General features: G+C 65.0%; 59 protein-coding genes, 1 tRNA gene and 3 pseudogenes (2 of these 63 cut by a window edge). 26 read left to right on the forward strand and 37 right to left on the reverse strand.

Features of this window, described 5'->3' with window-relative positions; translation table 11 throughout:
• Nucleotides 1–343, forward strand: partial view of an NAD(P)/FAD-dependent oxidoreductase gene (locus NED97_RS02905; RefSeq protein ID WP_252489227.1) — the final stretch only. 872 nt of this gene lie to the left of the window's left edge; 343 of the gene's 1,215 nt are visible here — the last part of the coding sequence; its start codon lies beyond the left edge, outside the window; it ends in the stop codon at nt 341–343.
• Between the two features lie 217 nt (nt 344–560).
• On the opposite strand, the gene NED97_RS02910 is transcribed toward NED97_RS02905, so the two are convergent.
• From NED97_RS02910 to NED97_RS02925, 4 genes are all read right to left on the reverse strand, one after another.
• Nucleotides 561–698, reverse strand: a complete 138-nt coding sequence (locus NED97_RS02910; protein WP_252489228.1) for a hypothetical protein — start codon at nt 696–698, stop codon at nt 561–563.
• Between the two features lie 263 nt (nt 699–961).
• On the reverse strand, nt 962–1,219 hold the full coding sequence (locus NED97_RS02915) for a hypothetical protein (protein WP_252489229.1): 258 nt from the start codon (nt 1,217–1,219) through the stop codon (nt 962–964).
• Between the two features lie 41 nt (nt 1,220–1,260).
• Nucleotides 1,261–1,473: a DUF7511 domain-containing protein gene (locus NED97_RS02920; RefSeq protein ID WP_252489230.1), complete on the reverse strand. Its 213-nt coding sequence runs from the start codon at nt 1,471–1,473 to the stop codon at nt 1,261–1,263.
• A 21-nt stretch (nt 1,474–1,494) separates the two neighbouring features.
• Nucleotides 1,495–2,778, reverse strand: coding sequence for a CobW family GTP-binding protein (locus NED97_RS02925; protein WP_252489231.1), 1,284 nt, complete (start codon nt 2,776–2,778; stop codon nt 1,495–1,497).
• A gap of 175 nt (nt 2,779–2,953) precedes the next feature.
• Here NED97_RS02925 and NED97_RS02930 point away from each other — a divergent pair, with 175 nt between their 5' ends.
• Complete coding sequence (locus NED97_RS02930; RefSeq protein WP_252489232.1) at nt 2,954–4,672, forward strand: nucleoside recognition domain-containing protein; 1,719 nt, start codon at nt 2,954–2,956, stop codon at nt 4,670–4,672.
• A gap of 16 nt (nt 4,673–4,688) precedes the next feature.
• Here NED97_RS02930 and NED97_RS02935 read toward each other — a convergent pair whose 3' ends face one another.
• Entirely contained in the window at nt 4,689–6,023 is a 1,335-nt protein-coding gene (locus tag NED97_RS02935) for a metallophosphoesterase (protein WP_252489233.1), read from the reverse strand.
• A gap of 219 nt (nt 6,024–6,242) precedes the next feature.
• Between NED97_RS02935 and NED97_RS02940 the strand changes: the two genes are divergently transcribed.
• The gene (locus NED97_RS02940) at nt 6,243–7,442 is read left to right on the forward strand and encodes an FAD/NAD(P)-binding protein (RefSeq protein WP_252489234.1); all 1,200 of its coding nucleotides are present in this window, start codon (nt 6,243–6,245) and stop codon (nt 7,440–7,442) included.
• 11 nt (nt 7,443–7,453) lie between these two features.
• Here the strand turns inward: NED97_RS02940 and NED97_RS02945 are convergent, their stop codons facing one another.
• Nucleotides 7,454–8,215 (reverse strand): hypothetical protein, encoded by a 762-nt coding sequence (locus NED97_RS02945; protein WP_252489235.1) that lies wholly within the window; start codon nt 8,213–8,215, stop codon nt 7,454–7,456.
• A 96-nt stretch (nt 8,216–8,311) separates the two neighbouring features.
• Nucleotides 8,312–8,476 (reverse strand): hypothetical protein, encoded by a 165-nt coding sequence (locus tag NED97_RS02950; RefSeq protein WP_252489236.1) that lies wholly within the window; start codon nt 8,474–8,476, stop codon nt 8,312–8,314.
• A 105-nt stretch (nt 8,477–8,581) separates the two neighbouring features.
• Here NED97_RS02950 and NED97_RS02955 point away from each other — a divergent pair.
• The 4 genes and pseudogenes from NED97_RS02955 to NED97_RS02970 all read left to right on the forward strand — a co-directional run.
• Nucleotides 8,582–8,764 (forward strand): annotated as a pseudogene (locus NED97_RS02955) (rhodanese-like domain-containing protein); the annotation flags it as partial.
• 87 nt (nt 8,765–8,851) lie between these two features.
• On the forward strand, nt 8,852–9,103 hold the full coding sequence (gene purS / locus NED97_RS02960; protein ID WP_252489237.1) for a phosphoribosylformylglycinamidine synthase subunit PurS: 252 nt from the start codon (nt 8,852–8,854) through the stop codon (nt 9,101–9,103).
• Nucleotides 9,104–9,162: 59 nt separating this feature from the next.
• Nucleotides 9,163–9,855 (forward strand): phosphoribosylformylglycinamidine synthase I, encoded by a 693-nt coding sequence (purQ, locus tag NED97_RS02965; RefSeq protein WP_252489238.1) that lies wholly within the window; start codon nt 9,163–9,165, stop codon nt 9,853–9,855.
• 149 nt (nt 9,856–10,004) lie between these two features.
• Entirely contained in the window at nt 10,005–13,145 is a 3,141-nt protein-coding gene (locus tag NED97_RS02970; RefSeq protein ID WP_252489239.1) for a PAS domain S-box protein, read from the forward strand.
• 48 nt (nt 13,146–13,193) lie between these two features.
• On the opposite strand, the gene NED97_RS02975 is transcribed toward NED97_RS02970, so the two are convergent.
• On the reverse strand, nt 13,194–14,294 hold the full coding sequence (locus NED97_RS02975; protein ID WP_252489240.1) for an archaeosine biosynthesis radical SAM protein RaSEA: 1,101 nt from the start codon (nt 14,292–14,294) through the stop codon (nt 13,194–13,196).
• Between the two features lie 150 nt (nt 14,295–14,444).
• On the opposite strand from NED97_RS02975, the gene NED97_RS02980 reads away from it, so the two are divergent.
• Nucleotides 14,445–16,349, forward strand: coding sequence for a rhomboid family intramembrane serine protease (locus tag NED97_RS02980; RefSeq protein WP_252489241.1), 1,905 nt, complete (start codon nt 14,445–14,447; stop codon nt 16,347–16,349).
• A gap of 50 nt (nt 16,350–16,399) precedes the next feature.
• On the opposite strand, the gene NED97_RS02985 is transcribed toward NED97_RS02980, so the two are convergent.
• Nucleotides 16,400–16,588 (reverse strand): HVO_0649 family zinc finger protein, encoded by a 189-nt coding sequence (locus tag NED97_RS02985; protein ID WP_252489242.1) that lies wholly within the window; start codon nt 16,586–16,588, stop codon nt 16,400–16,402.
• 106 nt (nt 16,589–16,694) lie between these two features.
• On the opposite strand from NED97_RS02985, the gene NED97_RS02990 reads away from it, so the two are divergent.
• Nucleotides 16,695–18,551 (forward strand): bacterio-opsin activator domain-containing protein, encoded by a 1,857-nt coding sequence (locus tag NED97_RS02990; protein ID WP_252489243.1) that lies wholly within the window; start codon nt 16,695–16,697, stop codon nt 18,549–18,551.
• 122 nt (nt 18,552–18,673) lie between these two features.
• Nucleotides 18,674–18,868 (forward strand): DUF1328 family protein, encoded by a 195-nt coding sequence (locus NED97_RS02995; RefSeq protein ID WP_252489244.1) that lies wholly within the window; start codon nt 18,674–18,676, stop codon nt 18,866–18,868.
• An 809-nt stretch (nt 18,869–19,677) separates the two neighbouring features.
• Here the strand turns inward: NED97_RS02995 and NED97_RS03000 are convergent.
• Nucleotides 19,678–20,235: a hypothetical protein gene (locus tag NED97_RS03000; protein WP_252490564.1), complete on the reverse strand. Its 558-nt coding sequence runs from the start codon at nt 20,233–20,235 to the stop codon at nt 19,678–19,680.
• 180 nt (nt 20,236–20,415) lie between these two features.
• Between NED97_RS03000 and fdhF the strand changes: the two genes are divergently transcribed.
• Nucleotides 20,416–22,563, forward strand: coding sequence for a formate dehydrogenase subunit alpha (gene fdhF / locus NED97_RS03005; RefSeq protein ID WP_252489245.1), 2,148 nt, complete (start codon nt 20,416–20,418; stop codon nt 22,561–22,563).
• 220 nt (nt 22,564–22,783) lie between these two features.
• Nucleotides 22,784–24,715, forward strand: coding sequence for an aldehyde ferredoxin oxidoreductase family protein (locus NED97_RS03010; protein ID WP_252489246.1), 1,932 nt, complete (start codon nt 22,784–22,786; stop codon nt 24,713–24,715).
• Here NED97_RS03010 and NED97_RS03015 read toward each other — a convergent pair.
• From NED97_RS03015 to NED97_RS23435, 11 genes and pseudogenes are all read right to left on the reverse strand, one after another.
• Nucleotides 24,712–25,110 (reverse strand): hypothetical protein, encoded by a 399-nt coding sequence (locus NED97_RS03015; RefSeq protein ID WP_252489247.1) that lies wholly within the window; start codon nt 25,108–25,110, stop codon nt 24,712–24,714. The genes NED97_RS03010 and NED97_RS03015 overlap by 4 nt on opposite strands.
• The gene (locus tag NED97_RS03020; RefSeq protein ID WP_252489248.1) at nt 25,110–25,376 is read right to left on the reverse strand and encodes a hypothetical protein; all 267 of its coding nucleotides are present in this window, start codon (nt 25,374–25,376) and stop codon (nt 25,110–25,112) included. Before NED97_RS03020 ends, NED97_RS03015 begins: the two co-directional genes overlap by 1 nt.
• Nucleotides 25,377–25,455: 79 nt before the next feature.
• Complete coding sequence (locus NED97_RS03025; RefSeq protein ID WP_252489249.1) at nt 25,456–25,776, reverse strand: AzlD family protein; 321 nt, start codon at nt 25,774–25,776, stop codon at nt 25,456–25,458.
• On the reverse strand, nt 25,766–26,530 hold the full coding sequence (locus NED97_RS03030) for an AzlC family ABC transporter permease (RefSeq protein WP_252489250.1): 765 nt from the start codon (nt 26,528–26,530) through the stop codon (nt 25,766–25,768). Before NED97_RS03030 ends, NED97_RS03025 begins: the two co-directional genes overlap by 11 nt.
• A gap of 187 nt (nt 26,531–26,717) precedes the next feature.
• Nucleotides 26,718–26,996, reverse strand: coding sequence for a ubiquitin-like small modifier protein 1 (locus NED97_RS03035; RefSeq protein WP_252489251.1), 279 nt, complete (start codon nt 26,994–26,996; stop codon nt 26,718–26,720).
• Between the two features lie 68 nt (nt 26,997–27,064).
• Nucleotides 27,065–27,415, reverse strand: a complete 351-nt coding sequence (locus NED97_RS03040) for a hypothetical protein (protein ID WP_252489252.1) — start codon at nt 27,413–27,415, stop codon at nt 27,065–27,067.
• Between the two features lie 73 nt (nt 27,416–27,488).
• Entirely contained in the window at nt 27,489–28,598 is a 1,110-nt protein-coding gene (locus NED97_RS03045; protein ID WP_252489253.1) for a glycosyltransferase, read from the reverse strand.
• A gap of 71 nt (nt 28,599–28,669) precedes the next feature.
• Nucleotides 28,670–29,149 carry a hypothetical protein gene (locus NED97_RS03050; protein WP_252489254.1) on the reverse strand — a complete coding sequence of 160 codons (480 nt, stop codon included), beginning with the start codon at nt 29,147–29,149 and terminating at the stop codon, nt 28,670–28,672.
• 102 nt (nt 29,150–29,251) lie between these two features.
• The gene (locus NED97_RS03055) at nt 29,252–29,638 is read right to left on the reverse strand and encodes a hypothetical protein (RefSeq protein WP_252489255.1); all 387 of its coding nucleotides are present in this window, start codon (nt 29,636–29,638) and stop codon (nt 29,252–29,254) included.
• A 230-nt stretch (nt 29,639–29,868) separates the two neighbouring features.
• A pseudogene (locus NED97_RS03060) lies at nt 29,869–30,386 on the reverse strand (DMT family transporter).
• Nucleotides 30,387–30,480: 94 nt separating this feature from the next.
• The gene (locus NED97_RS23435) at nt 30,481–31,209 is read right to left on the reverse strand and encodes a helix-turn-helix domain-containing protein (RefSeq protein ID WP_455429871.1); all 729 of its coding nucleotides are present in this window, start codon (nt 31,207–31,209) and stop codon (nt 30,481–30,483) included.
• A gap of 210 nt (nt 31,210–31,419) precedes the next feature.
• Here NED97_RS23435 and NED97_RS03070 point away from each other — a divergent pair, with 210 nt between their 5' ends.
• The 3 genes from NED97_RS03070 to NED97_RS03080 all read left to right on the forward strand — a co-directional run bounded on the left by NED97_RS03070 (nt 31,420) and on the right by NED97_RS03080 (nt 34,868).
• The gene (locus NED97_RS03070; protein WP_252489256.1) at nt 31,420–32,427 is read left to right on the forward strand and encodes a Cdc6/Cdc18 family protein; all 1,008 of its coding nucleotides are present in this window, start codon (nt 31,420–31,422) and stop codon (nt 32,425–32,427) included.
• A 280-nt stretch (nt 32,428–32,707) separates the two neighbouring features.
• Nucleotides 32,708–33,175 carry a response regulator gene (locus NED97_RS03075; RefSeq protein WP_252489257.1) on the forward strand — a complete coding sequence of 156 codons (468 nt, stop codon included), beginning with the start codon at nt 32,708–32,710 and terminating at the stop codon, nt 33,173–33,175.
• The gene (locus NED97_RS03080) at nt 33,168–34,868 is read left to right on the forward strand and encodes a bacterio-opsin activator domain-containing protein (RefSeq protein ID WP_252489258.1); all 1,701 of its coding nucleotides are present in this window, start codon (nt 33,168–33,170) and stop codon (nt 34,866–34,868) included. Before NED97_RS03075 ends, NED97_RS03080 begins: the two co-directional genes overlap by 8 nt.
• A 364-nt stretch (nt 34,869–35,232) precedes the next feature.
• On the opposite strand, the pseudogene NED97_RS03085 reads toward NED97_RS03080, so the two are convergent.
• A pseudogene (locus NED97_RS03085) lies at nt 35,233–36,257 on the reverse strand (LLM class flavin-dependent oxidoreductase).
• Nucleotides 36,258–36,364: 107 nt separating this feature from the next.
• Here NED97_RS03085 and NED97_RS03090 point away from each other — a divergent pair.
• Both NED97_RS03090 and NED97_RS03095 read left to right on the forward strand, forming a co-directional pair.
• The gene (locus NED97_RS03090) at nt 36,365–36,634 is read left to right on the forward strand and encodes a hypothetical protein (RefSeq protein WP_252489259.1); all 270 of its coding nucleotides are present in this window, start codon (nt 36,365–36,367) and stop codon (nt 36,632–36,634) included.
• Between the two features lie 605 nt (nt 36,635–37,239).
• Entirely contained in the window at nt 37,240–37,680 is a 441-nt protein-coding gene (locus NED97_RS03095; RefSeq protein WP_252489260.1) for a RidA family protein, read from the forward strand.
• Between the two features lie 266 nt (nt 37,681–37,946).
• Here the strand turns inward: NED97_RS03095 and arcS are convergent, their stop codons facing one another.
• A complete protein-coding gene (gene arcS / locus NED97_RS03100; protein WP_252489261.1) occupies nt 37,947–39,698 on the reverse strand; it encodes an archaeosine synthase subunit alpha in 1,752 nt (583 codons plus the stop codon).
• Between the two features lie 50 nt (nt 39,699–39,748).
• Complete coding sequence (locus NED97_RS03105) at nt 39,749–40,153, reverse strand: hypothetical protein (RefSeq protein WP_252489262.1); 405 nt, start codon at nt 40,151–40,153, stop codon at nt 39,749–39,751.
• A gap of 102 nt (nt 40,154–40,255) precedes the next feature.
• On the opposite strand from NED97_RS03105, the gene NED97_RS03110 reads away from it, so the two are divergent.
• Nucleotides 40,256–40,531, forward strand: a complete 276-nt coding sequence (locus tag NED97_RS03110; protein ID WP_252489263.1) for a hypothetical protein — start codon at nt 40,256–40,258, stop codon at nt 40,529–40,531.
• A 152-nt stretch (nt 40,532–40,683) separates the two neighbouring features.
• Here NED97_RS03110 and NED97_RS03115 read toward each other — a convergent pair whose 3' ends face one another.
• Nucleotides 40,684–41,007, reverse strand: coding sequence for a HalOD1 output domain-containing protein (locus tag NED97_RS03115; RefSeq protein ID WP_252489264.1), 324 nt, complete (start codon nt 41,005–41,007; stop codon nt 40,684–40,686).
• A 102-nt stretch (nt 41,008–41,109) separates the two neighbouring features.
• Nucleotides 41,110–41,343 carry a DUF7385 family protein gene (locus NED97_RS03120; RefSeq protein ID WP_252489265.1) on the reverse strand — a complete coding sequence of 78 codons (234 nt, stop codon included), beginning with the start codon at nt 41,341–41,343 and terminating at the stop codon, nt 41,110–41,112.
• Between the two features lie 151 nt (nt 41,344–41,494).
• Here NED97_RS03120 and NED97_RS03125 point away from each other — a divergent pair, with 151 nt between their 5' ends.
• Entirely contained in the window at nt 41,495–41,851 is a 357-nt protein-coding gene (locus NED97_RS03125; protein ID WP_252489266.1) for a TRAM domain-containing protein, read from the forward strand.
• 114 nt (nt 41,852–41,965) lie between these two features.
• Here the strand turns inward: NED97_RS03125 and tgtA are convergent, their stop codons facing one another.
• Entirely contained in the window at nt 41,966–43,453 is a 1,488-nt protein-coding gene (gene tgtA, locus NED97_RS03130; RefSeq protein WP_252489267.1) for a tRNA guanosine(15) transglycosylase TgtA, read from the reverse strand.
• A gap of 130 nt (nt 43,454–43,583) precedes the next feature.
• Here tgtA and NED97_RS03135 point away from each other — a divergent pair, with 130 nt between their 5' ends.
• Together NED97_RS03135 and NED97_RS03140 are read left to right on the forward strand one after the other, a co-directional pair.
• Nucleotides 43,584–44,255 carry a hypothetical protein gene (locus tag NED97_RS03135; RefSeq protein WP_252489268.1) on the forward strand — a complete coding sequence of 224 codons (672 nt, stop codon included), beginning with the start codon at nt 43,584–43,586 and terminating at the stop codon, nt 44,253–44,255.
• Nucleotides 44,256–44,453: 198 nt separating this feature from the next.
• Nucleotides 44,454–45,632, forward strand: coding sequence for a putative sodium/potassium/calcium exchanger (locus NED97_RS03140; protein ID WP_252489269.1), 1,179 nt, complete (start codon nt 44,454–44,456; stop codon nt 45,630–45,632).
• Nucleotides 45,633–45,689: 57 nt separating this feature from the next.
• Here the strand turns inward: NED97_RS03140 and NED97_RS03145 are convergent, their stop codons facing one another.
• Nucleotides 45,690–46,247: an NUDIX hydrolase gene (locus tag NED97_RS03145; RefSeq protein ID WP_252489270.1), complete on the reverse strand. Its 558-nt coding sequence runs from the start codon at nt 46,245–46,247 to the stop codon at nt 45,690–45,692.
• A gap of 175 nt (nt 46,248–46,422) precedes the next feature.
• On the opposite strand from NED97_RS03145, the gene NED97_RS03150 reads away from it, so the two are divergent.
• A complete protein-coding gene (locus tag NED97_RS03150) occupies nt 46,423–46,698 on the forward strand; it encodes a PadR family transcriptional regulator (RefSeq protein WP_252489271.1) in 276 nt (91 codons plus the stop codon).
• 398 nt (nt 46,699–47,096) lie between these two features.
• On the opposite strand, the gene NED97_RS03155 is transcribed toward NED97_RS03150, so the two are convergent.
• The 4 genes from NED97_RS03155 to NED97_RS03170 all read right to left on the reverse strand — a co-directional run bounded on the left by NED97_RS03155 (nt 47,097) and on the right by NED97_RS03170 (nt 49,529).
• Nucleotides 47,097–47,825 (reverse strand): hypothetical protein, encoded by a 729-nt coding sequence (locus tag NED97_RS03155; protein ID WP_252489272.1) that lies wholly within the window; start codon nt 47,823–47,825, stop codon nt 47,097–47,099.
• A 147-nt stretch (nt 47,826–47,972) separates the two neighbouring features.
• Nucleotides 47,973–48,224, reverse strand: coding sequence for a hypothetical protein (locus tag NED97_RS03160; RefSeq protein ID WP_252489273.1), 252 nt, complete (start codon nt 48,222–48,224; stop codon nt 47,973–47,975).
• 210 nt (nt 48,225–48,434) lie between these two features.
• Nucleotides 48,435–48,779, reverse strand: coding sequence for a DUF7344 domain-containing protein (locus tag NED97_RS03165; RefSeq protein ID WP_252489274.1), 345 nt, complete (start codon nt 48,777–48,779; stop codon nt 48,435–48,437).
• Between the two features lie 96 nt (nt 48,780–48,875).
• A complete protein-coding gene (locus tag NED97_RS03170) occupies nt 48,876–49,529 on the reverse strand; it encodes a helix-turn-helix domain-containing protein (RefSeq protein ID WP_252489275.1) in 654 nt (217 codons plus the stop codon).
• A 278-nt stretch (nt 49,530–49,807) separates the two neighbouring features.
• Here NED97_RS03170 and NED97_RS03175 point away from each other — a divergent pair, with 278 nt between their 5' ends.
• Together NED97_RS03175 and NED97_RS03180 are read left to right on the forward strand one after the other, a co-directional pair.
• Nucleotides 49,808–50,197, forward strand: coding sequence for a PPOX class F420-dependent oxidoreductase (locus NED97_RS03175; protein ID WP_252489276.1), 390 nt, complete (start codon nt 49,808–49,810; stop codon nt 50,195–50,197).
• A gap of 95 nt (nt 50,198–50,292) precedes the next feature.
• Nucleotides 50,293–50,949 (forward strand): hypothetical protein, encoded by a 657-nt coding sequence (locus tag NED97_RS03180; protein WP_252489277.1) that lies wholly within the window; start codon nt 50,293–50,295, stop codon nt 50,947–50,949.
• A 192-nt stretch (nt 50,950–51,141) separates the two neighbouring features.
• Here NED97_RS03180 and NED97_RS03185 read toward each other — a convergent pair.
• Both NED97_RS03185 and trmY read right to left on the reverse strand, forming a co-directional pair.
• Nucleotides 51,142–51,214, reverse strand: a tRNA-Pro gene (locus NED97_RS03185).
• A 102-nt stretch (nt 51,215–51,316) separates the two neighbouring features.
• On the reverse strand, nt 51,317–51,913 hold the full coding sequence (gene trmY, locus NED97_RS03190) for a tRNA (pseudouridine(54)-N(1))-methyltransferase TrmY (protein ID WP_252489278.1): 597 nt from the start codon (nt 51,911–51,913) through the stop codon (nt 51,317–51,319).
• A gap of 196 nt (nt 51,914–52,109) precedes the next feature.
• Here trmY and NED97_RS03195 point away from each other — a divergent pair, with 196 nt between their 5' ends.
• Nucleotides 52,110–52,289, forward strand: coding sequence for an HVO_A0556 family zinc finger protein (locus tag NED97_RS03195; protein ID WP_252489279.1), 180 nt, complete (start codon nt 52,110–52,112; stop codon nt 52,287–52,289).
• A gap of 161 nt (nt 52,290–52,450) precedes the next feature.
• Here the strand turns inward: NED97_RS03195 and NED97_RS03200 are convergent, their stop codons facing one another.
• The 3 genes from NED97_RS03200 to NED97_RS03210 all read right to left on the reverse strand — a co-directional run bounded on the left by NED97_RS03200 (nt 52,451) and on the right by NED97_RS03210 (nt 54,223).
• Nucleotides 52,451–52,639: a hypothetical protein gene (locus NED97_RS03200; protein ID WP_252489280.1), complete on the reverse strand. Its 189-nt coding sequence runs from the start codon at nt 52,637–52,639 to the stop codon at nt 52,451–52,453.
• 4 nt (nt 52,640–52,643) lie between these two features.
• Nucleotides 52,644–52,850, reverse strand: coding sequence for a DUF7511 domain-containing protein (locus NED97_RS03205; RefSeq protein ID WP_252489281.1), 207 nt, complete (start codon nt 52,848–52,850; stop codon nt 52,644–52,646).
• A 272-nt stretch (nt 52,851–53,122) separates the two neighbouring features.
• Nucleotides 53,123–54,223 carry a S1C family serine protease gene (locus tag NED97_RS03210; protein WP_252489282.1) on the reverse strand — a complete coding sequence of 367 codons (1,101 nt, stop codon included), beginning with the start codon at nt 54,221–54,223 and terminating at the stop codon, nt 53,123–53,125.
• Between the two features lie 118 nt (nt 54,224–54,341).
• Here NED97_RS03210 and NED97_RS03215 point away from each other — a divergent pair, with 118 nt between their 5' ends.
• A protein-coding gene (locus NED97_RS03215; RefSeq protein ID WP_252489283.1) for a tRNA pseudouridine(54/55) synthase Pus10 crosses the window boundary here: on the forward strand, nt 54,342–55,029 show its 5' portion. 695 nt of this gene lie beyond the right edge of the window; only the first 688 of its 1,383 coding nucleotides appear in the window; its start codon is at nt 54,342–54,344; its stop codon lies off the right edge, out of view.

Here is a 55,029-nt window from a genome sequence, read left to right on the forward strand (position 1 = left end):
CGGCAACCGGTTCCGGTCGCGAACGCCGCCGATTCTCGCGACCGGGTTCGAAGGAAGTCTCTCGCTGGTCGACAACCTGTTCGCGTTCGACGGCGAGTTCCCGGAACTGACCGACCGCGACGAGTCCACCGAGACGCCGGGGCTGTTTCTCGCCGGCCCCCAGGTCGCTCACAACGGCCAGCAGTTCTGCTTCATCTACAAGTTTCGCCAGCGGTTCGCCGTCGTCGCAGAGGCGATCGGCGAGCGCCTCGGGGTCGATACCGACCCGCTCGAAGCCTACCGCGAGAAACGGATGATTCTCGAGGATCTCGAGTGCTGCAAGCCCGACTACTGCGACTGCTGATCGCCGACACAGTCGAAAACACGATTTCGTTATTCGGTCGCGAGACTGAATCCGGGCTGGGTTCGATGTTACGTAGAGCGTGCGAACTGCTTACCGATCTGTTGTCGAGTCGGAACTCCGTAGAGAGCGTCTCCGTTCACCGACGCTACGGTGTCGAGTGAGCAGCGTCGAGTATGGGCTCCCTGTGCCTTCGTGCAGTGATTTCGGTGGTGCCGAATCAGCGGAACAGCATGCTGACGAATCGCTCGATGTACTCCGTAAACGAGACGGTTGGCGTTCCGGGCAGGTAAACCGGAAGATCGGACTGTTCGATCGGAACGTCGGTAATGGGGTCTCTGGGTTCTGTTTCTTCCATACGTCGGTTTCGAGCCAGATCTATTTACGTATTTGCAAGTATAATTTTGGCATTCAAAATCAATGATTGCCATTGAGAGAATAACGCACGGTGCTGGGGGTCACGGGATTCGAAGGGACTAACCGGGCTATAGCGTAGCAACTATCCGTCGATCGCTTGCCGACCGTCGGATCGGTTACCGATCGGTTCGGCTCCTCGTCGAGTCGTCGAGATCGGTCTCTCCGCGGCCCGCTTCCCCCGCCCAATCGGTAGAACCGTCGAGATCAGCACAGGTCGTCCGCTCGGCGTCGTAACGACGGATCGATCGTCGTGTTCTCGGCGAGGTCTTCGAGCGTCTCGGTGGCGTTGCACTCGCCCAGTCCCTCGAGCGCCTGCCGCCGGTACTCCCCGCGAAGACCGCTCATCTTGACGAGGAGCGCGAGATTCGTTCGCTCGTCGGCGTCGATCAGTCGGCCGATCGCTTCGCGCCGATGCGCGTGTGATACGTTCGATCTCGCTGCGGTCTGGAAGTGCGTGGACATGGGTTGGATTCGTCGTCTGTGGTGGTTGTCGGTCGATTCAATCACCGAGTATCTTCCCTGGAGACGAACGCGTCCCCCCGGGCTTTGATCCAGGTGTCTGCTACGGATTCGGCGTTGACGATCTCGTAGATCGTACAGCTGTCCGGCCCGCGCTCGTTTCGCTCGACGTACGCGTGGCAACACGGCGAGACGTCCCCGTCGGCCGGGTTGTCGGCGCCCGACTCCGGTTCGGTCTCCGTGTCGTGTCCGGTCACGGACGATCACTCCGCGGTCGTTCAGTCCGCAATGCCGATTTCCTCCCGGCCGGACTGGGACTCGTCGGCCTCGGGCGTCGATTCCTCGTCCTCCTCGAGTTCTTCGGGCGGCTCGAAGGTCGGGAACCGATCCTCGTACGCCGACCAATCGTCCTCGAGTTCGTCGTCGTCGAGCACGCAGTCCTCGAGGTCGGCCCGCAGCGACTCGTGGTCCATCTCGGTGCCGATCAGCACGAGCTGGACGCTGCGGTCGCCCCACCGCTCGTGCCAGGTGGATCCGAGCTCCGGATTCTCCTCGAGCCGTTCGCGTCGTTCCGGTTCCGGCAGCGCGTCGAGCCACTGGCCGCCCGGGGCGACGCGGATCGACTGGCCCGCGACGTTGAGCGTGATCGCCTCCTCGCCGCGACCGGCGAGCCAGAAGTGTCCCTTCGCACGGACGACGGCGTCGGGGAACTCGTCGAGCAGATCGGCGAACCGCTCCGGGTGGAACGGTCGCCGGGCCTCGAAGACGAACGAGGTGACGCCGTGTTCCTCCTCGGCGGACTCGTAGGGCTCCTGCAGTTCCCGGATCCAGCCCGCCGACCGGCTCGCCGCCTCGAAGTCGAACCGGTCCGCGTCGACGATTGCGTCGGGATCGACGCCGCCGTGTTCGGTCCGGACGATCTCCGCTCGCGGCTGTAAGACCCCGAGCGTCGACTCGATCTGTGCGAGGGTGTCCTCGTCGACGAGGTCGCACTTGTTGAGCAACAGGACGTCACAGAACTCGACCTGCTCGACGAGTAGGTCGCCGAGGTGTTTCTCGGTGCCGTCGTCGTCCAGAATCTTGTCCGAGCGCATCGCCTCGCGGAACTGGTGGGCGTCGACGACGGTCACGGTCGTGTCGAGGTGACAGTCCTCGAGCGGTTCGATACCGGTCTCCTCGTAGAACTCGGTCGGCTCGAGGTCGCCCTGGTCGAATCCGAGCGTCAGCGTCTGGGCGACCGGGAGCGGCTCCGCCACGCCCGTCGACTCGACGACGATCCCGTCGAACTCGCGCTCGCGAGCGAGGCGGTCGATCGCCTCGAGCAGGTCGCCGCGAAGCTCGCAGCAGATGCAGCCGCTCGAGAGTTCGATCAACTCCTCGTCCTCGTCGGCGATGTCCGACGATTCGGCGACGTGGTCGGCGTCGACGTTCACCTCGCCCATGTCGTTGACGAGGACGGCGAGCCGATCGTCGCTCTCACGCAGGACGCGGTTCAGAACGGTCGTTTTGCCGGCGCCGAGCGTTCCGGACAGTACCGTGACAGGGATCGAGCTATCGGGCATCTGATTACCAATACTATCTCGGATCTAATAGTAGTTATTATCTTAGACGATAATATTATTAACCCGGCGCGGCGAGTGCCGAGCCAGAGATGCACTACCCGCGTCGCGCCGCTATCGCGACAGCCCATCGGTTCGGTGCTGCAGCGTTGCCGACGACCGATCTCGTGGTGATCGAGTGAGCGACGATCGAGAGCGAGTCGTCCTGATCGGGAAGGAGAGCGTCGGCAAATCGGCGCTCGCCGCCGGACTCACACGCTCGGCGCCGGCCGACGAGAACGTCGGCGGCTCGACGGTCTCGAGCGAAATCTACCGCACCGGCGACCTCGAGCTGGTCGATACGCCGGGGATCACGCTCGAGGCGGACACCGAGACGACCCGCGAGGCGCTGTCGCAACTCGTGTCGATCGACCGGGTCGTCCTCGTCGTCCCGGCGACCGACCTCGACCGCGACCTCGCGGAGCTGTTACCGCTCGTCCAGGGACGGCCGGGCGCGGTCGTCGTCTCCCACTGGGATAAGGTCGACGACCGTCCCGAAGCGGAGGACGCGCTCGCGGACCTCGAGACTGACCTCGGCGTCCCGGTCGTTCCGGTCGACGCGCGGAGTCTGACCCGTGTAGCGGCGGACGGCGGCGAGCTTCCTGGCGAGAGTCCGGCAGGGGCGAGCGACCCGCGGGCCGTCCTCGACGCGATCCGATACGGCGGCAAGCTGCCGGGCGGGACCGCGACGCGGGTCGGCTGGGAGATCGAGCCGCCCGAGACGATCCTCGAGCGACCGTACCTCGGACCGATCGCGAGCGCGCTCGTGTTGCTCCTGCCCGCGGTCGTCGCCGTCTGGTTCGCCAACGCGGTCGCGAGCGAACTCGACCCGATCGTCGGCGAGGCGCTCGAGCCCGCGGCCGTCCGGGTCGAGACGGCGACGCTACCGACCTCGCTCGCGACTCCGCTCGGCTTCGAGAGCGTGCCGGATCCGCTGGTGGCCGTCCTCGTCAGCGACTACGGGCTGCTCGCGATGGGACCGTTCCTGTTCGTCTGGGCGCTGCCGACCATGTTCATCTTCGCGCTGTTTACGGGCGCGTACAAGGCGAGCGGGCTCGTGACGCGAGTAACGGCCGCGCTCCACCCCGTCATGCGTCGGATCGGCCTGACCGGACGGGATCTCGTCCGGGTCGTGATGGGATTCGGCTGTAACGTGCCCGCCGTGACGAGCACCCGGAGCTGTTCGGACTGTACCCGCTGTACCACCATCTCGGCGATCTCCTTCGGCGCGGCCTGCTCCTACCAGTTCCCGGCCACGCTCGCGGTCTTCGCCGCGGTGGGAATGAGCTGGCTCGTCGTCCCCTACCTCGTCGTGCTCGCCGCGACGACCCTGCTCTACGTCCGGCTGATCGCGCCGCCCGAGGCCCGTACGACCTCGCTCGCGGCCGATCGGCGGACCTTCCTCGAGTGGCCTCGTCCGCGCGCGATCTGGCGGGAAGCCCGGACGTCGCTCGCGAGTTTCGTCACGACGGCTCTGCCGGTCTTCGCCGGAATCTGCGTCGTCGCCGCGCTGCTCGACGACGCCGGCGCGCTCGAGCGACTCGGCGGAGCGCTCGCGCCCGCGATGGGCGCGTTCGGCCTTCCGGCGGAGGCTGCCCTGCCGGTCGTGCTCGCCTCGGTTCGCAAGGACGGGATCGCCCTGCTGGCGGCGGACTCGTCGGGTCTCGCGGCGCTCTCTCCCGTGCAGGTGCTCGTCGCGGTCTACCTCGCCGGCGTGCTCTTCCCCTGTCTGGTCACCGCGATCACGGTCGCACGCGAGGTCTCGGTCCGATTCGTCGCGAAACTGCTCGCCCGACAGGCCGCGGCGGCGATCGGCTTCGCACTCGTCGTTGCGTGGGTCGGGAGGCTGCTGTTCTAAGATCGCTCGAGGCCGCTCACTCGAGCGCGTCGGGGGTCGGTTCGGACGCTTCGCTCGTGACGACCGCCCGGCCGGGCAGTTCGGGGTTGGGCTCTCGACCCAGGGTGAGGAGCCGCTCGGTCAGAGTGAGTTCTTCCGCGGTCGGACTCGGTTTCTCGATTTCCTCGTACTCGACTATCACGCCGTCGGCGTCGGCCGCGATGCGGACGACGCAGAGCTGGTACGACGGGTAGAAGACCGTCGGGAGGCGTCCGGCGACGACGTCCCGGCGGTGGAGGCGCTTCAGCCAGGTTCCCGTGTTGACGAGCAGCCTGTCGTCGACCTCGAGCATCTTCGGTCGGTGCGTGTGCCCGTAACAGAAGACCGCCGTCTCCGGACGGTCGGCGAAGACCTCGCGGGCGGCTTCCACGTACGGCTGTTCCGGATCGACCGTGAGGTCGGTCTCGACGACTCCGAATCGGTCGACCGTCTTCCTGGCGTCCCTGGCGAAGAGAAACAGCGGAGCCGCGACGAGCAACAGCAGTCCGGCGACCGCCGCGTTGATCACGAGGAGCAGGTGAACGGCCGCGCCGGCCAGACCGAACTGATCGAGGAACGCGTCGGCCGTCTCGACGGGCATCGTCCAGACCCCGGCCAGATCGAGCCCCGCGAGAACCGCGAGGACGACGCTCACGTTGAACAGGAGCAGGAACGGAACCGTGGCGTACCGCAGGAGGGGGTTCATTTCGCGGTAGAAGTACTTCGACACGAGCCAGTTCGGCATCCGTTCGGTGGGCGTCACCGCCTGAACGTCCTTCAACCAGTTGTACCGCCCCCGATCGGAGAGCTGTCCGGCTCGACTCGTCACGTGCGTGTTGTAGAAGTACCCCATCGGCGTCGCGTGCGGGTTGCCGAAGTCTTCGATCCGGTTGTTGGGATCCTGCTGGTGCCCGTGTTCGAAGTGAATCGTTCGATCGCCGACCGGCCGGGTGATCGACTTCGCCTGGATCAGGTCGACGTTGTACTCGGCGAGGCGCTCGACGTACTCGTCGTAGGCGGCGAGTTCGTGGTCGTGGTTTCCCGGGAGCAGCGTGATCGGAACGGAGTCGCCGGTCGCACGAAACTGTTCGAACAGCGTCGGATACCGCTCGATCAGTTCGTCGAACTTCTCCAACCCCTCGAGCTCGGTGAACTCCCAGAGCCCGAACGCGTCGCCGTTGATGATCAGCTCCGCGTCCTCGTCGCTCGCCTCCAGCCGCTCGAGGAACCCGAGCAACTCCTCGAGAAAGTCGACGCGCTCGAGTTGCTCGTCGCCGCCGATGTGGAGATCGCTGATCACGTAGTAGACCGGACCGTCGGCGTCGTCGCTCATCGGGTCAGATATCCGGGGCCACGACTAAAGCTATTCCTGGCAGCTGTCGTGAGCGTTCGCCCGCGCTCCCGATCGAGTCCGGCTCTCGAGCGCTCCGCGGAGGGGGGAACGCTCGACGGCCGGTGCTCGCCGCACCAGTGCATGCTAACACCGTCGTCCATAGTACGATTAGTTATTAAAACAATAGAGTAAAGTAACAACACCCCGTACCGCGGCTGCATGCTCGAGTGCGTCATCGTCGGCGGCGGTATCCACGGTACCTACCTCGTCCAGCGACTCCTCGAGGACACCGACCTCGAGCGCGAGGACGTCCGAATCGTCGATCCGAACGAACGGCTGCTGGCCTCGTTCCGTCGCAAAGCGCAGGCCTGCGAGATGGACGCGATGCGGTCGACGTTCGTCCACCACGTCGGCACCGAACCGTTCGGGCTCGAGAGTTTCGCCGAGGCGTGCGGTCGCGAGGACGAACTCCTGCCGACGCCGGGCTACCCGCGGCGGCCGTCGTTATCGCTCTTCCTCGACTACGCGGAGTACGTGATCGACGGTCGCGAACTGGAGGTGCTGCACCGGCGGACGGCGGTCGAATCGATCGACGACCGCGCGGAGGGAGCGGACGGAATAGTCGTCGAGACGGCCGACGGACCGATCCGGACCCGGTCCTGCGTGCTGGCGATCGGCCACGGTGGTCGCTACCGAACGCCCGACTGGGCAGACGGAATCGACGCGGTCACCCACGTCTGGGACGGGTTCGATCCCGACGCGAGCGCCGACGAAACGGTCGTCGTCGGCGGCGGCGTCACCGCCGCCCAGCTGGCGACCTGCCTCGCCGATCGGGAGTCCGTGACCCTGCTCTCGAGACGCGAACTCGAGGAGGCGGCCATCGAAGCCGATCCCCGCTGGATCAACTGGAATCACGTCGAGCGCCACCTCCACCGCCACCCGCCGGGCGCTCGAGCGCGCGTCGAAACCGTTCGCGAGGCGCGCAACGACGCCACGATTCCGCCGACGCTGTTCGATCGTCTCGAGGACGGCGGGCTGACGGTCCGCACCGACGAGGTTCGATCGGCTCGCGCCGTCGGCGACCGCGTGCGTCTCTTGCTGGCCGACGACGGCTGTCTCTCCGCGGATCGCGTCGCGCTCGCGACCGGCTTCGATCCGGTCTTCGAGCATCCGTTCGTCGACCGCGTCGCGGACGAACTCGGCCTCGAGCGAGGCTATCAGGGGATGCCGGTACTCGACGACGAGACGCTGGCGTGGCGTCGGACCGACGGCGGCCGCTCGCCGGTGTTCGTCACCGGCGCGCTGGCGGCCGGGACCGTCGGCCCCTTCGCAGGGAACGTCGCCGGCGCACGGCGGGCCGCCGATCGGATAGTGGGGTCGATCGCCGCCCTCGAGGCGCCGCCGCTGCCGGCCGACTGACGACGCAACCCTTACTCGGCCGGCTCGTCCCCGCCGGTCGGTTCGTCGACGCTGGCCTTCCGGCGCAGCCACTCGAGGCCAAGCGCGCCGCCGACGATCCCCGCGCCGGTCGTGAAGCCTGGAACGTCGTCGCCCGCGTCATCTTCGTCGTCGGTCGTCTCGTCGCCGTCTCCGTCTATCTCGTCTTCGCCACCGTTCGCGTCCGGATCGTCGTCTCCGTCGTCTGCAGCGTCCCCATCGTCTTCGCCGACTCCGCTCCCATCGTCCTCGTTGTCTGAGTCGTCGTCCTCGTCGACTGGGTCATCGTTGGCCGAGTCGTCATCGTCGGCCGAGCCATCGCCGTCCGGTTCGGCGTCGTCGGCGTCGGACGCGCGCAGCGCGACGAGTGCTTCGACGGTCTCGAGGTAGAGCGTGTTCTCGTCGGCGGCGATCGGTCGACCGCCGGCGTCGGGGAGTTCTTCGTCGAAGTCGAGGATCCACCGGTCGCTGCCGTCGGCGATGTTGAACGCGACGAGCGACCGCTCCGGATAGTCGGATTCGACGTGCTCCGGCGGCGTCGCGAAGTGACCGGCGGTCAGCGCGTCGCCGACGACGATCGGCGACCGCCACGCGTTGTGGTCGCTCTCGACGGTCCACCGGTTCCCGCCGTCGAAAACGGTGAGTTCGCCGTTGATATCCCAGTAGGTGGTGACGAAGGCCGTTTCCGTGCTGGCCCGTCTGTTCCGCTCGTAGTATAAGCCGTCGCCGGTTTCGGGGTCGAACGTGTATTTCACCCTCTCCGCCGCCGAGGTTCACGTTCACGGACGAGCCACTCGCCATGATCGGTTCGGTGACGGGACCGCCCGCGTGCGGGGCGTGAACGCGACCACTCACACGCGGTTGCCGGTTTCCGCGTCGACCGCGCCGAACCCGCTGGATAACTCGGTCGTGCACTCCTCCCCGTCGCGCTCGTCGGTGAACGTCGCGCCCTCGAGCGCGGCGTAGACGGTCCCGTTCGCGACGGCGACCGTCTCCTGACGGAACGGCGTCTGCACCCGCTCGTCGGACTCGTAGTGGACAGAGTCGGCCCGGACGTCGACCGTCTCCGCGCTCCACCGGGTCGAGCCGTCCGCGGGCTCGAGCGCGTGGAGCGCGCCGTCGACGACGAGACGGTCGTCACGGTCTGTAAGGCGGGAATCGTCGCTCGAAGGGCGACGTCGGTGGTCGAAAAGGAGGGCTACGACGCCGCGACGCTCGCCGGCGGAATGCGCGGCTGGAACGGCTATCGGAACGGGTCGATCGGCTACCGCCTGCGGTCGGCGCTCGGCCGCCTGCTTCCCTGACGAGCCCGACTCGCGAAGATATCCACGAACGTGGATTACGGACGAAAGGCGAAAGCGTTTTTGAGCACGGATACGGGGTATCGAGTAATGACGGCCTACACCGTGACGGTGACCGTTCGACTCAAACGCGGCGTCCTGGATCCCGAGGCGGAGACGACGAAACAGGCGCTCGAGCGCCTGGATTTCGAACTCGAGGCGCTGCGCTCGGCCGACCGCTTCGAGATCGATCTCGACGCCGCGTCCGCCGACGCCGCCGGCGAGCGCGCGAGCGAGATGGCGGAGCGACTGCTCGCGAACCCGACCATCCACGACTACGACGTGGAGGTCGACGAGCGGTAGATGACTGTTTCAATCACGACGACCGAGACCGTCGGTCGCAACACCGCGGGGTGGCGACTGTGACGGTCTCGATCGTCAGATTCGGCGGCTCGAACTGCGACCGCGACGCCGCACGCGCCCTCGAGCATCTCGACATCGGCGCCGAGATCGTCTGGCACGAGGACGGCCTGCCGGCGGAGACGACCGGGATCGTGCTACCCGGCGGGTTCTCCTACGGCGACTACCTGCGCGCCGGCGCGATGGCCGCTCGCTCGCCCGTCATGGCCGAGGTTCGCGAGGCCGCCGCCGACGGCGTGCCGGTACTGGGCGTCTGCAACGGCGCCCAGATCGGCTGCGAGACGGGACTCACCGAGGGCGCGTTCACGACTAACGAGAGCGCCCGGTTCCAGTGCGAACGCGCCTTCCTCCGGGTCGAGCGTGCCGACACGCCCTGGACGGCCGCCTACGACGAGGGCGAGGTCATCGAGGTTCCGATCGCCCACGGTGAGGGCCGCTACGAGATCGACGACGACCGACTGACCGCACTCGAGGAGGAGAACCGCGTCCTCTTCCGCTACTGCGACGAATCCGGCGAGACGGGGGCAGACGTGAATCCGAACGGCTCCAAACACAACGTCGCGGGCGTACTCGGCGACAGAGAGACGGTCGCAGTGTTGATGCCTCACCCCGAACGCGCGACGCTACCCGACGTCGGACCGACCGACGGCCAGGGTATCCTCCGGGGCTTCGATTCGGTCGCCGATCGCGCCTAGATACAGCCGGTACCTTTATTTTCCAACCACTTCGATTCTTTGCAGAAACCAGGCGCATACGACACCCGTGTCGTCGCCTCGGAAGAAAGTCGCCAGTCGGTTAGCGTGTGCTGGCCGACACGAACCGGTTTCCACCAGAGCACCGAGTCATGAGTAGAGAAACTCGCGTCGTCTACGTCGATTCCGACGGATCTGCGGCAGTCGAGCGAGCTCTCGCAGTCGGCGCCTCTGTCGACGCCGTCGAGACGGCTGCCGACTGTCTCCGACGGCTCTCGAGTGCGGACTGCGTCGTGCTGACGGATGGTGTTCCCGACGCGACCTGCGTCGATCTCTGCTTGCAGATTCGGGACCGTCGATCCGACGTTCCGATCGTCGTCTTCCCGTCGACCGGAAGCGAGGCGCTCGCCGGGGAAGTGATCGCCGCCGGCGCCGACGGCTACGTTCCGCGCTCGCAGGGCATCGGGACGCTCTCGAGACGCGTCTCCGGACTGCTTTCCGTCGACGATTCGACGCGCGAAACGGACGGTTCGATCCAGGCGACCCCCTCGAAACAACTCGAGTTGCTCGTCGAACAGTCGCCGCTCGCGATCATCGAGTGGAACCTCGAGTTCGAGGCGATCAGCTGGAACCCGGCGGCGACGGAGCTGTTCGGCTATACGCGACGGGAAGCGCTCGGCCGTTCGGCCCTCGACCTGATCGTCGCCGACTCGGAACGCTCGGACGCGGCCAGCCACTGGCAGAACCTCGTCGATACCGGATCCGGGCGGGGGCCGTCACGGAACGTCAGCCGCAACGTTCGCAAGGACGGCTCCGTAATCACGTGCGAGTGGTTCAACACGCCGCTGGTCGACGACAGCGGTGCGATCGTCAGCGTGCTCTCGTTCGGACAGGACGTCACCGACGAACTCGAGCGTGCGAACGCACTCGAAGCGCTCCAGGAGACGACACACGACCTCATGCGAGCCGCGTCGGTCGACGAAATCGCCGAGATCGTCATCGACGCCGCCGAAACCGTGATCGACCGCTCGCTGGGCGGAATCCGGTTCTACGACGACGACGCTGCACACCTCGAGATCGCCGGAACGACGACCCAACTCGCACACGCCACCGGAGAGATTCCGGCAATCGGTCCCGGCGACGGAATCCTCTGGGACGCCTACGAGCGCCAGGAACCGATCGTCGTCGACGACACCTCGACGGAACTGGTCCCGTACGAGATCGATCGGCCCGTCGAGAGTGCGGTCTTCCACCCGCTCGGAGAACACGGGCTGCTGTCGGTCGCCTCGACGGGACGGCACGAACTCGACATCGCCGACGTTCATCTCGTCACCGTGCTCGCCACGACGACGGAAGCGGCGCTCGACCGGGCGGCGCGCGAACGCGAACTCGAGCGAGCGAAGACGATCCTCGAGACCGTCGGCGACGGGATCTACGTTCTGGACTGCGACGGCCGGTTCGTCACGGTCAACGACACCATGGCGGAGATGACCGGGTACGACCGCGACGAACTCGTCGGAAAACACGTCTCGACGATCCTCACCGAAGGGAGCCTCGAGCGAGGCCGGAGACGGGTTCGGGATCTCGTTTCGGCCGACGACAGCTCCGTTGCGACGACCGAGGTGACGATCGTCACTCGGACGGACGAGCGGATTTCGGGTGAGGCCAACACGACGCTGTTGTCCGCGGACGACGAACTCGAGGGGGCCGTCGGAATCGTCCGCGACATCAGCGACCGCAAGCGCATGGAGCGCGAACTCGTCGACCGGCGAGCGAAAATCGAGAGTCTCCACGAGATCGCTTCGCTGCTCGACGACTGCGAGCAGCCCGCGGAGATCTACGATCTCACGGTGATCGCGGCGGAAGACGTTCTCAACTTCGACGTCTGCGTCGTCGATCGCGCGTTCGGTGACTACCTCGAAAAAGCGGCGCTCTCTTCGCACATCGACGACGCGGACTACGTCGAACGATTTCACGTCACGGAAGGAATCGCCGGAAAGACTTACCGAAACCAGCAAACGTACCGGATCGACGGGGACGAATCGTCCGAGACGGGAATCAACGAGACCGACACCTACGAGTCGCTCCTCAGCGTCCCGATCGGCGAGCACGGTGTCTTTCAGGCGGCGTCCACGAAAGGTGACGCGTTCGATCGCGACGACGTAGAACTGACCGAGTTACTGCTCTCTCACGTCACCGATCGACTCGACCAGCTAGCGTCGCAGGCGGAACTCAGGGACGAACGCGACCGCTTCGTCGCGCTGTTCGAGAACGTTCCGGACGCGGTCGTCAGCATCCGCTACCGCGGCGACGAACCGATCGTCGAAGCGGTCAACGCCGCGTTCGAGCGCGTCTTCGGCTACGACGAATCCGAACTCGTCGGCGAACCGCTGGACGACTATCTCGTTCCGCCCGATAGAACCGCCGAGGGGACGGCGATCAACCGGCGAGTTCACGAGGGAGAGATCATCGAAGCCGAAGTCAAGCGTCAGACTGCCGACGGCCTTCGCGATTTCATGCTACGGGTCGTCCCGATCGAGTTCGGGTCGGCTACGAGTCGCACGTTCGGACTCTACACCGACATCACCGAACAGAAACAGCGCCAGAAGCGCGTCGAGATTCTCAACCGCGTGCTGCGCCACGACCTGCGTAACGGAATGAATATCGTCGACGGCTGTGCCGAGATGCTCGGCGAAACCGTCAACGACGAGCACGCCGAATACGCGACAACGATCCAGGACCGGGCGGCCGATCTCATCGATCTCGCGGAGAAGACGCGCGCCGTCGAACACACCCTCGAACGAATGTCCCGCGGAACGGGGCCGATCGACGTCTCCGCGGTGGTCGAGCGAACGGTGGCTCGGCTCGAGCGCGAGTATCCGGGTGCCGAAATCGAGCGCGCCGTCCCGGACGACGTCTTCGCACGCGCCGACGAGTACATCGAGATGGCGTTCTCGGAACTGCTCGAGAACGCGGTCGAACACCACGACAGGCCGACGCCGACGCTCGAGGTGACGCTTCGCGATCGGGTGGACGAGGGAGTGGTCGTCCTGTCGGTCGCCGACGACGGACCCGGCGTCCCCGGAGAGGAGCGTGAACTGCTCGAAGAGGAGCGGGAGATCACCCAGCTTCGACACGCCAGCGGTCTCGGCCTCTGGCTGGTCAACTGGGTCGTCACGCAGTCGGGAGGGCAGCTTTCGTTCGCGGACAACGACCCTCGCGGTACCGTGATCACGCTCGAAGTGCCGCGAGCCGAGGCGGATTCCGGGGCAGTCGGCTCCGAATCCGGCTGATCGATCGCGCGGGCAACTGCGCCCGCTCGAGAACTCTTTTCCGTCGTGTTACCGCGTTAGCGGCTGATTGAAGCCGCGTTCGCGCTCCATGACGGTCTCCCAAGTCAGTTCGCACTCGCAGGAGACCTCCTCGAAGACCGACGGATCCTGCCGGAGGTCGAAGTCCTTGATCGCCTTCTGGACGAGGTCGTCACACTCCTGGCAGTTGTGCGGTCCGCGGTCGGAGCCGTGACCGACCGGGTCCGAGACGACGATGGCGTCGATATCTGCGGTTTCCTCGAGCACGCGGGCGACCGACCAGAGCCACGGCGGTCGGTAGCCGTCGTTGAAGTAGAGTTCGTCGACCATCGTGTAGCGCTGGACGTTACAGGGGTTCATCGAGACGGTGTGACAGCCCTCGACGTCGGCACAGCGCTCGATCGAGGAGATCATGTCTTCGACGGCCTCGGACTCGGTGAGGAAGGGCGGCTTCATCAGGAGGTAGGCCTTGATCCCCGCCTCGGCGTCGCTGCCGGCGTCTTCGTCCGCGACCGCGGCCTCCGCGCAGGCGTCCTCGAAGTCCGCGAAGTCGAAGTACTTGTTCACGCAGTCGTGGCGCACGCGGTCGGTCGCCGTCTCGAGACCGATCGCGACGTCCGTGTCGACGCCGTACCGGGTGAAGTCGCCGATCTTCTCGCGGTCGACGAAGTCGGGGAGCGACTCGACGACCATCCGCTCGCGGTCGCCGAACGTTTCGGCGATGGCCCGGCGGGTCTCGGCGCCGACCTCCCGCTCGTCGAGGAACGAACCCGACGTGTAGATCTTGATGAGTTCGGCCGGCTCGTCCCCGTTCTCCTCCTCGTGTTCGAGACAGACGTCGATCTGATCCATCAGCGCCTCGTGGGAGACGGAGCCGCCGTCGACGCTCTCGGCGACGTAGCCGCACATCGTACAGCCGCCGGCGCGGGCCCACCGGCAGCCGCCGGTGTTCAGGATGATCGTCAGGCTTCGCTTGACGCCGGTCGGCGTGTTGTCCTCGTCGAGCCAGACGCGGGTGGGCTCGTGGGGGTCGTAGCTCGCCTCCTTGCGCGAGCGGATCTCCCGCATCACTTGGTTGTGGGCGTCCATCCCCTTGCCCTGCTCGTAGACCTCCGGCGTCGGTTGACTCATTAGGAGTGCAAAGCGGTCCAGTGCCTAAATCGCCTTCGTCTGTCGCGGCGGCCGTCGTCCCGGTCGTCTCGGTCGCTCCGGAGCGGCTCGAGCCGTCGCGCTCGAAAGAATACCGAATAGTTACGACACCAGTCTCGTAACGGGTTCACAATGCCTGTCACACCGACCCAGGTCGTTCTCGTACTGACGGTCGTCGCCGCGCTCGGCTTCGTGTGGCAGTGCGGGGAGCGCGACCGCTGGCGCTCGCTCGTCGGGGACAGGTTCCTCTACGGCGTCCCGTGGGGGACGATGGTCACCGTCGGTATCGTCGTCGCGTTCTACCTGCTGGCCCAGGGCGGCCTCCGCCACTGGGGGGAGCCGCTCACGTACCCGTTCATCACGTGGTCGTACTTCTACCCGACCGGATGGCTCACGGCCGGCATCGCGCACGGCTCCCCCGAACATCTCGTGGCGAACACGGTCGGCACCCTCGCGTTCGCTCCGATCGCGGAGTACGCGTGGAGTCACTACCCCGACCCGTCCCGGAACGCGGGTCGCGCTCGGGGGCAGCCGGCGCCCGACGGCTGGCTGACCCGCCCCTGGATCCGGGCGATCGTCGTGTTTCCGGCCGCGCTGCTCGGCGCCGCGTATCTCACGGCGTTCTTCTCGCTGGGACCGGGGCTCGGGTTCTCCGGAGCCGTCTTCGCCATCGCCGGATTCGCCCTCGTCACGCATCCGGTCGCGACCGTCGTCGCGCTCGTCGCCTCCAGCGCCCTGCGGCTCCTGTACGAGGCCCTGAGCCAGCCGGTCGTCCGCGAGGCGGTTCAGACGGGGCCGCCGACGCCGCCGGGGTGGGCCTCGATCGGGTTCCAGGCCCACCTTTTGGGCTTTCTGATCGGTGCGCTCGCCGGAATCGCGCTGCTGGGACGCAGGAGACGGCGACCGACCGCGGAGCGAGTGTTCTTCGCGACCCTCCTCCTCGGATTCGCGCAGGCGCTCTGGCTCCTCGTCTGGCCCGCCGGCGACGACGTGTTCGTGCTCTACCGGGGTGCCGGCGTCGTGCTCGTCGTCCTGCTGGCGATGGTTGTCACGGTCGCCGTCGCGGGCGGCGATCGCCCGCTCCCCCGACCGCTCTCGGCTCTGCCTCGAGTTCCGACGCGGCGCCAGCTCGCCGCCGTGTGGATTCTCGTGGTCTCGCTCGGCTTCGCGGCGGGTTTCGCGGGCGTCCTACTGAGCGACCAACCGCTGTTCCTGCCGCTCGGGACGCTGCTCCTGTTCTCGGCGCTGCTCGCCCTTCCGGCGCTCCCGCCGTTCGTTCCCGATCGGTGGCTCTCGAGTCCGGTGTCGCGTCGACAGACTGCGATCGTCTGTCTCGCCGTGCTAACGGTACTGGTCGCCGTTCCGAGCGTTCCGTTCGGCCTAACGGTGGTCGACGACGACACCGTCCCGGGGTCCGGCGAGGTCGAGGCCGGGGACTACGCCGTCACCTACGAGCGGAACGCGACGTTCGACCAGCGCACGGTCGTGGACGTTGGCGACGAGAACGAGACCCTCGGAACTCCGCAGGACGGGGTGCTCGTCGTCAGCGACGACCGCGAACTCTCGACGGTCGCCGTCCGCACCGACCTGCTCGAGTACGAGGGCGAGGAAACGGTCCACGTCGGCGGGTTCGGCTGGCGGGAGACCGTCCACGTCGAACGGACCGGCTGGGAGGTGACCGGGAACGAAACGGCGTACGCCGTCGACCTCGAGGTCGACGGCGAGCGGACCCGATCGTTCACCTCCGAACCGGTGCGGGTCCACGCGTCGGTCGACGGGCAGGCGATTCACGTCGTTCCAGCCGACGACGCGTTCCTGCTTCGCGTCACCGAGGACGGGGACGACGTCGGCGAGACGGCGATTCCGGAGCCCAACGAAACCGCGACGGTCGGCGACCTGCAGTTCTCGACGGCGGACGTCGACGGAGCCGAGCGCGTGGTCCTCGAAACGGACGACACCGAGATCCAGATTGCCGAGCGAGAGGTCTACGAGCGCGGGGAAGACGAACCGGAACTGTACGAGCGGGAGGAGGAGTGACCGGCCCGCCGGAGGTCGGGTGACTGCGCTCTGTCGATGTTCGAGTCGTCCTACAGCCGGAGTTCTCTGGTCTCGACGGCGTCACACGACGGACAGACGAACTGGTACCGGACTCGACTCCCGGTCGTCGTAACTCGCCACCCGCCGTCGTCGTCGAAGTAGCCGCACTGCGGGCACCTGAGTTCCGAATCGTCGAACTTCGCCCGGAGTCGTTCGAACGGCGATCGGTACATTGACATACGGTAGCATACGACGTGAGGAATCATAACGTTCAGTATCGGATGGCTGATAGATGCTCGGTCACGCCCACCATGGTTCTTAGGGAGTCCCGTCGTACGGAACGGTATGGATACTACTGGGGGGACGCACGATTCGGGGGGCGTCTCGTCGCCGACGGCCGCACTCGAGTACGTCGTCGATCCCGTACTGGCCGTTACAGACGAAACCGTCGCGTACGCGAACGAGGCTGCACGAGACGCATTCGACGTCTCGGAGGACGACTCCCACGACGCGGCGACGCTGCTCGCACCGCACTGGGACGCGCTCGAGGAGGCGATCACGGAGACGACGGTCGGCACTGCTCGGCACGTCTCGCTCGAGCACGACGTGTACGACGCGCGCGTCCACCGGGGGGAAGAGGGCGCGACGATCACGTTCGAACGAACGAGCGAGGGCGACGCGCCGACGAGCGATCTCGCCGTCAAAGAGCGCGCGATCAACGAGGCGCCGGTCGGGATCACGATCTCCGATCCGGACCGCGAGGACAATCCGCTGGTGTACATCAACGACGCCTACCAGGAGATCACCGGCTACAGCTACGACGAGGTCGTCGGCCGGAACTGCCGATTCCTTCAGGGGCCCGACTCCGATCCCGAAGCGATCACGGAGATGCGAGAGGCCATCAACGCCGAACGACCGGTCACCGTCGAACTCCTGAACTACCGCGAGGACGGGTCCGAGTTCTGGAACGAGGTGACGATCGCTCCCGTTCCCGACGAAGCGGGCACGGTCACCAACTACGTCGGTTTCCAGAACGACGTGACGGCGCGCAAGGAGGCCGAACGCGAACTCGAGCGCCGAACGACGGAGCTCGAGTACATCCTGGATCGCGTCGAGGGGCTGATCCAGGACGTGACGGACGTCGTCGCGGGATCGACCTCCCGGTCGGAACTCGAGGCCGCGGTCTGCGAGCGGATCGCCGCGGAGTCGGCCTACGACGGGGCCTGGATCGGCGAACGGGATCCCGCGACCGAAGCGATCGAGGTGCGCTCGAGCGCCGGCGTCTCGCCCGAGGCGCTTGCGGTGGACGGTACCCATCCGGCGGCCGAGTCGCTCGCGAGCGGCGACGTCGCCGCGGCCGGCGACGGGGAGACGACGCACGCGGCGTTTCCGCTGACTTACAACGGGATCGAGTACGGCGTCCTAACGGCCTGTACGGACCGCGATCGACCTATCGCCGACCGCGAGTCGGTGATCCTCTCCGCGCTCGCGCGCGCCGTCGCCAGCGGCGTCAACGCCCGCGAGACCAGCCGCACCCTCGAGACGGACGCCGTCGTCGCCGTCGAACTCGAGCTCACCGACGCGTCGGTCGCGTCGGTCGCGCTTTCGGCCGCGACCGACAGTCTCCTCGAGTACCGCCGGTCGGTCCACGGTACCGACGACGGAACGGTGTCGCTGTTTACCGTCACGGGCGCGACCGGCGACGAACTCCGAACGGCTGCAGCCGATCTCCCCGCCGTCGGCCTCACCGTCCTCGTCGAACGTGACGAGGGGTGTCTGATCGAACTGATGGACGAAAACGACCCCGTCGCCTGGCTCTCGGGTCGCGGTGCCCGGACGCAGACGATCGAGAGCGAAGGTGGCAGCGCCCGTCTCACGGTCGAGATCCCGCGCTCGGCGAACGTCCGCTCGGTGGTCGAGGCGGTCGAAGACCGCTACGCGGGAACCGACGTCGTCTCGTTCCAACAGCGCGACGCCGACGGCGAGACCCGCGAGGAGTTCGCCGCCCGACTCGAGGCGTCGCTCACCGACCGACAGTTCGTCGCGTTACAGCGGGCCTACCTCGCGGGCTACTTCGAGTGGCCGCGCCCGACGACCGGCGAGGAACTCGCCCGGACGATGAACGTCTCGCGGCCGACGTTCCACGAGCACCTCCGAACCGCCGAGGCGAAACTGTGCGCCGCGTTCTTCGGCGACGACTGAACGTACTCCCTCCTCGAGAACCGTCCAGGACGTTCGTAACCGTCGTGTAGCCCGCGCTTAGCGGTTCGAACTGGTCCGGACGGTCGCCGAGATTTATATGACACGACGTGGGAGTCCGACGTATGCTCGAACTCGCAACCGCGATTCCGCTCCAGATCGGTGGCGGCGGCTTCCTGTACTGGGCAGTGATCTTCTTCATCCTCGCGATCGTCGCCGCCGCCGTCGGCGCCCGCGGCGTCGCCGGCGTCTCGATGGAGATCGCGCGCATCTTCGTGCTGATCTTCATCGTTCTCGCGGTGATCGCGCTCCTCCTGTAGGCTCCCGGCTCTCGAACGTCGGGAGCGAGCGAGCCCGAACCGTGGCGGTCTCGAGGCCGATCACGGCGGTTCGCGTAGCAGCTGGCTCCGGTCGAGGGCGGTCCGGATCTCTCGCTGTTGTCACACCCCAGCCGTGCGCTCGCACGGCGTCGCTCTCACCGAACGCCGACGCCGCCTGCTCGAACGTCTGCTCGACGCGCTCGGCCCTCTCGCCGCTCGTCGCGGCGATCCGCTCGGTCGCCGGACCGGGCAAGCGAGGTCGCGGACTGAATTTCGGTTGTCAGTATAGAACTCGTCGTAAACTCGACCCCGTAGTACACTGTCGGACAGAAGTAAGTGAGACGTCGGTCGCGAAATTCCGGCCGTCACCGCTGGGGTGACGCCCGAGTTCGAGCGACCGATCTTCGAATAGTCCTGTCCGACAGTACAACAACTGAAACGGTTTACACGCTGACCGCACTGTCCGCGGTTCTCGCTTGCTTCGCTCGCTCCGAACCGCACAGCCGTCGCGCGATCGGATGTACACTGACTTTCAGTGGCTACTATAGTCGGCGCTTACCGGAAGCGGGCTCGGCGAACCGGTTCGATCCCGAACGCGATACTCATCCATTAGTAATCCACTATCGATTCAATTTGGCACTTCCCGATTCGAATTTAGAAAGGGATTCTAGTTCGCGAGGCCTTCGATGATAGTTACCTATACACACGGTAGGGTTCCGTGTGTAGAGGTTTCGTGTCTCAGCTTCGAGATCGAATTCACCGAGCGGCGGAGCGGATCGGATCTCTCGGTCAAGTGATCGGCGCCGCCCTCAGTCCGTCCACAGTCGCCAGAGTGCGCGGTACAACGTCCACGCGTCGCACTCGAGGCGATCCGCCACCGACCGGCAGGTCTCGAGGTAGGTCTCGTACGCCTCGACGGAGGGTGGAGCCGGGTAGGGGTCGGCGAGCAGTCCGTGGTCTGCCAGCACCGTCCACTCGCGCTCGCCGACCACGATACACGCGTCGGGATCGGCGAACAGCAGGAAGGCGGACGCGACGGGAACGTCGACGCCCTCGAGCGAGAGCAGCCGATCGATCCGATCGGCCGGGTCCACCGCCGCGGCGACCCCGACGAGGGCGTTCCGAACGTCGTCGAACTCGTTTTGGCCGAACCGGTCCTCACGCTCGCGTCGGTCGACGTTCGGTACCGCGCCGAGAGACCGTCGGTAGTGCCACTGCACGACCCACTCGGCGTCTCGCCAGCCGAACTCCCCCGCCGCGAAGGCATCGGGAAGGGTCTCGATCGCCTCCCGTTCGACGGGGAACAGCGGCTCCTGCGCTCGGTACTCGTCGGCTTTCGCTTTCACGAGCGACCGGGAGAGCGCCATCGTGTAGAACTTTGGCACACGGGATCGTGAGCGTTTCCCCGATCCACAGCGACAGCTCTCCGCTGCGGGGTGCACGAGTCGTCGCCCATCCGTGTGGGGTGCTAGAAAGACTCATGCACGTGGACGAAGACCGTACACGTGTCAACCGAAGTGCGGTCCGATACCTAGTCAATCAGAACAATGTCCAGTGAGAACCGAGACGCGGTCAAGACGATCTGTCCGTACTGTGGGGTCGGCTGCGGAATACAGATCCAGCAGGGAGAGGAACCTGGCGACGTTCAGTTCATGCCGTGGGGCGATGCGCCGGTCAACGAGGGACGGATCTGTATCAAGGGCGGCGCGGCGACGGAAGTGGTCGATCACGAGGACCGACTCACCGACCCGCTAATCGAGGAGGACGGCGAGTTCCGCGAGGCGACCTGGGAGGAGGCCTACGACTACGTCGTTTCCGAACTCGAGCGGGTCCGCGAGGAGCACGGTCCCGACGCGGCGGGATTTTTCGGCTCGTCGAAGACGATGAACGAGGAGAACTACCTCCTCCAGAAACTGGCTCGCCGCTACGGCACCAACAACGTCGACAACTGCACGCGGATGTGCCACGCCTCGACGGTCTGGGCGCTGCGGACGAGCCTAGGCGCGGGCGCGATGACCAACAGCATGCGCGACCTCCGCGAGGAGGCCGACGTCTTCTGGATCCAGGGGGCCAATCCCGGCGAGCAACACCCTATCGCCAACAGCCAGTACTTCCGCCAGGCCGTCCTCGAGGGCGCGACCGTCATCCAGGTCGACCCCCACGCGAACAAGACGACGCGGTCGTTCCAGATCGACGATACCGACCGGCACATGCACCTCCAGCTGAACCCGGGGACCGACATCCCGCTGCTGAATATCGTCCTGAAGATCATCCTCGAGAACCACGAGAAGAACCCCGACGAGGGCTGGATCGACGAGGAGTTCATCGCCGAGCGCACGGAGGGGTTCGACCACCTGAAAGAAACCCTCGAGGAGTTCGACGAGGAGGCCGCGGCCGAGGAGTGTGGCGTTCCCCTCGAGGAGATCGAACTGGCCGCCGAGAAGTACGCGACGGCAGACAACGCGGCTATCTTCACCGGGATGGGGATGAGCCAGCACGCCTGCGGCGTCGACAACGTCCAGAACGAGATCAACCTCGCGCTGATCACGGGTAACATCGGACGTCCCGGCACCGGGGTCAACCCGCTGCGCGGCCAGAACAACGTCCAGGGAACCTGCGACGTCGGCGCGATGCCGAACGTGCTGCCGGGCTACCACCTCGTCGACGACGACGAAGCCCGCGAGGCCGTCGAAGCGGAGTGGGGCTTCGAGGTGCCCGACGAGCCCGGCCTCACCAACGTCGAACTCTCCCACGAGTTCGGCGACTCCGTCCACGGCCTGTATGTCATGGGCGAGAACCCCGTGATGAGCGAACCCGACGCCAACCGCGTCGCCGAGCGCATCCAGGAACTCGAGTTCATGGTGGTCCAGGACATCTTCATGACCGAGACGGCGAAATACGCCGACGTGATCCTGCCGGCGACGACCTGGGCCGAACGCGACGGCACCGTCACCAACACGGATCGACGCGTTCAGCGGATGCGCGGCGTCGACAAAGTCCACGAGAACACGAAACACGACCTCGAGATCCTCTCGGAGGTCGGCAGCCGGCTGTTCGACGACGGCGAGGAGCTGTTCGACTTCGACGACCCCGAGGAGGTGTTCGAGGAACTCCGGCAGGTGTGTCCGATCTACCACGGGATGACCTACGACCTGCTGGGCGAGGAGGGCCTCCACTGGCCGTGCTACGAACCCGGCGACGAGGGCGACCCCTACCTCTACGAGGAGGAGTTCGACACCGAGAGCGGGCTGGGTCACGTCGAAGGCGTCCGCCACACGCCGCCGGCGGAGACCCCCGACGACGAGTACCCCCTGATCCTGACGACCGCTCGCCTCGAAGAGCACTACAACACCGGGACGATGAGTCGCCGGTCGCCGACGCTCAACCGGCAGACCCCGGAGAACTTCGTCGACGTCCATCCGTCGGACGCCGAGCGGTACGGGATCGAGGACGGCGACGAGGTCGTCCTCAAGTCCCGCCGCGGCGAGATCACCGTCGAGGCACAGGTCACCGAGGATATCAAGGAGGGCGTCGTCTGGACGACGCCTCACTTCGCGGCCGCCTCCGCGAACAGGCTCACCAACGACGTGCTCGACGAACGGGCGAAGATCCCCGAGTACAAGGCTGCGGCCGCGGAGATCGCGATCGGCGTCGAACCCGCCGGAGACGCGGACACCCCCGCGGCGGACGACTGACCGCGACGGTCGCCGCGGGCGCCTCGTGCAAGTTCTCGCTCGGGTCGGGGAGACGTTTCGGTGCTCTCGAAAACGGCCCTCGAGGTATCTATGCCCGACCATTTTTCGTGCTGATTTAACGGTGAATTCTCGATACCGATTCGACGAGTTCCTGTTGACGGTTACCAATGTGTGGTAACATCTAACACAATAGAACGCGATACACCGCGTGTGAGCACCAATGGCTGAACTCGGTGGATTCCAAGATCACGTTGCACGGATCGACCTCAATGAGGGGGAGGTGAACTACGACCCGATCGACGAGGAGGACGCGAAGAAGTATATCGGCGCGCGCGGACTCGGGGTGAAGTACGTCTTCGAGCAGGGGCCGGACGTCGACCCGCTCGGGCCGGACAACCTGCTGGCGTTCGTGAACGGCCCGCTGTCGGGGACGCAGGTGACGATGAGCGGTCGGATCGCCGTCTGTACGAAGTCGCCGCTGACCGGCACCGTCACAGACTCTCACCACGGCGGCTGGTCGGGCGCCCGGCTGAAGTGGGCCGGCTTCGACGGCCTGCTGTTCGAAGGCGAGGCCGACGAACCGGTCTACGCCGTCGTCGAGGACGGCGAGGTCGAACTTCGGGACGCCTCACACCTCTGGGGGAAGGGCGTCCACGAAACGCGGGACACGCTCGAAGAGGAAGTCGACGGCTCTTACGGCAAGAACCTCTCGATCATGGCGATCGGCCCCGGCGGCGAGAACGGGGTCCGCTACGCCTGCATCATGAACGAGGACGACCGGGCCTCCGGCCGCGGCGGAACGGGCTGTGTCGCCGGCTCGAAGAACCTCAAGGCCGTCGTAGTGAAGTCGAACACGAAGATGCCCCGGCCTGCCGATCCGGAAACGTTCAAGGAGGGCCACCAGCAGGCGATGAAGGCGATCCAGGAGTCGGAGGTCACCGCGCCAAACGAGGGCGGCCTCTCGGTGTACGGGACGAACGTCCTGATGAACATCACCGAGGAGATGTCCGGCTTGCCGACCAAGAACGCCGAGTACACCTCGACCGGCGACGCCGTCGACGCCGGCGAAACGGAACTCGACTCGGAGAAGGTGAGCGGCGAGAACGTCCGGGAGAACATCCTCGTCGACGAGCCGACGTGTCACTCCTGTCCGGTCGCCTGCAAGAAGGAAGTCGAGGTCCAGACGATGCACAAGGGCGAGGAGATGAACGTCCGGATGGAGTCCTACGAGTACGAGTCCGCGTGGGCGCTCGGTCCGAACTCGATGAACGACGACCGAGATAAGGTCGCGCTCATGATCGACCGCTGTAACGACATGGGCGTCGACACCATCGAGACGGGCAACATCATGGCGATGGGGATGGAACTCACGGAGGAGGGCTATCTCGAGGACACGGGAGACGGAATCCAGTGGGGTGACGCCGACGAGATGGTCGACATGATCGAGCGCATCGCCCGCCGCGAGAACGACCTCGCCGACCTTCTGGCCGAGGGACAGCAGCGCGTCGCGGAGCACCTCGACGCCCACGACTGCCGCCTCGACGTCAAGGGCCAGGCGATCGCCGCCTACGACCCGCGCTGTATGAAGGGGATGGGCATCGCCTACGCCACGTCGAACCGCGGGGCCTGTCACCTTCGGGGTTACACCCCCGCCGCGGAGATTCTCGGCATTCCCGAGAAGGTCGATCCCTACGAGTGGGAAGGCAAGGGCGAACTCACCGCGGAGTTCCAGGACCTTCACGCCATCTCCGACAGCTTCGACATCTGCAAGTTCAACGCCTTCGCCGAGGGGATCGAGGAGTACGTCTCCCAGTACAACGGGATGACCGGCTTCGACGTCACCGAGGACGAACTCATGGAGACCGGCGAGCGCATCTACAACTTGGAGCGCTACTACAACAACCTCGCGGGCTTCGACGGCGCGGACGACTCGCTGCCCGCGCGCTTCCTCGAGGACGGCATCCGCGGCCAGGGCGCCAGCGAGGGCGAGTACTGCGAACTCGAGGAGATGAAAGACGAGTACTACGACCACCGCGGCTGGGTCGACGGCGTCGTTCCCGACGAGAAACTCGCAGACCTCGAGATCGAAATCGGTCCCGGAACCGGCGTCAGCACCGACGACGGCGGTACGACGGCGGCCGGTGACGACTAACCGAACTCGTCGACGAGTTCGTCCTCGTTTCGAGTATCCTCGGCTCCGATCAGCACCGGCTCGCGGATCTCGAGCGCCGTCTCGAACTCGTCCTCGCGATCGGCTCGACGACCGATCCGCAGTAGCTGTTCCTCGTGCGCCCGGCGGACGGCCGACTGCTCGCGGTCGCTGAACTCCAGGTCGTCGCCGAGTTCGTCCCAGTGGCCCCACTCGACCAGGAACGCCTCGAACTCCTCGCCCGCGTACAGGCGCTCGTACTCGCGTCGGTACCGCTCGAGTTCTGGCCCGAGTTGCGCCTGCGTCAGGTCGACGAGGTCGGGGAGTCGGGTCGGCGGCACGCTCGCCTTCGCGGCGGTGAGCAGGAGGACCTGTCCGTCGATCGGATCGCCGGCCATCAGCCACCCGCCCGCATCGCTTTCTGGGCGAAGTCTTCCACCAGCGGCTCGAGCGCGTCCGGATCCCCCTCGAAGACGACCGTCACCTCGGTCAGCGTCAGCGACGGACCGATCCCGACGGTCTCCGAGAAAATCGCCGCCGTCCAGTCGTCGCCCTCGACCGTCTCCTCGTCGACGCGTTCGCCGCCCAGGTTCGTCAGGTAGCGGATCGCGAGCCGTTCGGAGATGCCGCGAAAGGTGCGCTCGACGCGCGTTCGCGTTGCCATACGCTCGATTCGACCGCCAGGTGGATAAAGTCGCGCTCGACGGCAACCGCTCGCGAGATCGACTCGCCTCGCCGCTCGCTCAGAAGAGGCCTCTGAGCAGTACGACCGCCGCGACACCGGTGCCGAGCGCCAGCAGGATGCTCTCGGTTCGCCACATCACGATCAACACCAGCCCGGCGGCACCCCACTCTGCCGGACCGCCCGCCGCGAGTTCCGGGCCGAGGATGGCGATCACGATGGCTCCCGGCAGGACCGAGAGCCCGGCCTCGAGCCGGTCGCTCACTTCGATCCGGTTGACGAGCCACAGTCCGCCCGTCTTGGTGGCGTAGGTTACGACCGCCATCGCGAGGATGACCCCGACGACGATCGGCTCGAGTGCGAGCACGCTCTCACCGATCATGGCGAATCACCTCGAGGAGCGCCGCGGCGAAGCCGCCGAGCAGGATGTACCACCGTCCCGGCAGGAACTCCGCGGCGGTGATCGCGGTGCCGAGCGAGACGACCCACGGGAGGAGCGTCGAGCGTCCTTCCCAGAGCTCGGCCGCGAGCGCGACGAAGACCGCCGCGAGCACGAAGTCGAACCCGTACTGCGCGGGGTCGCCGATGGTCTCGCCCGCGAGCGCGCCGACGACCGTCGAACCCACCCAGAAGAGCCAGATCGCGATGCCGCTGCCCAGGAGGAACGCGCCCCGTCTGTTGCCGGCGCGGAAGTCTCGCATCGTCAGCGCCCAGTTCTCGTCGGCCATCAAGAACAGGCTGCCGTAGGCCTGGGGCGCCGAGAGGCGTCGAAACCAGGGCTGGAGCGCCGCGCCCATCAGCGAGTAGCGCAGGTTGATCGCGAACGTCGTGACGACGATCGCGGTGACCGGGATCGGGTCCGCCCACAGCTCGACGGCGATTATCTGGGAGGCACCGGCGACCACGAGCGCGCTCATCAGCGCCGCCTCCGCGACGCTCAGGCCGACCTGACTGGCGAGGACGCCGAACGCGACGCCGTAGCCGGCGACCCCGACCGCGACCGGAACGCAGGTGAGCAGTCCGGCGCGGATCCCCCGCCGATTGAACGTCACCGGGGCGTGTGACGCCTCCGCTCGCTCGTCGCTTCCGCTCGCTGTAGTGGGTTCGCGGTCGCTCGTCTCGGAGTCGTCCTGCATCGATACTTCCTACACGTCCCTCCGGCGACCGGCCCGTAAATCCCTCTCGAAAGCGGACTCGGTCGTCGAACCCGGCCGTTCCGTCTCCTCCCGCTCCTTCGACGGCGTGAGTCTGCACTCCGATCCGCTCGAGCGCTACCGCGGCCTCGAGTGCGCTACCGCGATCGCGAGCGCAGTTGCGACCCCGTCACCCGCCGGCGACCGGCGGAAACACCGATAGCGTATCTTCCGCTTCGAGTTCCGTCTTCGGTCCGTTCATGTGAACGACGTTTCGTCCGTTCTTCAACACGTTCAACTGTGGTCGGATCTCGCCGTCCTCGAGCAGTTGTCCCTCGAGGTCGTCGTACTCGTCCTCGAGCGCGGCGAGGACGTCGCCGACGGTCGCGTCGTCGTCGAACGCGTGCGTTCGCTCCTTTTCGCCGACGGCGTCGCGAAAGTTGGCGAAAAACCGCAGATCGAGTTCCATGGTCGATCGTTGTGGTACGCAACCATAAGTCCGTGCGGTAGTGACGATGCTTCCCGCCCAGCCGGCGTTCAGGCTGCTGCCGCCGTCGGCGGAGACGTGTACGAAACGGATTTGACGTCCGCGTTCTCGAGCAGTTCGTCGATCGCGGTGGCGCCGCGCTCGGTCGCCGCCTCGGCGTCGTCGGCCTCGACGGGAACGGTGATCGTGAACGCCACCGCGATCGTGTAGGGGTCGAACGGCCCGGCCGGATGTTCGTGCACCTCGGCGTCGGCGATTTCCCAGTCGGTGACCGCCTCCGCCGTTGCGAGGGTGGCGAGCGCGTCCGCGAGTTGCTCGGTCGCGTCGTCGATCGCGGTCGTATCGCTTCCTCCGTGCAGTGTCACGAGCGTCGTTCCCTCGCGTGAGACGGCGAACTTCATACCCGTTCTAGCAAGTCACGGGATTTGAACGCTTGGGGTGGGACACCAACCGCTCCGGATCGGCGGGAACCGGTCACGAGTGAAGGCTGTCGTAGACCCGCGCTAGCTGGCCGAGCGAGTGTTCGACCGAGAGCATCGCCCGCCGTCGCCGACAGAGGTCCGAGAGTCGGTCGTTCTCGGCGAGCGTCCGGCGGATCGCCCACCGGAACTCCTCGAGATCGCCCGGCTCGTAGCGGTAGCCGGTTTCGCCCTCGATGACGCTGTCGATCAGCGCACCCGCGTCGACGGCGACGACCGGCGTCCCGCAGGCGGTCGCCTCGAGCGCGACCAGTCCCTGGGTCTCGACCGGACTCGGGAAGACGAAGACGTCGAGCGAGGAGTAGAACGCAGGGAGTTCGTCGCGCTCGAGAAAGCCCAGGAACCGAACGTCGGCGTCGGTCTCCGAGGCGTGTTCTTCGATTTCCTCGCGGACGGGGCCGTCGCCGGCCAGCACGAGCGTGTGGTCGGTTCCGGCGACGGCGTCGATCGCCTCCTCCAGATTCTTCTCGGGTCCGTGACGGCCGGTGTAGCCGAGCAGCGGGCCGTCGGGAAGATCGTGGCGCTCGCGGAACGTGGTCGGATCCGTCGGCCGGAAGAAGTCGGTGTTGATCCCGTTGGAGACGACGGACACCTCGGCGTCCGCACCGATCTCCTCGAGGAGGTGCTGCCGGGCGAACGAGGTCGGGGCGACGACGTGGTCGACGGTCTCGAAGAACGTTCGCTCGTAGGTCCGACAGAGCCGCTGTCCCGTTTCGACGAGGGGATCCGGGACGTGGTCGGCCACGCGGTCGTGGAGCAGCGTGTGGTACGATGCGACGACGGGGACGTCGTGTTTGCGAGCGAACCGAACGCCAGCGAATCCGACGGTGAAGGGCGTGTGGACGTGAACGACGTCGGGGGCCTCGAGGCCGTCGGGGGTCGTCGGAAGCCCGAGTCGGTACCGCGGATACAGCGGCGCACCGATGCTCGAGAGCGCGTACTCGCCCTCACCGGGCTCGTAGCCGTCCATCTCGGGGAAGACGACGGCCATCGACGTTCGACAGCGGGGCCACCGTTCGCGCCAGAGCGAAACCGTGTAGGTCACGCCGTTGACCGTCGGCAAGTAGAGGTCGGTGAACGCGGCGACGGTCTCCGTCCTGGTCATTGGTCCGCGCTGCACCGCCTGCGGTGAAATCAGTTCCGTATCCGATACGTTACGTTCGTCGCGTCAGTCGGCTACTCGATCCGGAACGCGACGTCGTGGTTGGAGAGCAACGACCGCATTCGTTCGACGCCACCGCTCGTATCCCAGCCCTGTCCCGTGTAGTGTTTGTACGGGTGACGAAGCCAGGAGTGCTCGCGGTGGGCGAACACCTCGACGGCGTCGGCCCCGTCTTCGAACAGCGCGACGTGGAGTTGCCACGTTGCGAACGGCGACCGTCGCCGGACCCAACTGCCACAGGACAGTCGGCCGTCCCTGTGGACCTTCAGTGAGGCGATCGGTTCCGGCGAGAACGACATCGTCTCGAGATCCGAGCGGAACCCGCGGAGGCCGCGCTGGACGGTCCCGACGTACTCGTCGGGGTGCTGCGTACACTGTGCGAAACCGCCGAGCGGTTCCTTGATTCGGTGGAGGGTCGGGAGGACGCGACGACGAACCCGCGTCGTCAGATCGATCGCCTTGCGGGGAGCGTCCTGATCGTCGATCGTTGCCACGACTTACCGTACGCGCACGAACGCAAAATCGTTGTGGCTTCTGTCGTGTCGACCCCTTTCACTTCCGAGACGCTGGCCGACCGCTCGAGGCACCGCCGGTCGCTACAGGTCCTTCAACCGAATTCCGTCCTCGACGAGCCGTGCGTTTCGCTCCCGCTCCAAGTGGTCACCGAGTTCGTCGTGCTCGTACAGCTGCGCGACCACGTCGGCGTACAGCGTCCGCCACGCGATCGCGTAGATCGGCGACTGGCCCCACGCTCGCAGTTCGGGCACCAGTTCGTCGTACGTCTGGTAGCGGTCTTCGAACCGGTCGACCGCCTCGAGGACCCGCCCCGCGGCCTCGCGGTCGTCGTCGGCTTCCTCGAGCACCCGATTCAACTGTCGCTCCCAGCCGGCGACGGCCTCCTGCATGTCGGCCGCGGCGGCCTCGTCGTCTTCGGGAAGTCGCTCGAGCAGCGGTTCAGGAACGCCGAGTGTGATCGCTTCCATGGGCCGACTGAGGGACGCGATCGGTATGAAACCACTAGCCGGTCTCGAAGCGCCCTCCGGAGGGCTCCCGGATCGGCGTTCGACCGATTTCGTATCGCGGTATTCGATTTATTGGCCGCGAACGTCGCCGTTCGGTCACCGGTTCCCGAAGCCGGTGCTGACCCCTCTACCTGCATCTATCGCCACCTCGGGAGAACCGGATCCAGTGGAAACGCTCGAGAACGGCCACCTTACGCGTTTTCGGATCGAGTCCCGCGTGCGGCGTCCGCGTCGCGGGAGTTCGTCCGGTCGGTCCGAGTCGTCGCGACGAGATAGATGCCCGCAGCCATCACGACGCCGCCGAGGACGAACCGCGGTCCCAGCCGCTCGCCGAGAAACAGCGCGCCGAAGACGGCACCGGCGACGGGTTGGGCGAAGAAAAACGCGGAGACGACGCTCGCGTCGACGTACTCCCGGCCCTTGTACCAGAGATACCACGCGGCGGCCGTCTCGCCGAGGCCGAGGTAGCAGACGGCGACGACGAGCGCGGTAAAACCGAGCAGATCTCGTCGGCGAAACGCACGACGCGGACAGGCGAGTCGAACGACGGTCAGCAGCGCGATCGAACCGATCGCGACCCTGACGAACGCGAGCGTTAACGGGGAACCGCGTCGAATCCCCACTTGATCACGACGTAGAGGCCGCCCCAGAGCGCCGCCGCCAGCAGCGGTGCGAGTGCGAACAGGTACACTCTCCGGTCGACGGCGATCGCGTAACACGTTCCGTAACACACCTGTTCGTAGTCGCGGCTCGAGAATGGCTGCTCTCGTTAGGATGTTACCCCCGCTAGCGGGCGGGCCCCGTCACTCTCGTTCGTCGGCGACGTCCGACTCGAGGACGTCGGCCGTCGGCGAGAGCAGTTTCGCCTCCGCGCGGCGGAGCGTCTTCGAGACCGCGGCGTCGGAGATCTCGAACGCCGCCGCCAGCTCGCCGAGGGTCGTCGACCGGGGGACCTCGTAGTAGCCCGCCTCGATCGCGCGGTGGATCGTCTCGCGTTCGGTCGGCGTCAGGTTACGGGCGGCGTCGAGTACCGTTGCGCCGATCTCGCCCGTCCGGACGTCTTCGAGGACGGTCGCCGGATCGAGTCGCCGCCTGTCGCGGACGACGAACTCGTCGTGAGCCTCGAGGGCCTCGAGCGCGCTCTCGACTGCGGCCTCGTCGTCGAACCCGATCTCCCAGCGCTCGCTGCCGTCGACGTTTCTGAACGGACCGGTGAGGTACGCGTCGTGAGCGACGACCGCGCCTATCGAGCGAGTCGTTCCCATCGTGAGTCGCGCTCGCGCGTTCGTCCCCTGTTTCGCGAGCAACTCGAACGATCCGTTTCCGGGTGAGAGCGGATGGTCTCGAGCCCGCGTTCGACGGTTCGCCGATCCTCGCCTTCGGCCAGGACTCGCAACTCGAGCCGAGAGTCGTCGCGATGGTAGTGCCAGTGGGGCGTGACGAACGCGACCTCGAACCCGGCGCTCGCCGCGCTCAGCGGGCAGTTTCCCTGGCGCACCGAGAGCTCGAGACTGATCGTACGCGATCCACAGTCCGGACCGTCAACCCAGTTGCGGAACTGGCAGGATACGGTTTCGCTCCAGGGCACCCGGGGCACTGCAAACGCTGCCGGCGGGAGACGATTCTCGCGTGGTTTCGTTCCTTCGACCCAATCAATAAACGTCATAGTACGATACAAAACTCTCGGAAATTTCGGAAGCGCTACGCCGTAACTTAAGTCGTCGTATCCGGAATAACGACCCGTGATCGTCGACGGGCGCATCCTGCGCGAGGATTTCGTTCCGAGCGAGGTGGTCCACCGCCACGACGAGGTGAACCTCCTCTCGGAGACCCTCGAGCCGCTGGTATCCGACGGCCGACCGAATCCGTCGTTTCTCTTCGGCCCGACGGGGGTCGGCAAGACCTGTATCGCGCGGTACACGCTGGGACAGCTCCGCGAACAGGTTCCGACGGTACGGATCGCGTACGTCAACTGCTGGCAGGAGTACACCCGGTTTCGGGTCCTCTACGGCGTGCTCGAGGCGGTCGACCGGGCGGTCGATATCCATCGCACGACGCCGAAAGACGAGTTGTTCCAGCGGCTGGCCGCGTGCGACGAGCAGCCGATCGTCGTCATCCTCGACGAGGTCGACCAGCTCGAGGAGACGGCGGCCCTCTACGATCTTCACCGCCTTCCGCAGGTCTCGCTCGTGTTGATCGCCAACCGCGAGGAGGAACTGTTCGCGAGTTTCGACGACCGCGTTCGGTCGCGCCTGCGTGCCGGGACCCGGGTCCGCTTCGACCGCTACGGCACCGACGAACTCGTCGCGATCCTCCGGGAACGAACCGAAAAGGCGCTCGAGCCGAACGTCGTAACCGGCGCGCAACTCGAGCGGATCGCCGACGCCGCGTCCGGCGACGCCCGCGTCGGGATCGGCGTGCTCCGTTCGGCCGCGCGTCGGGCGGAGCGCGAACGGTGTGAGGTGATCACGGACGAGGCGCTCGAAGCGGCGATACCGGACGCCAGGACGGAGATCAGGCGAAAAACCGTAGAGGGGTTGATCGAGCACCAGCGCGTGCTGTACGACGTGATCGACGAGAACGGGGAGATCGAACCGGGCGCGCTCTACGACGAGTACGAACGGCGAGTCGAGGCGCCGAAGAGCAACCGAACGCTGCGAAACTACCTGACGAAGATGGTCCACTACGACCTCATCGCCGCGGTCGGCGAACGTGGAGGGCGAACCTACCGACTCGTCGACGACGAGTAGCGTCGACGGTCGTTCCGCTCGTCTGGCAGGTAGACCGTACGTATATCCGTCTTCACTGAGAAAGGGATACGTGAACGACGCATCTTGGCCCGTAAGCTAACTACCCGTAGCGAGATATACGCCGACTCGAACGCCGAGATCCGACCGTCTCGGCGGTCCGTAGCACGCCCTCACGAGCGATGCTGCTCCGGCGCATTCGACGGTGCGATGGGCCCCCTCGTCGCTCTTTCACCTTCCGAAACCGAAGCAGAGACGACCGTCATATTCGAACTGAAGACCAATGAGTAAGTCAGGACAGCACTCTCCCGAACCAGCACAGCTTCTCCTGGTCGAGGACAATCCGGGTGACGTTCGCCTGACCAGAGAGGCGTTCAAGCAAGGACGTATCGAGAACGACTTGCACACCGTCTCGGACGGCAGCGAAGCACTCGATTTCCTCCACCAGCGGGGCGAGTATACGGACGCTCCGCGCCCCGACCTCGTCCTCCTCGATCTCAACCTCCCTCGCAAGGACGGCGAGGAGGTTCTCGAAGAGCTCAAGGACGACTCCGAACTCCGCTCGATACCGATCATCGTGTTGACGAGCTCGCGAGCCGAGGAGGACGTCGTCAGATCGTACGAACTGCACGCGAACGCGTATCTCACGAAGCCGGTCGACCCGGACGAGTTCATCGAAACCGTCCGTGCCTTCGAGAAGTTCTGGTTCTCAGTGGTGCGACTACCGCCCGAGGGTGAGCCCCATGAGTGACAGCAAGACGCAGTCGAAAGCCGACGAGAGCGACTCCGACGGGGACGCCGGAGCGACGCTCGATCTGCTGTTAATCGAGGATAATCCGGGCGACGCACGGCTGATCCAGGAGATGCTCGGGGACGCGACGGAGCTCACACAGCGCGTCAACCCCGAGGAGTCGACGAGCCAGGCGCCGACCGTCGTCCACGAGAACCGTCTCGAGGACGGACTCGAGACCCTCGAATCCGCGTCTACCGACCTCGTTCTGCTCGACTTGAACCTGCCTGACAGCCGAGGGCTCGAGACCCTCGAGACGGTTAGCGACGCGACCGAGGAGGCGCCGATCGTCGTGTTTACCGGCGTCAGCGACCAGGAGGTCGGCGTCCAGGCGATTCAAAGCGGCGCCCAGGACTTCCTCGTCAAGGACGAGGTCACCAGCGAACTGCTGGTCCGGACGATCCATCACGCCATCGAGCGGGCTCACCAGGAGCGCGAGCGCCGACGCCAGCGCGAGCAGCTCGAGGCGCTCAACCGACTCAACCGGATCGGCCACGACATCACCCACGCGGTGATCACGACGGAGACGCGCGCGGAGCTCGAACAGCAGGTCTGTGACCGTCTCGTCGATGACGACGGCTACCGCTTCGCGTGGATCGGCGGCGTCAACCCCGGAAGCGACCGCATCGAACCGAAGGCGGCGGCCGGCGTCGAGGAGGGGTATCTCGACGAGGTGGAGATCACCACCGACGAGAACGCGGACAGCGGACGGGGCCCCTCAGGGACGGCGATTCGGACCGGCGAGGTCCAGATCGCACAGGACACGCAGACCGACTCGACGTTCGAGCCGTGGCGGGAGGCGGCTCGCGAACGCGGCTACCGCTCGTCGGCGTCGATCCCGATCGTCCACGAAGACCTCGTCTACGGCGTGCTGAACGTCTACTCCGGCTCGACGGATTCGTTTACGAACGCCGAGGCGACGATCCTCTCGCGGATCGGCGACGTCATCGCCCACGCGATCACCGCGATCGAACGGAAGGACGCGCTGGTGAGCGACGCCGTCATCGAACTCGAGTTCCGGATCGAGGAGATGGCCGAGGAACTGATTGCGCTCTCGACGGCCGAATCGTGTACGATCGAGTTCAACCAGATGATCCACGGTGACGAGACGCTGCTGGTCTACGGCTCCGCTCACGACGTCTCACAGGAGACCTTCCAGGAAGCGGTCGCGAAGACCGACGGAATCAGCGACCTCCGTATCCTCTCGGCCAGGCGGGACTACTTCGAGTTCGAACTGGTGGCCCCGACCGCCGTCTCGCTGTTCGAGACGATCGCAACCCACGGCGGGCGGGTCGACTCGGCGACGATCGCGGACGGCGAGTTCCGGTTCGTCGTCGAACTCCCGCGCGGGCGGGACACCCGCCAGATGATCGAACTGCTCAAGGAACAGCGGTCGGATCTCACCTACCTCGCACAGCGCACCACCGAGCGCAGCGACCGATCGGACTCCGGTTCGGCGTCGGTTCTCGAGAGCGATCTCACGGAGAAACAGCGGGCGGCTCTCGAGACGGCGTACTTCGCGGGCTACTTCGACTGGCCCCGAGAAAGCACGGGCGAGGAGATCGCCGAACGCCTCGGCATCTCGCCGGCGACCTTCAACCAGCATCTGCGGACCTCGGAGCGGAAGTTCTTCGACTCGGTGCTCGGCGAGTAGCCGAACCGACGCCGCCGGATTTCGGTAGCGTCGATCGATTTCTCTCGAGCGTGTTGCACGCAGGTCAAACGAGTATCGAATCGGATTGACTGAACCACGTTGCGGTGGCGCGCGCCGATCGACGGTGAGCGGACAGCGAACCGTGGATCACAATCGTGCGAGGGATGAGTGAGGGAACGGAGTGACCAAACGAATCGGCTGGGGAGGGCGTGGCCAATCCGTGTTGCCGGGAACGGTCGCATATTCGATTCTCTCGACCCTTCACAACGAAGTAATCCAGTCAACGAACGTACCGCCGTAAGGGTAATCGAACGAACCGGTAGCCCTCTCCGAGCCGACTCACGCTTCTAGAGCCGTTCGGAAGTTAGCGTCCCTCGAGGCCAACCGCCTCGGCGAGCAGTTCGTGCGAGCGGATCACGTCGTCGTGGTCGGCGATGAGGTTCTGGACGATGACGTCGTCGACACCGACCCTCTCAGTTAGCTGCTCGAGCAGGTCCTGCATCGTCTCCGGATTCCCCGAAATCGACCGCGGCCACTCGCCCTCCGGAAGCGGATTCGGCGTCGGGTCCGGAACGCCGCCGAGTTCGTCGATCGCCTCCTCGACCGGCGGCAGCGAGCCGACGACGCCCTGCTGCATGCGCTTGTAGGAGGCCTCTGCGGTCGCCCGAAGCCGCGCTGCCTCCTGGTCGGTCTCGGCACAGGCCGCGTTCACCGCGAGCATCCCCTGCGGTTCGTCAGGGCCGGCGCCGAACGCCGATGGTTCGAACTGTTCTCGGTAGGTCTCGAAGGCCTCTGTCGCCAGATGCGGTCTGATGAACGCGGCGAAGCAGTACCGAAGGCCGAACTTTCCGGCGATCTCGGCGCTCGAGGGGCTGGAACCGAGCACCCACACTTCGGGGACATCGTCGGCCGAGCGAGCCGGATCTCGGCGTACGGGTGCTCGTCGTCGAAGCCGTCGTAGAGGTGGCTCACGGCGGCCTCGATCTTCTCGGCGTGGTCCCGGTCGGGATTACGCTTGCGTCGCTCGGTCCCCAGCGCGCGGTCGACGGCGGGCATCCCCGTCGCGCGACCGAGACCGAGGTCGACCCGGCCGGGCGCAAGCGCGTCTAGCGAGCTGAACGTCTCGGCGACCTTGAACGGGCTGTAGTGGTTGAGCAGGACGGTGCCGGAGCCGACCCGGATCTCGTTCGTTTTCGCGGCGAGGTGGGCGATCAGCACCTCCGGCGTCGTGCTCGCGATCGAGTCGGCCAGCCCGTGGTGTTCGGCCGCCCAGAACCGCGAGTAGCCCAACTGCTCAGCGATTCGAGCGAGCTCGGTGGTGTGCTCGTAGGCCTCGGTCGCGCTCTCCCCGTCGCGAACGGGCGCCAGATCGACGATCGAGAGGTTCACGACGAACGGTCGGGGCGCGGACTGAATAACCGTTCGGCTCGAGCCGGCGCGCGGTCTCGTCGGGCGAACGAGCAGCTATTCACGTGTCTGAAATCGTACCATTTCGTATGGGAACGAAATCGGACGGTGGGGAGCCGATCGAGGCGGACCGCGAGGAGCTCTACGCCGTCGTCCGCGCCGCCGTCAAGGACGCGATGCTCGACGTGGCCAGCACCGTCGCGCTGCTCGGACTCGCGCTCCCGTTCGTCGCGACGGGCGCCCGGGGGCTGCTCGAGGCAACCGGGACGACCGGCGCGGCCGTCACCCTCGCGCTCGTCGCCCTCGGCTTCGTGATCGCCGCGGTCGCACTCGGTCTCGTCCCGTCGATCCGCGAGTGAACTGTCAGGTGTCGTCGAAACGGCTACTCCGTTGTGGAGGGTACGACAGGCTGTGACCGATCGGTCCGATGCGGATCGACTCGAGTGCGAGTACTGCGGCTCGCGAGTCCCTGCGCCGATCTACCGCGAGCACCTGCTGAAGGAGTGTCCGGGACGCTAACAGCGATTGGTACTGCAGGTACCTGGATGAGTGAGGATTCGGATTGCCAGTTCGAACTATCCAAGCGACGCTGCGGTGGCGCGCGCTGTCGATCGGCTCGAGCGAAGCGAGGTGAGAGCATGCGAGCACCTCGAAAAACGAGCGGTGACCGGCAGGAACCGCGAGTACAGCGAAGCTCGATCGACGATACCGTACGAGGGATGAGCGAACGCCGGAAGGCGTGAGCGAATCGGTTGGGGAATGCGTGGCGAATCCGTCTTGTCGGTCCGAATAGAACGTTTAGGTTTCCATCGGTCTCTCTCAAAAGCAAGTTTGTACGGAAGTACGTCGTCTCAAACAGATTTGAGTCAACGTTTTCAGTCCGTTACGTAGAGGGTGCAAATGGAACGACGGACAAAACGGAAGTCTACCCTAAATATATGTTATAACAATTACTGGTGCAGATATGGAAAAGATCATACTCGGCCCGGCAATGGGAGAATTGGATGACGGGAGCGATCCAGCGATGTCTATTGGCGTCGCCACTGAGTGTGCTTCAGGAATTGATGTTTCACTTCCGGGTTTAATCTATCCAGACGGGAATACAATTGAACAGGCAAAGGGCATGTTTGAGATCATTGAAGAGATCATCGTGGACGATCTGAATGGGTGTCTTGCTGATATAACTCTTCTTCGTCTATATGTTCGTGACGACGTGTTCACGACAGAACTCCGTCAGAATCTCCACGAACTACGACATGATCTGTTTGAGTATCCGGCTTTTCCCGCAGCAACGATGGTCGGTGTCTCTCAACTCGTTCATGAGGATGCCACTATCGAGATCGAAGTAGAAGCCCTCATTCCGGAAGGGGAGTGGGATAAAACCATCATAACTCCAGAAGAGTGAGACTTTTATAGTCACTCTGTGCTTCACCTGTACGTAACGCGCTTACACTGGCAACACGGATTCGCCACGCCCTCCCCAACCGATTCGCTCACGCCTTCCGGCGTTCGCTCATCCCTCGCACAGTTTCGGACGACGGCTCGCGCCTCGCTGCGCTCGCCGTCGTCCAGCGCGCGCCACCACAACGTGGTCAGATCGGTTCGCGAAAACCTCAAAGACGGAACCGAACTGCGAGTTCCCGACGACGGGCCGTGAAAAAGCGACGACCGCTATTTCTCTTCGACGTGGCGGATCTCGCAGGCGATCCCGCGCGTGCTCTCGGCCATCTCGCGGCCGAACATCTCGGCGCGGCCGACGCCGAACGCTTTCGGTCCCTCGACGACGACCTCGTCGCCGACGCGGATCTCCTCGTCGGCGTCGACGACGCCCGGTGCGAGCACGCTACCGTGGGGAACGAAGCCGTCGATCTCGACGCGTTTGGTCGGCGCGTCGCTCTCGAGCCAGCGCTTCGCGCCCTCGAGCGTGAACGAGAGCGTCCCGTACTGGGGCACCATCGTCGCGAGCTGGGTGTCCTCGCGGTCGCGAACCTGGATTTTCGGATACCGGCTCGTGGTCTGGATGTCCTCGAAGAGGTCGTCGCCGGCGCCGTCGCCGAGCAGGTAGTCCGCGATGGCGCGAACGGTGTTGTGCTCGCGCTCGCGCTTGGAGTACTTGAGTTCGCCCGAGAGCGCTCGCTGGAGGTTCGCGAGCGATTCCTCGTCCGTCGGGTGCTCCTCGACGGTGTAGGTGACGTCGAGGTCGAGTTCGTCCTCGACGCGCCCGACGATGTCGCGGTAGCCCTCGTCCGGAACGTGGGCGATGATGGACGGATAGTCGTTGCGCTCGAGGTACCGTTCGAGAACCGCGCTCACGAACCGTTTCTCGTCCTCGGACCAGCGGCCGGTGACGACGGTGTCGTAGTGCTGGGCCGGGTAGGTCGTCTCGAGTTCCTGGGGGACGACGCCGATGGGGCTCGTCATCGAGACGAGGTGGGCCCGCCACTGGACGGCGTCGTGGAACTGGCGGTGGCTCTGGGACTCGCTGTAGGGCTTGGCGGCCGAGCAGGGCACCAGCACGAGCGGATTCTGGAAGCGATTTCGATAGCGGGTCGTCACCCGGTCCGCGTAGCGCTGGATCTCGACCCGGCGAAGGGTGTCCTCGGTCGCCGCGTTGATCTGGGCGTCGCGGAGAATCGGCGTCCGCTCCTCTAGGTAGCCCCACTGCGAGTCGAGTTCGCGCATGGCGGCGGTGAGCCACTGGTCGTGGCGGGCCTGGCCCTCGACGTAGTCGCGAAGGCGGCCGTCGCGGATCCGCCGACGGACGATTCCTAGCTCGGCTTCGAGCGCGTTGACGTTGTGGTCGACGCAGTCTTCGCGAGTGAATTCCTCGCGCGGTTTCCGGCAGGCCGGACAGGAGCAGGGCAGTTCCTCCAGGTCCTCCAGGAAGTACGCCTCGTCGGTCATCAGGTACCGGCCCTCGGTACCCCTGATCGCGGCGGCCGTCTCGTCGAACAGGTCGACGCCGGCGTACGCGAGCAGGGCGACGTTTCGCGGCGTGGCGACGCCGGAGAACAGCAGCGCGGTGTCGGCCGGGGTCGCCTCGCGGACGTTCACGACGGCCTCGACCAGCGCCGCGCCGTGACCCGTCACGGACTGGACGTCGGAGACCGCGTAGGCGTCCGTGCCGTGGTCGTCGTCGCCCTCGCTCGAGACGACGGCGACGCTCGGGTACTCCACGTCGGGGTAGTCGACCGCGAACGACTCCTGGACCTCCTCGGCGGTGCCGCCGGGGAACGATCGATGGGGAAGGACTGTGAGCGTCGAGTCGTCGCCCTCGGGCACCTCGCGGTTGGCGCTCCAGAGCGAACCCGCGTCCTCGAGCACGTCGTCGACGAGTGCGGGGGTCGTCAGCGAGGACTCGAGGCGGAGTTCGCCCACGCGCGCGGCCCCGTCGCGTGCGTGTACTTCGAAGTAATCGGTCATACCGAACATCGCGGCGGCGCGCGAAAGAGGTTGTCGATACCACCCGGCAGCTATCGCTCGGAGCGGGCGCTGGCCCCCGACTCGCCGGGCCACAGCGCGACGAACAGGTAGCAACCGCCGAGCGCTCGCGTGGCGGGGACGACCCACGGTTTCAGTTCGATCGTCTCGGGGTTCTCGTAGGCTGCGGTCAGCGCGGCCCGGAGAAACGGCCGGGGGGTCAGCAACGCCGGGAGACCGACGGTGCCGAACAGGGGCTTGACGCCGGGCCAAGCGGGCTCCCAGTTCCACGCGAGCCAGAGGGCGGCGAGCCCCTCGAGTCGGGCCATCGGAAGCGTCCACGGCCGAAGTTGCCCAGCATCCGGATTTTCGAACGCGCGGCGCTCTCCCCACGCGACGATTCGGTCGGGAACGACGATCTCGACTACGGCAATCAGCACGAGCGGTACGCGGCGCATATCCGTCACACGCCGGACGGAAAGAAAAAACCTCACACGGCGAGCGGAACCCGTGACGATGCTCGCCGCAGGGTTCAACTCCGCGGGAGCCGTATCGTTCGTATGTCGCCACCTCCCGACCACGACTCGGCGGGTGCGGCCGAGTCCGAGGACGCGGTCGTCGAGCGAATCGTCGAGGCGATTCGAACCGCACCACAGCCGGTCGTGAACACGCGGTACCTCGCCGGCGAGCTGGACGTCCCGGCCGAGGAACTGGTGGACCCACTCGAGTCGCTGGCCGAAACGGGACGTCTCGAACGCCTGGAGGTTCGCGATCGGGGCAGCCTCTGGCTCCTGTCGCTCGAGGAAGAACTCGAGTCCGACGGTAGTAGCCGCTGACAGTCAGTGCACACCCGATCGAACGACGGGAGCGCGGTTCTCGCTTGCTTCGCTCGCTTCGAACCGCGGACAGTGCGATCGGCGTGGAAACCGTTTCAGTCGGTACTAGACGACTAACGGTACCGTTCGCGAACTGGTTCTCGGAGAACGGCTTACGCGTCGGAACGGGACTCGTCGGAGGAATCACTCTCCGCTGTCGGCCCGGTCGTCGTCTCGCCAACGGTGATCGAGAGGCTGTCCTCCTGCTCGACGGTAATAGTGTGTCCCGCGTAGTCGAAGACGAATCGCCGCTCGCTCGTCGGGTCAGACGCAGGTGGATCGAAGACGCGCTCCAGCGCCTCCGGATCGACCCAGTCGTACAGCGGCGGTAGTTCGCTCGACTCGACCCCCCGACGATCTGCGACTGCCCGGACGATCGCGAGGCCGATGGTACAACGGGACCGGCCGCCCCCTGCGCTGCCGATCGAGTGAGTCACGTCCAGCACCACCACACCGGTTAGTAAAAGTCCAGCGGAACGTCGGTAGCGTTGGAAAAAACGGTTCTATACGGTTCGAAGTCCCGACCGGAATCGCTACTGTTACTTCTTGTGTGTGAAGAGGACCGCCTTCCCGTCCGCGGATCCCACGCACAGATCCAGTTGCTTCGAAAGGTTGAGACTCGCCGGGTTGTCTTTGCACACGACGAGGTCATCGAACTGGGCGTCACAGGCCGGGCAAGCGACTGCGACCGTATTCTGATAGCTCTTGATCGCCTGGTTCTCCTCACGAAGCGTTAACGATGCCACGAGTTCGTCGAAGTCAGTGTCGTCCATACACACCCTTTCGATTCAGTACTCATAAAAACAGGCGAGAGTAGCGATTCAATCGCACTTCGGATCGTCTGCTGATCGACTGCAACAATTTCGACGGCGCCTCGAGACCCGGATCAGAACACCAAAGAGGTGGGCGACACCCAGTAGCGGTATGCTCGGGGTCGCCTCGCTCGTACTCGGGGGTATCGTCGGACTGCTCTTCGTGTCGTGGCTGGTCGGCCGAATCCGTGGCGGTGGGGGCGAACAGCGGGAATCCTACCAGCGCCACAGGGACGCCCAGCAGCGCGATCCGCCGGTCGAAATCGGGGAGACCGAAACGGTCGCTATCGAGGAGTTTACGACGCATCACACGGGTGAACGCCACGCCGTCTGCAAGATCGAGGGGTTCGTCGTCTTCGTCCAGGACCTTCCCGACGACCTCGAGGCGACCGACGTGATCCGGGTCAAGATCCTCTCGTTTAACAGGGGGCACACGTCTGCGACCGCGACCTTCCTCGAGCGGCCCTGATCGGTGTAGTACCGACTGAAACGGTTTCCACGCCGATCGCACTGTCCGCGGTTCGAAGCGAGCGAAGCAAGCGAGAACCGCGCTCCCGTCGTTCGATCGGGTGTGCACTGACTGTCAGTGGCTACTATAACTCCCGGTCAAGTCGACCAGTTCTACCGTCTCGGGAACCCGCGCTATCACCTCGGCGGGCCACCCTCGGTGACCGAGTGCGAACTCGGTGTCGGGATTCGTCTCGACCAGTCGGGCCACGCCGTCGGCCGCGGCCTCGAGCGCGGCGCGGTCGGTCCGAGCCGGAACCTCCGCGGTGAGCGGGTAGCTCTTCGAGAGAGCCCGCGGGAACGGCCCGAACGGCGGTTCGACTCGCCAGGAGTCGTCGTAGTCGTCTCCGCTTCCCGGACTGCCCTCCGTGAGAAAGAGCGAGTTGGGAACGCTGAGTCGCTCGAGACGCCGGTGGTGGCGCAGCACTTCGGGCCGGCGGGCGCTCTCGGTGGAGGTGTAGAAGAACGCGCCCTTCGAGACCGGATCGGACCGCTCGAGTTGGTCGGCGTGATCGAGCAGCGTCCGGTAGCCGTCGAGCATCGTCGGATGGGCGCGGGCGCGCTGCTCGACCAGCTCGAGCAGGTTGCCGGCGCGGATCGCCTGCTTGATGCGGCGAATCTCCTCGAAGGTCACGTGCAGGTTGTGGGCGGCGAGTTCCTTCTCGCGCTGTTTGTCCGGAAGTTCGCGGAGTTCGGCGGGGGTGTTGGCGGTACAGACCGGACACGAACACGGCAGGTAGTCGAGGTCGTCGAGGTGGCGCGTGCCTCGAACCGTCAGGTAGCGATCGTCGCGAGCGTAGAGCGCGTACGCGGCCGAGTCGAACAGGTCACAGCCCATCGCGACCGCGAGCGCGAACATCATCGGGTGGCCGGCGCCGAAGAGGTGAACGGGCGCGTCCGCGCTGAGCCCGCGCTTGGCGCCGGCGACGGCGTCGATCATGTCGGCGTAGCGGTAGTCGTTCATCAGCGGGACGACCGCACCGACCGGGAAGACGTCGAGGTCCGTCCCCTGGGCGTGGCGGCCAGCCTCCTCGCGGAGATCGGGGTAAGTCGATCCCTGAACGGGGGCGTTGACGAGCATCTCCCCAGTGTCGACGGTCTCGGCGGCCTCGAGGCGTTCCTGGGTGGTATCGAGTTCGCGTTCGGCCTGCTCGCGGGAGGCGTCCGGCGGCGTCGGGATGTCGACCGGCGTCCCGATGTCGGAGCCGATCGCGTGCTGGAACTCGAGGATTTCCTCGGTGGTGACGTCGATCTCGCCGTACTCCGCGAGCTGGAAGGAGCCGGAGTCGGTCATGATCGCGCCGGGGAAATCGAGCAGTTCGTGGAGCCCGTCCTCGAGGGCGGCCTCGCGGACGTCGTCGGTTCCGTAGATGATATACGAGTTCGTAATGAGAATCTCGGCGCCGAACTCCTCGGCGAGCCGTCGGGGGCTGATCGTATCCAGATTGGGGTTGATCACCGGCAGGAGCGCCGGCGTCTCGACGGTTACGTCGGCACGTGGGACGGTGAGTTCACCGATTCGGCCGCCCGCGTCGGTATCTCGGAGTTCGAAGCACTCGCGCATCGACCGTGTGTTGGCGAGCGCGCCGGTAAACGTTCCGTTCTCCCGCGATTGAATCCCGTGGTAGCGACCGCAAACGCAACAGCGATATCGTTCTGGCGCGCGCCGCGTCAGCGGCTGCAACTATCATCAGATGCGACGCGATGAACGAGAGGTTACGACGGTCGCACGGCTTCTAATCGTGATTTCACTCGAACTCGACGAGGACGAGATGGAGGGCAACGAGACCGACGGTGAGACGGTCTCTAGCGCCTCCGCATCGTCTCTCACGATCGGTGATACGACCGCCGAAACCCTCTCCCTCGAGGAGCTCGACGACGAGCCGGCCGCGGATGGCGACGAGACGGACGACAACGTGACGGAAGACGACGACGATCAGCCGTCGATCGCCGTCTCGAGCCGATCGGCACGAACGCAGCACCCGACGCTAGCGGTCCGCCGAGCGACTACACGCCGCAATCCGATTTTCGACTGCTCCCCTCGAAAGACCGACGAACGGTCTCTGTGCTTGCACGACGAGTCGAACCGCCCGACACCCGCGGGGGTTGATAAGTCGGTCGGCCGATACTGTTCAGCCGGTGCGAACGTCCGTTTCCGCGGTCCCGGTGTGCAGGGGCAGTGGCGTCTCCAAATTCGGATTACTCGCCGGCAGGGAGGCGCTCGTCGCGATCGCGGTGAGAACCCGCGGAACGACGAGCGGCCGATCCGCGAGGGGGGCGTCGGCATCGCTTCGTTTTCCGAGCGTTCACGCCGATCAGTGCGGACGAACGAACCGGTAAACGATCCGTTCAACTCCTCGGTTTGATAAGTCGGTGGCGATCGCAAACGAAACACGAACGCCGCTCGATCGGTAGCATCGTGTCCGGCGAATTAGGCGAGCGGTACTCGTGACGGGTTCGCAGACTCTCTGCGGTGGATATCAGTTTCTACCGGTGGTTTCCTTCTGGATAACGCCGTAACAGTAGATTCGTTTTAGCCCCGTGTCGGCTGTACGGCACCACGTATGGTTTCACTATCGAAGAAACTCGGTGTCGTTTTCGTCGCGCTGTTAGTTGCGCTTTCGGGGGGTCCCGCCCTCGCTGGAGCGACGGCAACGACAGCTGCGGACGATACTGGCACCGAAGACGTGAGCGTCACACTCGAGAACGTCCAGGTCGAGTCCCTCGAACTCGACAACGTCACGGTCGAGAACGCGACGATCGAGGAGTTGGCCGTCGACGAACTCGAGGTCCAGGGCGGCGAGCAGCTGCAAGAGGAACTGAACGTGACCGAGGACAACGAGACCGAGGGCGACCAGCAGGAGAACGAGACGGGCGACAACCAGACCGAGACGATGGAGGACGTGACGATCTCCGACGCCTCCTTCGAATCGCTGTCACTCGAGAACGTCTCGATCGACGACCTCGAGACGAACGGTCAGGCCGATGCCAACGAAACCGACACCACCGATGCGGCCGAAGACGAACCCGCAACTGAAGACGGTCAGCTGATCGAAGAGGATACGGAGAGCGTGACGGTCCAGAACCTGACGATCGAGTCGATGAACGTCGAGCAGATGTCGATCGAGCAACTCTCCGTCCAAGAGGACGAAGGCGGCATCCTCGAGGGTATCTCCGACTTCGTCGGCGGCCTGTTCGGCGACGAAGAGGACGGCGAAACCGCGGACAACGAGACCGCCGGTCAGAATGCCACGACCCAGGAGTTCGAAGAGTTGACCGTCGAGCAGTTCGACGTCCAGGAGATCACCATCGAGTCGGTGACCGTCCAGTCCCTCCAGAGTCAGGAAGACCAGGCAGATAACGAGACCGCGGAGGACAACGAGACTGCCCAAGACAACGAGACTGCGGAGGACAACGAGACCGCCGAAAACGGCGAGGCGGCGACGACCGAAACGGTGCCGTCCCTCTCCGCATCGTCGATGGAGATCGACAACGTCTCCGCGAACACCATCACCGTCGGCGAGACGCAGGGTCTCGAGGAAACGACGATGGAGGACAACGAGACGGCGACGGACAACGAGACGGCGACGGACAACGAGACGGCGACGGACAACGAGACGGCGACGGACAACGAGACCGAGACCGACGGCGAGAACGAAACCGGCAGCGCCGAAGGCGACGATGATGAGGACGACGAGGCCACCGAGACCGAAAACGAGTCGTCCCTGGCCCCTCCGAACTGACCGGTAGCACGTCGCGGCTGGCCCGGTAGCCAGTCGATCGCGACGCGCGAACGATTTTTAACGGGTGTCGTCGGCGAACAGTCGGTAGTACGAGATCGCCAGCACCGTCCGCCCGTCGCGGATATCTCCGTTCCCGATCGCGTCGACGAGTTCCTCGAGTTCCAGTTTCGTCACGCGAATGCTCTCGTTGTGATCGAGTTGCTGCTCGGCGGTCGGACAGCAGCCGCGGGCGACGAAGAAGTTCAGGACCGCGTCGGCGATCCCGTTCGCCGGTTCGACGGTCACCAGCGGCTCGAGTCGCTCGGCCTCGTGGCCGGTCTCCTCGGCGAGTTCGCGCCGGGCGGCGGCCTCGAGGTCGTCGTCTTCCGATTCGGTGCCGCCGACGGGGAGGCCGTAACTGATCCGGGAGACCGCCTGGCGCCACTCCTCGATGCAGACGACGTCACCGTCGGGAGTAAACGGCAGGATGCAGACACTCGCGGGTTCCGAGAGGTAGTCGAAGTCGGTTTCGGTTCCATCAGGAAGTTGAACGGTCTCGTTAACCACGTCGAAGCCCGGACAGGTGTACGCTACCCGTCGGTCGAGCGTCTCCCAGGCGAGGGGATCCGTTGGCATATCGGCTGTTACGTCCGTCGCCGTCAAAAGCGCCGCGTCACGATTTCGTTCGAAATTCCGTCAATTAGTGACTCTTCCGATCGCCATACGCGGCGCGTTCTCCGGGATTACGCGCGCGTACCGGCTCTATAACAAAGCCACAGATCGGTGAAGGTCGGTATTCAGAGGGTGATCCATGGATCAACTAACTGGCTTCCAGCGTGACTTGCTGTACGTAATCGCGGGCAAAGATCGGCCGTCCGGACAGGAAATTCTCGACGATATCAACAGGTACATCGACCAACCGGTAACACACGGTCGACTGTATCCGAATCTCGACACGCTCGTCGAGAAGCAACTCGTCGAGAAGGGCCAACTCGATCGCCGGACGAACTACTACGCACTGACTCCGAAGGGGCAGCGCGAACTCCAGCAGCGCCAGGAGTGGGTCAATCGGTACGTCGACGTCTGACCCGGCTGTCTCTTCATCCGAGAGCACACGCCAGTAGCGGCGTCGCTCGAGTGCGGCGGCACGCTCGTGTACAAACCGGCGAGCGAGGGCACTGCTCGTGCCGTCTTCGGTCGAGAACTACCACCGAGTAGTCCCTTCTCGAGAGCGGTGCCGTATACGGTCCGTCTATCGGCGGGGCTCACGGCCTGCCACAGGAGTGTACTTCGAGTAGCAGTCACGTAGACGACGAGGTCGTTGACGCGCCTTTCCGACTGTCAGGGGAACCCGCCGTACCACCTCCACGCGACGGGTGAAGCAGCTGATTACTCGCACCGGTGTTGCTGTAAGCTCTGCATGTTGGTGGAACGCGAACCGTACCGCTCACGAGCACAGGCGCGTGTTCGAACCGTATGCTGTCGTTACGGCTCGTCGAACGACACCTGCGAGAGGTCCGCCTCGAGTTCCGCGACGTACTCGTTGAACGCCGCGACGAAGTCGCCGAGGTCGTCTACGAGCCGGCGGACCTCCGGAGCCGAGGCGGGACCGTACTGCGACAGCAGGTAGGTGCCGTCCGAGCCACCGACTCGCAGGTAGGCGGCGACGTCGCCGTCCCACTTCAGCTCCCAGCGGGTTCCCGACACCGTCGTCGCGTAGGTGCCGTACTCGCCCTCGTATCGGTTGAGCTCCTGTGCCATCCTGTTCGCGACGTCCCGGATCCGCTCGACGATCCGGTCGCGCTCGGCGACCAGTTCGGCCGTGCTCGCGACCGCCGGGAACTCGTCGGGCGCGTCCTCGAGCAGCCCGTCGAAGGAGTCGATGTGCTCGTTGAACGCCGCGACGAACGCGTCGTAGTCCTCCATCGCGCTTCCGAGCGGGCCGGGTTCGGGCGGCTGCTTGCTCGAGACGACGTAGGTCTCCGACCCCGAGTTCGGGTCGAACCGGAGGTACTGGACGTCGCCCGCCTCGTACTTGAGCGTCCAGCTCCCGCCGTCGGTGTCGAACGTCTCCTGCCCGTAGTCGCCGCCCTGGAGGACGGCGAGTTCGCGAGCCATCTCGCCGGCGTGGGCCCGAACGCGGGCCGCCAGTTCGTCGCGTCGCGCGGCGACGTCGGCTGCCTCTGAAACGTCGGTCTCGAGTCCGTCGGTCATCGTCCGTTGGAGGTGCCGCGACACGGTAACGGTTTGGATATCGTACGATGAGCAGATTCTAGCGCGGGGCGCTCTCGGAATCGTCCCGCGTTCGGTTCGGCGGCTCGAGCCGCCGACTCGCTCACTCGAGCGGTTCGGCCGCGGCGCTCACTCGTCTTCGTCCTGCCCGGTTCCCTCCTCGGATTCGGGCTCGTCGTCGCCACCCTCGATACCTCCGCCTTCGTCGTCGTCGGATTCCGGACCGCCGTCCTCCTCGCCGCCTTCGATAGCGCCGCCCTCGTCGCCCGTCTCCGGATCCTCCGCTTCCTCGTCGGGGCCGCCACAGCCGGCGACGAGCGCCGTCGCTGCGACGCCACCGGTCGCCTGCAACAGCCGACGACTCTGCCGAGTGCGTTTCATACGGGCTAGTCTCACTTGATCGGAATACGCCGAGCGCCGGCAGCCGCGTGGTCGGGACGGTCGCGTCCGCCTCGCGTGTGCGTTCGTTGAGATTCCGTTCTTCGGATGGAATCCGTCTGAAATAGCCGGAAGGTCGAACTGCGAACTGACCTCCGAGACTGGTATCGACCACGGACGTTCTTCGGCGAGCCGTGCTAAACCGGGCTCGAACTACACCAACAGGGGCCCGCCGTCGCCGCCCTCGGCTAGCCGCTCGAGCAGCTTCTCGATCGTGTCGAACGCCGGCCCTTTGCGCACCCGATTCCGCTCTCGATCCCACTCGATGAATCCCGTATCGTCGAGTTTGGGAAGATGGTTGTGATACATCTCGATCTGCACCGCTTCCGTATTCGGTTCCGCGTCGTCGGAGACGGTGGCGACGATGGCCTCCTGGTGGTCGTGTTCCAGCAAAGCCTTCAGCAGGCGACGGCGACGGACGCTGGAGAGCGCCTCGACGGCTGCGTCGATCGCCTCGAGTTGGTCGGAACCGCTCGATTCGGACGAGGTATCACTCATTAGCAGAACTATGCTACCCGGTCGGATGGAGCTGCGGCCCGCCGTGTCAGGTCTTTAAGTGATTTTGATGACGGTCGGCGGCCGGTCAGAAAGCGACTACCCGTCGGCAGCAGTCGTCACGAGGCTAGACGTGACGAGGTTTTCCGTCCCCCTGTGGAGGAGTTCCGAGACGGACTGATGAGAGATGTCGAGTTCGTCCGCGAGTTCTCGCGTTGAGATCTCGCGGGGTACCTTGTAGTAGCCGAGTTCGACGGCGGTTACGAGGGCGTCGCGTTGGGTGGGCGTCACGTCGCGCACCGTTTCGCGCGGGGAACCAGGTTCGTAGATATTCAGCAACTCGAAGTCGCGCCCCCGCTCTCGCAACGCCGTCCGAAACTCGTCGAACTGCTCGCGGGTGACGAAGCGGATCTCCAGCTCCCATCCGTCGTCGGTTGCGTCCGCCTGGAGGATCGCCCCCTCGTGATCGACGTAGGAGGAGATCCGTTCGTTCACCTCGTCGTCCCAGGCGATATGGTAGTACTTCTGGTCGCCGAATTCGTCGGTCTCGACGATCGCGTCCACGGACGGATCCGCTGCGAGCGCTTCGTCGACTGCGTCGAAATCGCCGGCGGCGACCCACACGCACGGCATCGTCCACTGGACGCTGTCCGCGGCGGTGCGTTCGGCTTCGACGGTCATCTCCGGCACCGCATCGAAGGCCTGCTCGAGCGCAACGGCGCCGAGCTCGAGGTGAAAGGTTGCGATGAGCATACTGAAGCTAGGCGTCCAGATTTCAAGAGACTATCTTACAGGTCTCACTGACTATCGCGCGAATCCGTAGCTGGAGCAGCGGGACCGCCGCCTCGGCGGGCCGTATTCGGCACGCCGTTTCGACGGGTTCCGGAACGATCGCCCGTCGCTCCGGTACCGCTTCTCCCGTCCGCGACTGGTGAGTCCCGATCACCGACAGCGGGATGCAACGGGCCCCGCCGTCGGATACACGGTCGTTAGGAGGAACTGCCAAATCCCTGGCGCGCCTCCCCTCGAGCATGACCGCCGTTCCAGAGGCGTACCACGACCTGTTCGAGAAGCGGACGTTCGCCCACGTCGCGACGATGACCGCCGACGGCTTCCCGCACGTGACGCCGGTCTGGATCGACTACGATCTCGAGGCCGACCGCCTGCTGGTCAACACCGAGCGCGGCCGCCAGAAGGAGCGCAACGCCCGCGAGAATCCCGCCGTCGGAGTCAGCATGACCGATCCGGACGATCCGTACCGGTTCCTGTCCGTCATCGGCGAGGTCGAGGAGTTGACGACGGAGGGGGCTCGAGAACACATCGACGAACTCACGCGGCGGTACATGGACCGCGAGGAGTATCCGAACCCGATCGAGACGGAGCGGGTTGTGATGCGGATTCGGCCTGATCGGGTTTTCTAGGGCCAATCCAAGGGTCAATATGGTGATCTATAGTATACTCGGTCCGAACTGTTTTTAATACATGAATGTATAAATAACTTACAATGAGAGATTAGGTGCTGGTAGCAGTACCTCTGTTATTTATAATTGTAAGCGAGTTTTCGTCAATAGCCCGTAACATTGATTTGGAAAAAGCAGTCGACGAAGAATGGGATCAGTTCCAATTTTTTGAGTCTACAGAATCAATTTTAGAAACCTATGTTAATTTTCTCGAATCCTATTTGCCAATAGGCAATATGGTCACAAATCTTGGTCGGTTTGTTCTCGTTCATTATTTAAATATATCTGTGATATTCGGAGGTATTCTCATACTAATATTTCTCCCAGACCAAAATATAGCGACACAAATCTCGATCGGACTTCTAATACTTCTGCATGCATTTCTTCCAATAATTGAAGTAAGCAAATATGATCGATTGCTAGAAAAAGGAGTGTCTCCGAGATCTTTTTCAACCCATATATCAATTTCAATGTTATTATTGATATCAACGGTCTCGTCTGGATTTTGGATTCATTTTCCATCTCAATATCAGTATTTGAATATTTTTGCCTTAGTCCTGGGAATTATATTGGCAATAGTTTTATCGAAGGTATTTGTAAATAGCCTTCAAAAAGACGTGGAGAAACTTTGTGCAAAGAAAAAAAAGAACCGAACTGGAGTATACCGAAGAAACATCTCCCAAGAAAAGCCAAATCAGATGACTATAGATTAGCTTTGGAGTTATGGAAAGGACGGATCGACACAGATTCGAACCACGGTCGGAGCAAAGCTCCTCCCTGATTCGAATCTGCTTGGATCCATTTCCTCGCATCGCAGACTCGTCACTCCGCTCACGGCTTCGCCGTTCGCAATAACGTGGCGCTTCGCGCCACGCGTCGCTCCTCGTTTTGCGGTGCGGGAAAAGTGGGCCGGCGCAGATTCGAACTGCGGTTACGGCCACCCGAAGGCCGAAGGATACCAAGCTACCCCACCGGCCCGCACTCCGAATGTGAACGCCCGTTCGTTTAACGCTTCCGAAAGCTAGCATCGGGTCGCCTGATAGCAGTTCCCGACCTCGATCGACCCCCACTAACGACCCCCTAAAACTCCTCGTAGCCGCCGGTATCTAGGTAGTGATGGGCGACCGTGATCGCCTGGTCGGCGTGGAGCAGTTCCGGTCCCAGTCGAATTCGTTGGTCGGCCGCCTCCGACAGCAGCGCGGCCTCCTCGGTCGTGAAATTCCGGTGGTCCGAGAGCACGAAGATCGGATCCTCGAGCTCCTCCGCCTCGGCGACCGGGTCGCCGTCCTCGTGCAACTCGACGACGGTTCCGCCGACGGCGATCGCCTCGAGCGTCTCCTCGAAGCCCCGTCGGTACACCTCGACGCCGGGGCTGGGCTCGGCCGGGAGCGCGCCGATGGCCTCGTCGCGGTGCTCGAGGGCCTTTCGGACCAGCGCGGCGGTGGATCGCTCGTCGGGATTCAGCCGCCGGAGCTCGCTCCCGTCGAAGCTGATGGTGAGTTCGTCTCGGGCGACGAGGTGAACCCGGACGTCCTCTCGGATCCCGTGAGAGGTGACGAACGCCGACGTGATCGACCGACAGAGCGCGTCGAGGCGGCCGGCTCCCCCTGCGAGATCGTCGAGCGAGAAGTCCGGCTCGGTTGGCACGTCGTGACCGATGAGTACGAACTGGCGCATAGCGAGACGACGCCGACCGGGGGGATAGGAGCCACGATTCGCGCCCACGGTCCCGGACGAAAGCGACGGGCCGTCTCGAGCCTTCTCGAGCGCGTTACGGGGCAAACGATACCAGAGACCATTTATTTCAGGGTATATTACATTGCATACTCAGGCCGAACCGTTTCTCGTACGTCGGGCGGCAGAAGGATGTAGTATGTCGAAACCACAGTCGTCTGCTGGACAGCAGCAGCGATTACTCGCCCTTCTCGAAGGGCGACCGTGTCCGGCCTGTTCGGACGGCGAGTTGGAACGCGGCGAGTACAAGGACAACACTGCGGCGGTCTGTGATAGCTGCGGCGCGCCGCAGGTACAGGTGTGGCAGCCGTCACGGTAACGTCGCCGGAACGGTGACGATGTCGGCCCCGAAGCGCGATGTCGCGGACGCCGTATGACGACGGACGGCACGGGGCCGCAAACACGGGTTTCACGCCCAAGAATCGGTTTTTCTCTGCGAGTCGCGGGTTCGAAGCGTCGAGCGGGGACTCGACAGCGCGATCACTGAGTGCGCGAACCGTCGTACTCGTGACCGACGACGAGCGCGAGCGCGTGGACGATGAGCAGGGCAAACAGCAGGGTTAGCGTCTCTACCGAGTCGATACCGGCGATGAACACCGGCAGGTAGAAGACCGGCAGGATGGTCCCGAGCCAGAAGCCAACTGCGGTAACGATGCTCCATCCGTGCATGGCTCTATCGCATCGACTCGAGATCGACGAACGCGTCGTCGTGGGCCTCGATCCAGTTGGTCATCAGTTCCTCCTCGGTCGCGTCTCGTGGGAAGACGGCGCACTCGTTCGGGGCGTTCTCGTTCTCGATGGTGACGTGATCGAGTTCGAACACCGGGCTCTCGGTGATCGTCCGTCGGGCGTCCACGTTGTTTGCGTTAGCGTCGGTCATGTTGGGCAGGCGGCCATCGCGCCGAGTAGTGCTACGGGAGAGACTACCATTGTTATCGACAATTTAAACTCGCTAACCGAAACGGTAGCGTGAGGTTCGCTCCGATTTCAGACAGTTTAATCAGTTGTAAATGAATGTGTTCTACGACAACATGTATGGGCCTGCTATACACTGTTTTCGGCGAATACGATCGAAATCCGATCCGGTAGGGACTCCGTTCGAACCGTTTACTGCCGACCCGACGCACCGAGGTCGGCGTTCTCGGGGCGACGTTATCGCGTCCCGAGCGCGAGTTCGACGGTTTCCTCCCGCCGGTCCCGGCGAATCTCGACGGCGATGGTGTCGCCGGGGCTGGTCTCGAGCGCGAGGTGCGTCGAGAGCGCGTGGCGATCCGGAATCGGCTCGCCGTCGATCGCGAGGATGACGTCGCCGCCGACGGGGATCTCCTCGCCTCGCCGGCGGACGGTTCGATCGGAACCCTCGAGCACCCCCTCAGCCGGTTCGCCGGAGATCGTCTCGGTGACGATGACGCCGGTCGCTTCCTCGAGGTCGTTCTCCTCGGCGACGAGTCTGTCGACGGTTCTGAGTCCGATACCCATGAAGGCGTGCTCGTACTCGCCCTCTTCGACGAGCGCGGGAACGACGCGACGACTCAGGGCCGCCGAGATCGCAAAGCCGATGTTGTTGCCGCCGCCGGCGTTGATGACGCCGATCACCTCCCCGTCGAGATCGACCAGCGGTCCGCCGCTGTTACCCGGGTTGACCGCCGCGTCGGTCTGGACGACGTTCGAGAAGGAGAACCCGCCGTGGGGTGCGGGAACCGTCCGATTGACGCCGCTGACGATCCCGGTCGACATCGATCCCTCGAGCCCGAGCGGGTTGCCGATCGCGACGACCTCCTGACCGACGACCGGATACTCGCTGGCCAGACCGAGCGGCGTCGCCGCCTCGGGAACGTGGTCGGCCTCGAGGACGGCGAGGTCGCTGTAGACGTCGGTTCCGACGAGCCGGGTGCTGGTCCAGTCGCCGTTGATGTACTGGAGGTCGATCTCCTCGCCGCCGGCGACGACGTGTTCGTTCGTGACGATGTAGTCTCCCTCGACGAGAAAGCCGGAGCCCTGTCCCCGACCCTCCTCCTCGGTGATCGGGTCTTCGATACCGAAGACTCGGACCTGCGTCACCGAATCGATGAGCGCGTCGTACACCTCGGTGTAGGTCGATCCGTCCGCGCGGTTCTCGCGGTTGATACCGTGGGAGGAACTGCCCTCGATCGAACTGTCCGTTCGAGGCTCGGCACAGCCGGCGACGAGACCGGTTACGGCGGCCCCCGCCGTCGCGAGCAGTTCGCGACGGCCCGGTCGGTACTGGTCCATGTTCGACGGGTCGCAGCCGACGTATTTCAACTCCGGGGAGTTCGGCCCGAGGAACCGCCGCGGCGCCTCGCCGCCCGAAGGGAAAACGTGTTACCCGCGGATGCCCGAGTGCTGTCATATGATCACGGAAGACGCCCGCGCTCTGCTCTCGACGGGGGCAGTCTGTGACTCCTGTCTCGGCCGCCCCTTCGCCGAGCGGAGTTTCGGACTGACCAACGCCGAGCGCGGCCGGGCACTGCGAACGACGGTCGCACTCGAGGACGACGAGGACTTCGACCCCGTCGATCCGGAGGCGTGCTGGGTCTGCGAGGGCTACTGCGATACGTTCGACGCGATCGCCGAGACGATCACGGGCGAACTCGAGGGCGTCGAGTTCGCCACCTACCAGGTCGGGACGCGCGTCCCGCCGCTGGTCGAGGAGAACGAACGCCTGCTCCGGGAGGACGCGGACCTCGAACCGGACGTCGGCGAGTCGCTCAAACGCGAGATGAACCGCGAGGTCGGCCGTCGCGTCGGTTCGAAGACCGGCGCCGAGGTCGACTTCGACCGTCCGGACGTCCTCGCCGTCGTCGACCTCGAGGCGTTCGACCCGTTCGACGTCCTCGAGGACGACACCGTCACGAGCCACGCGGTCGACGTCCAGGTCAACCCGGCGTTCGTCTACGGCCGCTACCGCAAGCTCGAGCGCGACATCCCGCAGACGGAGTGGCCCTGCCGGGAGTGCGGCGGCAGCGGGATCCAGCTGGGTGACGACGGCGAGGAACCCTGCGACTACTGCGGCGGTTCGGGCTACATGTACGACACGA

It is taken from the genome of Natronococcus sp. CG52, assembly GCF_023913515.1.
Classification (GTDB): domain Archaea; phylum Halobacteriota; class Halobacteria; order Halobacteriales; family Natrialbaceae; genus Natronococcus; species Natronococcus zhouii.

Coding starts and splice junctions, on each gene's coding strand:
- NED97_RS02910 (WP_252489228.1), bottom strand. CDS start 698: ATGGAAGAAACAGAACCCAGAGACCCCATTACCGACGTTCCGATCGAA.
- NED97_RS02915 (WP_252489229.1), bottom strand. CDS start 1,219: ATGTCCACGCACTTCCAGACCGCAGCGAGATCGAACGTATCACACGCG.
- NED97_RS02925 (WP_252489231.1), bottom strand. CDS start 2,778: ATGCCCGATAGCTCGATCCCTGTCACGGTACTGTCCGGAACGCTCGGC.
- NED97_RS02935 (WP_252489233.1), bottom strand. CDS start 6,023: ATGAGCGACGACGCCGACGGTCCGGTCTACTACGTGATCAGCGATCTC.
- NED97_RS02940 (WP_252489234.1), top strand. CDS start 6,243: ATGCTCGAGTGCGTCATCGTCGGCGGCGGTATCCACGGTACCTACCTC.
- purS (WP_252489237.1), top strand. CDS start 8,852: ATGACGGCCTACACCGTGACGGTGACCGTTCGACTCAAACGCGGCGTC.
- NED97_RS02970 (WP_252489239.1), top strand. CDS start 10,005: ATGAGTAGAGAAACTCGCGTCGTCTACGTCGATTCCGACGGATCTGCG.
- NED97_RS02975 (WP_252489240.1), bottom strand. CDS start 14,294: ATGAGTCAACCGACGCCGGAGGTCTACGAGCAGGGCAAGGGGATGGAC.
- NED97_RS02980 (WP_252489241.1), top strand. CDS start 14,445: ATGCCTGTCACACCGACCCAGGTCGTTCTCGTACTGACGGTCGTCGCC.
- NED97_RS02985 (WP_252489242.1), bottom strand. CDS start 16,588: ATGTCAATGTACCGATCGCCGTTCGAACGACTCCGGGCGAAGTTCGAC.
- NED97_RS02990 (WP_252489243.1), top strand. CDS start 16,695: ATGGATACTACTGGGGGGACGCACGATTCGGGGGGCGTCTCGTCGCCG.
- NED97_RS02995 (WP_252489244.1), top strand. CDS start 18,674: ATGCTCGAACTCGCAACCGCGATTCCGCTCCAGATCGGTGGCGGCGGC.
- NED97_RS03000 (WP_252490564.1), bottom strand. CDS start 20,235: ATGGCGCTCTCCCGGTCGCTCGTGAAAGCGAAAGCCGACGAGTACCGA.
- fdhF (WP_252489245.1), top strand. CDS start 20,416: ATGTCCAGTGAGAACCGAGACGCGGTCAAGACGATCTGTCCGTACTGT.
- NED97_RS03010 (WP_252489246.1), top strand. CDS start 22,784: ATGGCTGAACTCGGTGGATTCCAAGATCACGTTGCACGGATCGACCTC.
- NED97_RS03015 (WP_252489247.1), bottom strand. CDS start 25,110: ATGGCCGGCGATCCGATCGACGGACAGGTCCTCCTGCTCACCGCCGCG.
- NED97_RS03020 (WP_252489248.1), bottom strand. CDS start 25,376: ATGGCAACGCGAACGCGCGTCGAGCGCACCTTTCGCGGCATCTCCGAA.
- NED97_RS03025 (WP_252489249.1), bottom strand. CDS start 25,776: ATGATCGGTGAGAGCGTGCTCGCACTCGAGCCGATCGTCGTCGGGGTC.
- NED97_RS03030 (WP_252489250.1), bottom strand. CDS start 26,530: ATGCAGGACGACTCCGAGACGAGCGACCGCGAACCCACTACAGCGAGC.
- NED97_RS03035 (WP_252489251.1), bottom strand. CDS start 26,996: ATGGAACTCGATCTGCGGTTTTTCGCCAACTTTCGCGACGCCGTCGGC.
- NED97_RS03040 (WP_252489252.1), bottom strand. CDS start 27,415: ATGAAGTTCGCCGTCTCACGCGAGGGAACGACGCTCGTGACACTGCAC.
- NED97_RS03045 (WP_252489253.1), bottom strand. CDS start 28,598: ATGACCAGGACGGAGACCGTCGCCGCGTTCACCGACCTCTACTTGCCG.
- NED97_RS03055 (WP_252489255.1), bottom strand. CDS start 29,638: ATGGAAGCGATCACACTCGGCGTTCCTGAACCGCTGCTCGAGCGACTT.
- NED97_RS03075 (WP_252489257.1), top strand. CDS start 32,708: ATGAGTAAGTCAGGACAGCACTCTCCCGAACCAGCACAGCTTCTCCTG.
- NED97_RS03080 (WP_252489258.1), top strand. CDS start 33,168: ATGAGTGACAGCAAGACGCAGTCGAAAGCCGACGAGAGCGACTCCGAC.
- NED97_RS03090 (WP_252489259.1), top strand. CDS start 36,365: ATGGGAACGAAATCGGACGGTGGGGAGCCGATCGAGGCGGACCGCGAG.
- NED97_RS03095 (WP_252489260.1), top strand. CDS start 37,240: ATGGAAAAGATCATACTCGGCCCGGCAATGGGAGAATTGGATGACGGG.
- arcS (WP_252489261.1), bottom strand. CDS start 39,698: ATGACCGATTACTTCGAAGTACACGCACGCGACGGGGCCGCGCGCGTG.
- NED97_RS03105 (WP_252489262.1), bottom strand. CDS start 40,153: ATGCGCCGCGTACCGCTCGTGCTGATTGCCGTAGTCGAGATCGTCGTT.
- NED97_RS03110 (WP_252489263.1), top strand. CDS start 40,256: ATGTCGCCACCTCCCGACCACGACTCGGCGGGTGCGGCCGAGTCCGAG.
- NED97_RS03120 (WP_252489265.1), bottom strand. CDS start 41,343: ATGGACGACACTGACTTCGACGAACTCGTGGCATCGTTAACGCTTCGT.
- NED97_RS03125 (WP_252489266.1), top strand. CDS start 41,495: ATGCTCGGGGTCGCCTCGCTCGTACTCGGGGGTATCGTCGGACTGCTC.
- tgtA (WP_252489267.1), bottom strand. CDS start 43,453: ATGCGCGAGTGCTTCGAACTCCGAGATACCGACGCGGGCGGCCGAATC.
- NED97_RS03135 (WP_252489268.1), top strand. CDS start 43,584: ATGCGACGCGATGAACGAGAGGTTACGACGGTCGCACGGCTTCTAATC.
- NED97_RS03140 (WP_252489269.1), top strand. CDS start 44,454: ATGGTTTCACTATCGAAGAAACTCGGTGTCGTTTTCGTCGCGCTGTTA.
- NED97_RS03145 (WP_252489270.1), bottom strand. CDS start 46,247: ATGCCAACGGATCCCCTCGCCTGGGAGACGCTCGACCGACGGGTAGCG.
- NED97_RS03150 (WP_252489271.1), top strand. CDS start 46,423: ATGGATCAACTAACTGGCTTCCAGCGTGACTTGCTGTACGTAATCGCG.
- NED97_RS03155 (WP_252489272.1), bottom strand. CDS start 47,825: ATGACCGACGGACTCGAGACCGACGTTTCAGAGGCAGCCGACGTCGCC.
- NED97_RS03160 (WP_252489273.1), bottom strand. CDS start 48,224: ATGAAACGCACTCGGCAGAGTCGTCGGCTGTTGCAGGCGACCGGTGGC.
- NED97_RS03165 (WP_252489274.1), bottom strand. CDS start 48,779: ATGAGTGATACCTCGTCCGAATCGAGCGGTTCCGACCAACTCGAGGCG.
- NED97_RS03170 (WP_252489275.1), bottom strand. CDS start 49,529: ATGCTCATCGCAACCTTTCACCTCGAGCTCGGCGCCGTTGCGCTCGAG.
- NED97_RS03175 (WP_252489276.1), top strand. CDS start 49,808: ATGACCGCCGTTCCAGAGGCGTACCACGACCTGTTCGAGAAGCGGACG.
- trmY (WP_252489278.1), bottom strand. CDS start 51,913: ATGCGCCAGTTCGTACTCATCGGTCACGACGTGCCAACCGAGCCGGAC.
- NED97_RS03195 (WP_252489279.1), top strand. CDS start 52,110: ATGTCGAAACCACAGTCGTCTGCTGGACAGCAGCAGCGATTACTCGCC.
- NED97_RS03200 (WP_252489280.1), bottom strand. CDS start 52,639: ATGCACGGATGGAGCATCGTTACCGCAGTTGGCTTCTGGCTCGGGACC.
- NED97_RS03205 (WP_252489281.1), bottom strand. CDS start 52,850: ATGACCGACGCTAACGCAAACAACGTGGACGCCCGACGGACGATCACC.
- NED97_RS03210 (WP_252489282.1), bottom strand. CDS start 54,223: ATGGACCAGTACCGACCGGGCCGTCGCGAACTGCTCGCGACGGCGGGG.